This window comes from Phycicoccus sp. Root563 (genome assembly GCF_001427915.1).
Taxonomy (GTDB): Bacteria; Actinomycetota; Actinomycetes; order Actinomycetales; family Dermatophilaceae; genus Pedococcus.
In genome coordinates this window covers 2,766,604-2,821,727 of sequence record NZ_LMGM01000001.1, presented here as the reverse complement: position 1 = coordinate 2,821,727, position 55,124 = coordinate 2,766,604, and the positions used below count along the sequence as shown (strand labels likewise).

59 protein-coding genes, 1 tRNA gene, 3 pseudogenes and 1 riboswitch (1 of these 64 running past the window's edge) are annotated in these 55,124 nt (G+C 71.6%); of the genes and pseudogenes, 28 read left to right on the top strand and 35 right to left on the bottom strand.

Translation table 11 applies throughout. From position 1 onward, the window contains the following. Positions 1–164: the 3' end of a PAS and ANTAR domain-containing protein gene (locus tag ASD62_RS13480; protein ID WP_056916400.1), read on the top strand. It extends 454 nt beyond the left edge of the window; only the last 164 of its 618 coding nucleotides appear in the window; its start codon lies beyond the left edge, outside the window; it ends in the stop codon at positions 162–164. Between the two features lie 33 nt (positions 165–197). Here the strand turns inward: ASD62_RS13480 and ASD62_RS13475 are convergent, their stop codons facing one another. Beyond that, entirely contained in the window at positions 198–698 is a 501-nt protein-coding gene (locus ASD62_RS13475; protein WP_056916399.1) for an FBP domain-containing protein, read from the bottom strand. Between the two features lie 48 nt (positions 699–746). Here ASD62_RS13475 and ASD62_RS13470 point away from each other — a divergent pair, with 48 nt between their 5' ends. After that, entirely contained in the window at positions 747–1,337 is a 591-nt protein-coding gene (locus ASD62_RS13470; RefSeq protein WP_056916398.1) for a TetR/AcrR family transcriptional regulator, read from the top strand. Positions 1,338–1,362: 25 nt separating this feature from the next. Here the strand turns inward: ASD62_RS13470 and ASD62_RS20770 are convergent, their stop codons facing one another. Continuing rightward, entirely contained in the window at positions 1,363–1,599 is a 237-nt protein-coding gene (locus ASD62_RS20770) for an aldo/keto reductase (RefSeq protein WP_235530702.1), read from the bottom strand. Positions 1,600–1,741: 142 nt separating this feature from the next. Between ASD62_RS20770 and ASD62_RS20765 the strand changes: the two genes are divergently transcribed. Beyond that, positions 1,742–2,017 carry a hypothetical protein gene (locus ASD62_RS20765; protein WP_235530701.1) on the top strand — a complete coding sequence of 92 codons (276 nt, stop codon included), beginning with the start codon at positions 1,742–1,744 and terminating at the stop codon, positions 2,015–2,017. A 568-nt stretch (positions 2,018–2,585) separates the two neighbouring features. Beyond that, positions 2,586–2,843 (top strand): helix-turn-helix domain-containing protein, encoded by a 258-nt coding sequence (locus tag ASD62_RS13460; RefSeq protein ID WP_056916396.1) that lies wholly within the window; start codon positions 2,586–2,588, stop codon positions 2,841–2,843. Positions 2,844–2,925: 82 nt separating this feature from the next. Here the strand turns inward: ASD62_RS13460 and ASD62_RS13455 are convergent. Further along, positions 2,926–2,998, bottom strand: a tRNA-Thr gene (locus ASD62_RS13455). Positions 2,999–3,205: 207 nt separating this feature from the next. Between ASD62_RS13455 and ASD62_RS20155 the strand changes: the two genes are divergently transcribed. Both ASD62_RS20155 and aqpZ read left to right on the top strand, forming a co-directional pair. Next, entirely contained in the window at positions 3,206–3,379 is a 174-nt protein-coding gene (locus tag ASD62_RS20155) for a hypothetical protein (protein ID WP_157581468.1), read from the top strand. A gap of 177 nt (positions 3,380–3,556) precedes the next feature. Next, complete coding sequence (gene aqpZ / locus ASD62_RS13450) at positions 3,557–4,351, top strand: aquaporin Z (RefSeq protein ID WP_082580815.1); 795 nt, start codon at positions 3,557–3,559, stop codon at positions 4,349–4,351. 81 nt (positions 4,352–4,432) lie between these two features. Here the strand turns inward: aqpZ and ASD62_RS13445 are convergent, their stop codons facing one another. The 4 genes from ASD62_RS13445 to ASD62_RS13430 all read right to left on the bottom strand — a co-directional run bounded on the left by ASD62_RS13445 (position 4,433) and on the right by ASD62_RS13430 (position 9,160). Next, positions 4,433–5,158, bottom strand: coding sequence for a transglycosylase family protein (locus ASD62_RS13445; RefSeq protein ID WP_056916395.1), 726 nt, complete (start codon positions 5,156–5,158; stop codon positions 4,433–4,435). Positions 5,159–5,167: 9 nt separating this feature from the next. Then, a riboswitch (cyclic di-AMP (ydaO/yuaA leader) is annotated at positions 5,168–5,347 on the bottom strand. A gap of 152 nt (positions 5,348–5,499) precedes the next feature. Beyond that, positions 5,500–7,047 (bottom strand): threonine/serine exporter ThrE family protein, encoded by a 1,548-nt coding sequence (locus ASD62_RS13440; RefSeq protein ID WP_157581467.1) that lies wholly within the window; start codon positions 7,045–7,047, stop codon positions 5,500–5,502. Further along, the gene (locus ASD62_RS20490) at positions 6,999–8,690 is read right to left on the bottom strand and encodes a serine/threonine-protein kinase (protein WP_056916393.1); all 1,692 of its coding nucleotides are present in this window, start codon (positions 8,688–8,690) and stop codon (positions 6,999–7,001) included. Before ASD62_RS20490 ends, ASD62_RS13440 begins: the two co-directional genes overlap by 49 nt. Before the next feature lie 41 nt (positions 8,691–8,731). After that, entirely contained in the window at positions 8,732–9,160 is a 429-nt protein-coding gene (locus ASD62_RS13430) for a CBS domain-containing protein (RefSeq protein ID WP_056916392.1), read from the bottom strand. 155 nt (positions 9,161–9,315) lie between these two features. Between ASD62_RS13430 and ASD62_RS13425 the strand changes: the two genes are divergently transcribed. Both ASD62_RS13425 and otsB read left to right on the top strand, forming a co-directional pair. Further along, on the top strand, positions 9,316–10,743 hold the full coding sequence (locus ASD62_RS13425) for a trehalose-6-phosphate synthase (protein ID WP_056916391.1): 1,428 nt from the start codon (positions 9,316–9,318) through the stop codon (positions 10,741–10,743). Then, on the top strand, positions 10,740–11,519 hold the full coding sequence (gene otsB, locus ASD62_RS13420) for a trehalose-phosphatase (protein WP_056916390.1): 780 nt from the start codon (positions 10,740–10,742) through the stop codon (positions 11,517–11,519). The genes ASD62_RS13425 and otsB overlap by 4 nt, the downstream gene beginning before the upstream one ends. Here the strand turns inward: otsB and ASD62_RS13415 are convergent. After that, a complete protein-coding gene (locus ASD62_RS13415; RefSeq protein WP_056916389.1) occupies positions 11,516–12,529 on the bottom strand; it encodes a LacI family DNA-binding transcriptional regulator in 1,014 nt (337 codons plus the stop codon). The genes otsB and ASD62_RS13415 overlap by 4 nt on opposite strands. 341 nt (positions 12,530–12,870) lie before the next feature. Here ASD62_RS13415 and ASD62_RS13410 point away from each other — a divergent pair, with 341 nt between their 5' ends. The 4 genes from ASD62_RS13410 (at position 12,871) to ASD62_RS13395 (ending at position 16,827) form a co-directional block, all read left to right on the top strand. After that, complete coding sequence (locus ASD62_RS13410) at positions 12,871–13,980, top strand: ABC transporter ATP-binding protein (protein WP_056916388.1); 1,110 nt, start codon at positions 12,871–12,873, stop codon at positions 13,978–13,980. Positions 13,981–14,143: 163 nt separating this feature from the next. Next, positions 14,144–15,394: a DUF4032 domain-containing protein gene (locus ASD62_RS13405; RefSeq protein WP_056916387.1), complete on the top strand. Its 1,251-nt coding sequence runs from the start codon at positions 14,144–14,146 to the stop codon at positions 15,392–15,394. Positions 15,395–15,531: 137 nt separating this feature from the next. Further along, positions 15,532–16,116 (top strand): RDD family protein, encoded by a 585-nt coding sequence (locus tag ASD62_RS13400; protein WP_056916386.1) that lies wholly within the window; start codon positions 15,532–15,534, stop codon positions 16,114–16,116. A 57-nt stretch (positions 16,117–16,173) separates the two neighbouring features. Beyond that, positions 16,174–16,827, top strand: coding sequence for an RDD family protein (locus tag ASD62_RS13395; RefSeq protein WP_082580813.1), 654 nt, complete (start codon positions 16,174–16,176; stop codon positions 16,825–16,827). 49 nt (positions 16,828–16,876) lie between these two features. On the opposite strand, the gene ASD62_RS13390 is transcribed toward ASD62_RS13395, so the two are convergent. From ASD62_RS13390 to cysS, 3 genes are all read right to left on the bottom strand, one after another. Beyond that, positions 16,877–17,431, bottom strand: a complete 555-nt coding sequence (locus ASD62_RS13390) for a hypothetical protein (RefSeq protein WP_157581466.1) — start codon at positions 17,429–17,431, stop codon at positions 16,877–16,879. A 98-nt stretch (positions 17,432–17,529) separates the two neighbouring features. Then, complete coding sequence (gene rlmB, locus ASD62_RS13385; protein ID WP_056916383.1) at positions 17,530–18,528, bottom strand: 23S rRNA (guanosine(2251)-2'-O)-methyltransferase RlmB; 999 nt, start codon at positions 18,526–18,528, stop codon at positions 17,530–17,532. Beyond that, positions 18,528–19,985: a cysteine--tRNA ligase gene (gene cysS, locus ASD62_RS13380; protein ID WP_056916382.1), complete on the bottom strand. Its 1,458-nt coding sequence runs from the start codon at positions 19,983–19,985 to the stop codon at positions 18,528–18,530. The genes rlmB and cysS overlap by 1 nt, the downstream gene beginning before the upstream one ends. A 142-nt stretch (positions 19,986–20,127) precedes the next feature. On the opposite strand from cysS, the gene ASD62_RS13375 reads away from it, so the two are divergent. From ASD62_RS13375 to ASD62_RS13365, 3 genes and pseudogenes are all read left to right on the top strand, one after another. Beyond that, entirely contained in the window at positions 20,128–22,224 is a 2,097-nt protein-coding gene (locus tag ASD62_RS13375; protein ID WP_056916381.1) for an ATP-binding protein, read from the top strand. Next, positions 22,118–24,029, top strand: a pseudogene (gene acpA / locus ASD62_RS21010) (acid phosphatase); the annotation flags it as partial. The gene ASD62_RS13375 and the pseudogene acpA, both read left to right, overlap by 107 nt. Positions 24,030–24,102: 73 nt before the next feature. Next, a complete protein-coding gene (locus ASD62_RS13365; RefSeq protein ID WP_157581465.1) occupies positions 24,103–24,468 on the top strand; it encodes a hypothetical protein in 366 nt (121 codons plus the stop codon). On the opposite strand, the gene ispF is transcribed toward ASD62_RS13365, so the two are convergent. Continuing rightward, complete coding sequence (gene ispF / locus ASD62_RS13360; protein WP_200947829.1) at positions 24,453–24,941, bottom strand: 2-C-methyl-D-erythritol 2,4-cyclodiphosphate synthase; 489 nt, start codon at positions 24,939–24,941, stop codon at positions 24,453–24,455. The genes ASD62_RS13365 and ispF overlap by 16 nt on opposite strands. Positions 24,942–25,015: 74 nt before the next feature. On the opposite strand from ispF, the gene ASD62_RS13355 reads away from it, so the two are divergent. Continuing rightward, positions 25,016–25,600, top strand: coding sequence for a GNAT family N-acetyltransferase (locus ASD62_RS13355; protein ID WP_056916379.1), 585 nt, complete (start codon positions 25,016–25,018; stop codon positions 25,598–25,600). 28 nt (positions 25,601–25,628) lie between these two features. Here the strand turns inward: ASD62_RS13355 and ispD are convergent, their stop codons facing one another. Both ispD and ASD62_RS13345 read right to left on the bottom strand, forming a co-directional pair. Continuing rightward, positions 25,629–26,282, bottom strand: coding sequence for a 2-C-methyl-D-erythritol 4-phosphate cytidylyltransferase (gene ispD, locus ASD62_RS13350; protein WP_235529227.1), 654 nt, complete (start codon positions 26,280–26,282; stop codon positions 25,629–25,631). A 17-nt stretch (positions 26,283–26,299) separates the two neighbouring features. Continuing rightward, the gene (locus ASD62_RS13345; RefSeq protein ID WP_056884891.1) at positions 26,300–26,782 is read right to left on the bottom strand and encodes a CarD family transcriptional regulator; all 483 of its coding nucleotides are present in this window, start codon (positions 26,780–26,782) and stop codon (positions 26,300–26,302) included. Between the two features lie 196 nt (positions 26,783–26,978). Here ASD62_RS13345 and ASD62_RS13340 point away from each other — a divergent pair, with 196 nt between their 5' ends. Continuing rightward, entirely contained in the window at positions 26,979–27,512 is a 534-nt protein-coding gene (locus ASD62_RS13340) for a hypothetical protein (protein ID WP_157581464.1), read from the top strand. A gap of 51 nt (positions 27,513–27,563) precedes the next feature. Here ASD62_RS13340 and ASD62_RS13335 read toward each other — a convergent pair whose 3' ends face one another. Both ASD62_RS13335 and ASD62_RS13330 read right to left on the bottom strand, forming a co-directional pair. Continuing rightward, the gene (locus ASD62_RS13335; RefSeq protein ID WP_056916376.1) at positions 27,564–28,247 is read right to left on the bottom strand and encodes a response regulator transcription factor; all 684 of its coding nucleotides are present in this window, start codon (positions 28,245–28,247) and stop codon (positions 27,564–27,566) included. Next, positions 28,244–29,440 carry a cell wall metabolism sensor histidine kinase WalK gene (locus ASD62_RS13330; protein WP_082553288.1) on the bottom strand — a complete coding sequence of 399 codons (1,197 nt, stop codon included), beginning with the start codon at positions 29,438–29,440 and terminating at the stop codon, positions 28,244–28,246. Before ASD62_RS13330 ends, ASD62_RS13335 begins: the two co-directional genes overlap by 4 nt. A gap of 154 nt (positions 29,441–29,594) precedes the next feature. Here ASD62_RS13330 and phoU point away from each other — a divergent pair, with 154 nt between their 5' ends. The 3 genes from phoU to ASD62_RS13315 all read left to right on the top strand — a co-directional run bounded on the left by phoU (position 29,595) and on the right by ASD62_RS13315 (position 32,456). Next, complete coding sequence (phoU, locus tag ASD62_RS13325) at positions 29,595–30,281, top strand: phosphate signaling complex protein PhoU (RefSeq protein ID WP_056916375.1); 687 nt, start codon at positions 29,595–29,597, stop codon at positions 30,279–30,281. A gap of 244 nt (positions 30,282–30,525) precedes the next feature. Next, entirely contained in the window at positions 30,526–31,056 is a 531-nt protein-coding gene (locus ASD62_RS13320; protein WP_056916374.1) for a SigE family RNA polymerase sigma factor, read from the top strand. Continuing rightward, positions 31,053–32,456: a hypothetical protein gene (locus ASD62_RS13315; RefSeq protein WP_056916373.1), complete on the top strand. Its 1,404-nt coding sequence runs from the start codon at positions 31,053–31,055 to the stop codon at positions 32,454–32,456. Before ASD62_RS13320 ends, ASD62_RS13315 begins: the two co-directional genes overlap by 4 nt. A gap of 3 nt (positions 32,457–32,459) precedes the next feature. Here ASD62_RS13315 and ASD62_RS13310 read toward each other — a convergent pair whose 3' ends face one another. The 4 genes from ASD62_RS13310 to ASD62_RS13295 all read right to left on the bottom strand — a co-directional run bounded on the left by ASD62_RS13310 (position 32,460) and on the right by ASD62_RS13295 (position 35,949). Continuing rightward, the gene (locus tag ASD62_RS13310; protein WP_056916372.1) at positions 32,460–33,194 is read right to left on the bottom strand and encodes a phosphoglyceromutase; all 735 of its coding nucleotides are present in this window, start codon (positions 33,192–33,194) and stop codon (positions 32,460–32,462) included. Between the two features lie 86 nt (positions 33,195–33,280). Beyond that, positions 33,281–33,766, bottom strand: coding sequence for a YbjN domain-containing protein (locus ASD62_RS13305; protein ID WP_056917387.1), 486 nt, complete (start codon positions 33,764–33,766; stop codon positions 33,281–33,283). A gap of 56 nt (positions 33,767–33,822) precedes the next feature. Further along, entirely contained in the window at positions 33,823–35,136 is a 1,314-nt protein-coding gene (gene mshA, locus ASD62_RS13300) for a D-inositol-3-phosphate glycosyltransferase (RefSeq protein ID WP_056916371.1), read from the bottom strand. A 30-nt stretch (positions 35,137–35,166) separates the two neighbouring features. Further along, the gene (locus ASD62_RS13295; protein WP_056916370.1) at positions 35,167–35,949 is read right to left on the bottom strand and encodes a hypothetical protein; all 783 of its coding nucleotides are present in this window, start codon (positions 35,947–35,949) and stop codon (positions 35,167–35,169) included. Between the two features lie 43 nt (positions 35,950–35,992). Here ASD62_RS13295 and ASD62_RS13290 point away from each other — a divergent pair, with 43 nt between their 5' ends. Beyond that, positions 35,993–36,796: a class I SAM-dependent methyltransferase gene (locus tag ASD62_RS13290; protein ID WP_157581606.1), complete on the top strand. Its 804-nt coding sequence runs from the start codon at positions 35,993–35,995 to the stop codon at positions 36,794–36,796. Here ASD62_RS13290 and ASD62_RS13285 read toward each other — a convergent pair. The 9 genes from ASD62_RS13285 to ASD62_RS13245 all read right to left on the bottom strand — a co-directional run bounded on the left by ASD62_RS13285 (position 36,784) and on the right by ASD62_RS13245 (position 42,828). After that, complete coding sequence (locus tag ASD62_RS13285) at positions 36,784–37,215, bottom strand: phosphomannose isomerase type II C-terminal cupin domain (protein ID WP_369818801.1); 432 nt, start codon at positions 37,213–37,215, stop codon at positions 36,784–36,786. The genes ASD62_RS13290 and ASD62_RS13285 overlap by 13 nt on opposite strands. Continuing rightward, positions 37,212–37,550 (bottom strand): DUF2516 family protein, encoded by a 339-nt coding sequence (locus tag ASD62_RS13280; protein ID WP_056916368.1) that lies wholly within the window; start codon positions 37,548–37,550, stop codon positions 37,212–37,214. The genes ASD62_RS13285 and ASD62_RS13280 overlap by 4 nt, the downstream gene beginning before the upstream one ends. Positions 37,551–37,567: 17 nt before the next feature. After that, on the bottom strand, positions 37,568–37,993 hold the full coding sequence (gene dtd / locus ASD62_RS13275) for a D-aminoacyl-tRNA deacylase (RefSeq protein ID WP_056916367.1): 426 nt from the start codon (positions 37,991–37,993) through the stop codon (positions 37,568–37,570). A gap of 21 nt (positions 37,994–38,014) precedes the next feature. Next, complete coding sequence (locus ASD62_RS13270) at positions 38,015–38,998, bottom strand: asparaginase (protein ID WP_056916366.1); 984 nt, start codon at positions 38,996–38,998, stop codon at positions 38,015–38,017. Positions 38,999–39,093: 95 nt separating this feature from the next. Next, entirely contained in the window at positions 39,094–39,804 is a 711-nt protein-coding gene (locus tag ASD62_RS13265; RefSeq protein ID WP_056916365.1) for a hypothetical protein, read from the bottom strand. Between the two features lies 1 nt (position 39,805). Continuing rightward, complete coding sequence (locus ASD62_RS13260) at positions 39,806–40,312, bottom strand: helix-turn-helix domain-containing protein (RefSeq protein WP_056916364.1); 507 nt, start codon at positions 40,310–40,312, stop codon at positions 39,806–39,808. 73 nt (positions 40,313–40,385) lie between these two features. After that, positions 40,386–41,231 carry a 3-keto-5-aminohexanoate cleavage protein gene (locus ASD62_RS13255; RefSeq protein WP_056917385.1) on the bottom strand — a complete coding sequence of 282 codons (846 nt, stop codon included), beginning with the start codon at positions 41,229–41,231 and terminating at the stop codon, positions 40,386–40,388. Positions 41,232–41,283: 52 nt separating this feature from the next. After that, the gene (locus tag ASD62_RS13250; protein WP_082580810.1) at positions 41,284–42,369 is read right to left on the bottom strand and encodes a folate-binding protein YgfZ; all 1,086 of its coding nucleotides are present in this window, start codon (positions 42,367–42,369) and stop codon (positions 41,284–41,286) included. Between the two features lie 39 nt (positions 42,370–42,408). Beyond that, complete coding sequence (locus tag ASD62_RS13245; RefSeq protein WP_200947828.1) at positions 42,409–42,828, bottom strand: Fur family transcriptional regulator; 420 nt, start codon at positions 42,826–42,828, stop codon at positions 42,409–42,411. A 71-nt stretch (positions 42,829–42,899) separates the two neighbouring features. Here ASD62_RS13245 and ASD62_RS13240 point away from each other — a divergent pair, with 71 nt between their 5' ends. Next, positions 42,900–43,916, top strand: a complete 1,017-nt coding sequence (locus ASD62_RS13240) for an LCP family protein (RefSeq protein ID WP_056916363.1) — start codon at positions 42,900–42,902, stop codon at positions 43,914–43,916. A 3-nt stretch (positions 43,917–43,919) separates the two neighbouring features. Here the strand turns inward: ASD62_RS13240 and ASD62_RS13235 are convergent, their stop codons facing one another. The 3 genes and pseudogenes from ASD62_RS13235 to ASD62_RS20760 all read right to left on the bottom strand — a co-directional run. After that, positions 43,920–44,507 carry a hypothetical protein gene (locus ASD62_RS13235; protein WP_056916362.1) on the bottom strand — a complete coding sequence of 196 codons (588 nt, stop codon included), beginning with the start codon at positions 44,505–44,507 and terminating at the stop codon, positions 43,920–43,922. A 4-nt stretch (positions 44,508–44,511) separates the two neighbouring features. Next, a pseudogene (locus ASD62_RS13230) lies at positions 44,512–44,854 on the bottom strand (FABP family protein); the annotation flags it as partial. A 1-nt stretch (position 44,855) separates the two neighbouring features. Further along, positions 44,856–44,946 (bottom strand): annotated as a pseudogene (locus ASD62_RS20760) (FABP family protein); the annotation flags it as partial. Positions 44,947–45,068: 122 nt separating this feature from the next. Between ASD62_RS20760 and ASD62_RS13225 the strand changes: the two are divergent. Continuing rightward, entirely contained in the window at positions 45,069–45,467 is a 399-nt protein-coding gene (locus ASD62_RS13225; RefSeq protein ID WP_056916360.1) for a DsrE family protein, read from the top strand. Between the two features lie 152 nt (positions 45,468–45,619). Here ASD62_RS13225 and ASD62_RS13220 read toward each other — a convergent pair whose 3' ends face one another. Then, on the bottom strand, positions 45,620–46,477 hold the full coding sequence (locus ASD62_RS13220) for a hypothetical protein (protein WP_056916359.1): 858 nt from the start codon (positions 46,475–46,477) through the stop codon (positions 45,620–45,622). Positions 46,478–46,493: 16 nt separating this feature from the next. After that, positions 46,494–46,763 (bottom strand): MoaD/ThiS family protein, encoded by a 270-nt coding sequence (locus ASD62_RS13215; protein ID WP_056916358.1) that lies wholly within the window; start codon positions 46,761–46,763, stop codon positions 46,494–46,496. Between the two features lie 144 nt (positions 46,764–46,907). Here ASD62_RS13215 and ASD62_RS13210 point away from each other — a divergent pair, with 144 nt between their 5' ends. Then, a complete protein-coding gene (locus ASD62_RS13210; RefSeq protein ID WP_056916357.1) occupies positions 46,908–47,597 on the top strand; it encodes a response regulator transcription factor in 690 nt (229 codons plus the stop codon). A gap of 92 nt (positions 47,598–47,689) precedes the next feature. On the opposite strand, the gene ASD62_RS13205 is transcribed toward ASD62_RS13210, so the two are convergent. Next, positions 47,690–49,549, bottom strand: a complete 1,860-nt coding sequence (locus tag ASD62_RS13205; RefSeq protein ID WP_056916356.1) for a bifunctional UDP-sugar hydrolase/5'-nucleotidase — start codon at positions 49,547–49,549, stop codon at positions 47,690–47,692. 104 nt (positions 49,550–49,653) lie between these two features. Here ASD62_RS13205 and mshD point away from each other — a divergent pair, with 104 nt between their 5' ends. The 4 genes from mshD to pstS all read left to right on the top strand — a co-directional run. Then, positions 49,654–50,571: a mycothiol synthase gene (gene mshD, locus ASD62_RS13200; protein ID WP_235530700.1), complete on the top strand. Its 918-nt coding sequence runs from the start codon at positions 49,654–49,656 to the stop codon at positions 50,569–50,571. 4 nt (positions 50,572–50,575) lie between these two features. Next, positions 50,576–52,864, top strand: coding sequence for an RNA degradosome polyphosphate kinase (locus ASD62_RS13195; RefSeq protein WP_056916354.1), 2,289 nt, complete (start codon positions 50,576–50,578; stop codon positions 52,862–52,864). Continuing rightward, the gene (locus ASD62_RS13190; protein ID WP_056916353.1) at positions 52,861–53,811 is read left to right on the top strand and encodes an NUDIX hydrolase; all 951 of its coding nucleotides are present in this window, start codon (positions 52,861–52,863) and stop codon (positions 53,809–53,811) included. The genes ASD62_RS13195 and ASD62_RS13190 overlap by 4 nt, the downstream gene beginning before the upstream one ends. A gap of 247 nt (positions 53,812–54,058) precedes the next feature. Next, positions 54,059–55,124, top strand: a 1,066-nt coding sequence (gene pstS, locus ASD62_RS13185; protein ID WP_235530699.1) for a phosphate ABC transporter substrate-binding protein PstS, incomplete at its 3' end; no start/stop codon positions are given.

The window sequence follows — 55,124 nt, the reverse complement described above, 5'->3', positions numbered from 1 at the left end:
CCGCCGACCTGTTGCGCGCCCACGCGAGCCGCCACGAGGTGACGCCGCACGCCATCGCCACCGCGATCGTGGACCGGCTCAAGGACACCCGACGCGACACCGGCACGGGGAGCGCGCGGATGGCGGGCATCGTCGCGCACCTGGACGAGGTCCTGCACCCCTGAGGCTCAGGCGGTGTGGGCCCGGGCCTCGATCGGTCAGGTGTCGCGGGTGACGCTGTCGATGAAGGCCCGGAGGCGGCCCATCATGCGTTCCACGAGGTCCTCGACGGACAACGACTCCTGGAGGCGCGCGCCCGGGCCGGCACTGCGCAGGCCACGGACGTAGGCGGAGCAGGCGAGGTCGCTGCACAGGTAGGTGCCCACCGAGTTCCCCTGCTGCCCAGACCTGCCCGCCTTGCGCGCCGTCATCAGGGAGACCCCGTCGCCTGAGTGCGTGGTGAGGCAGACCGCGCACATGTTGCGTCGTCGCTGGCCCGCGGACGAGTCGGCGAGCCGCAGGGCGACACCGGTGGCCGACCCACCGACGGACGTCACGACATACGCTCGCTGCGGCGCGGCGGGGTCGCGCCAGCCCAGGAAGTCGAGGTCGTGCCACGGCTGGTCGGCCAGGTCCTTCGGCAGGACGAGGCGCTTGGCCTCGCCCTTCGTGGAGTTGACGAACGACGCCCTGATGTCGGTCTCGGTCAACGGCTGCATACTATGAAGTATAGGTCATACACTAGGACCCCTAGGTTTGGAGGGAACATGGCGCGAGCAGGGGTCACGGTCGAGCGGCTCACGGTTGCCGCTGCCGACCTCGCCGACGAGGTCGGGTTCGAGGGGATCACGCTGGCGGCCCTGGCCCGAGGCCTGGGCGTCAAGGACGCGAGCCTGTACGCCCACGTGCGCGGCCTGGCGCAGCTGCGGGCGCGCGTGACGGTCCTGGCGCTGGCGGAGCTGGCCGACCTCCTCGCCGACGCGGTGGCCGGGCGCTCCGGCAAGGACGCGCTGCTGGCGTTCGCCACGACCTACCGCCGGTACGCCCTCGACCACCCCGGTCGCTACACCGCCATGCAGCACGAGCTCGACCCCGCCATGGCATCGACCAGCGCCGGTCCGCGGCACGGCCAGCTCGTGCGGGCCGTGCTGCGCGGATACGGCCTGACCGACCCCGACGAGACCGACGCCGGACGGCTCGTGCTGTCCACGATCTACGGGTTCCTCGGCCTCGAGGCGATGGGCGGGTTCAGCCACCACCCACGGGACGTGGACACGTCGTTCGCCCGGGCGGTCGACGCGCTGGACCACGCGTTGCGGACGTGGCCCACGACCGGCACCACCCCTGCGCGATCCTGACCGGGGCCGTTCCGGCAGCGCACCCTCAGCGGTCGATCATCCGCTGCATGGCCTCGGGGTGGCGATCTCCCCGGACCCGCACGCTGGCGGACGCGTCGTCCAGCTCGGACAGGTCGTCGGCGCTCAGCTCGGTGCCCGTCGCTGCCAGGTTCTCGTCCAGTCGTCCCAGCCGGCAGACGCCGGGGATGGGGACGACCCACGGCTTCTGGGCGAGGAGCCAGGCCAGGGCGACCTGACCGACGCTGGCGCCCTTGGTGTTCACCTGCACACCAGGGGCATGAGGGCCTCCCTGCGAGGTCGGTTGATGGCTTGGTTCACACGTTCGAGTTGTCCTGTTGAAAGCCTGTTGTCCGGGAACTGTGATGTGGGGCGGTGCGTGGGAGGTAGCCGCATAGGCTCGTCTGATGCACAGCGACCGATCCACAGCCGTACGGGCCGACGCCAAGCCGGCCCGGGCGGATCGGGCCCTGATGTACAACCCAGGAGCGCGCAAGGTGACACGACCCGAAATCGAAGCGGTGGTGGCTCGCATCCGCGCCACCGCAGACCTGCTCGATCAAGCGGACGAACGCGCCGTGGTGTTCGATGTGGCCGATGAGATCTGCGTCATCGAGATGCACCTGCGGATGCTCTACAACGTCGACCACGACGGCTTCCCGATCCGTCAGTCCGACAACTAGGTCAGCGTCCCGGCAGGTCGTCTGCCACGGGTTATCCGTGGGCCAGGTTGTGCAGATGTACGTCGCTGTGCCGGTCGTGCCACCCAGGACGAGCACCTGACCCGCCGACGAGCTCGAGGCCCGCATCCTGTGGATCCTGCGCCGTTACCCAGCACCAGGCTGGGAGGAAGTTGACGTCGCTGCCACTACCCCTTCGCCGCGATGCCGCACTCATGAAGGCCGCGCTCGCTGAGGAGCCGGCCGCTCGCTGAGTGACACTAGGACGCCTAGCCGTGCGGGAACGATCGTCGGATCCGCGACATGGAGCATGGCCGCGGGCGTACTCTCGCGATCGTCGAGCAGGGTGCACCCCCAGTCGGACCCTTCTCGACAGGCGCCGGCCCCGTGTCCCCTGCCCGGGGTCGGCGCCGCCCTGTCGCTGGCAGCTGCAGCGGCGTACCGTCAGGGCTGGACCCCCTCAGGGGAACAGCAGACCTGGTGACGTTCCCGGGCTGCCGGACGAGGTCCGGGGCGACCGCCGGAGCAGTGGCGGTCGCCCGTATGTGACCGCGAGGTCGCCTCCCGGGGCATGCCCTACCCCGGCCGCCCGGTCCTCGAGCCGCTCCCCCAGTTCCGCGGCACCGCAACAGTGCGCCAGACACCGGAGCAGCGCGCCGCTCTGCTCGAGTTCGTCGCCCGCGGGCACCAGACAGGCCGCTCTCTGCGCGAGCTGGCCGAGCTCACCGATCGCACCCAGACCGCGATCCGCCGGGCCCTCGACGAAGCCGGCGTGCAGCGCCGCGGTCGCGGCGCTCCGGCGGCTTCCGCGGCCAGAAGCGTGAGGTGATTGGTGCAGGATCGGCCCCAAGCATGCGCCACGCCGTCGGGGTCAACCTGCTCCGATGCAGGTCAGAGACCGAAGGCCTGAGAGCCGGCGAAGGGACTCGAACCCTCAACCCCCTGTTTACAAGACAGGTGCGCTACCAATTGCGCCACGCCGGCATGCCCGCGCACCCGGGTGCGGTGGACCGCGACGATGCTACCGACGCCCGTCCGCGTGTCCCAAAGGCCTGTACCCAGACCACCCGCCCTCCCCGCCGAGCAGAGCCGACCGCCGCCGACCAGCGCCGTAGCGAGACGGCGCTTAGGGTCGACGGAGGGGTTGGTCCGGTCCGGGTCACCACCTCACTCGACGAAAGGTCTGTTCACATGTGGGTCCTGTTCACCCGTCGCCTCCGGATGTGGCTGCTCGCGAGCGTGGCACTGCCCGTCATCGGCTGGCTGCTGGGCCGGATCGGTACTGCCATCGAACAGCGTCGAGGCTCCTCGCGCGTGTCGCGCACCCTCGTGAGCGCCGGTGACAAGGTGCGCCGCCGCCGGTAGGCGGGCGTGGCCGCCAAGACCCCAGCACCTCACCGACGGTCGACACCGCGGACGCCGTACGCGACCGTCGGCACCGTGGTGATGCGCTTCACATGAGCAATGTGGCGTCGGGGCGTGCCGATTTCCTCCCGGAGCACGACGAAGTGGTGACAGCACTTCTGCAGGAAGGAAACCACCATGTCGACACCGTCGAAGGCCAGCCACTCCCCCGAGGAGTACGGACTGGGCCGCCGCGCAGCCGCCGAGTTCACCGGAACGCTCTGGCTCGTCCTCGCGGGCTGCGGCAGCGCCGTCCTGGCCGCGACCTCCACGGCTCAGGCCGACGGGTCACAGCTCTTCGTCGGCGTCGGCTACCTCGGTGTCGCCCTGGCGTTCGGCGTGGCCGTCACGACCATGGCCTACGGCCTGGGCCACATCTCCGGGGGCCACTTCAACCCCGCGGTCAGCCTCGGTCTGGCCCTCGCCGGCCGGCTCGGCTGGCGCGACCTGCCCACCTACGTGGCCTCCCAGCTGGCCGGTGCCGTGGCCGGTGCCGGGATCCTCTACGCCATCGCCTCGGGTCGACCCGGCTTCGACGTGACGACCGGCTTCGCCACCAACGGGTATGGCGCCCACTCACCCCAGGGCTACAGCCTGACCGCCGCCCTGGTCACCGAGCTGGTCCTCACCGCGGTGTTCGTCGTCGTCATCCTCGGTGTCACCGACTCCGCCGCCCCCAAGGGCTTCGCACCGCTGGCGATCGGCCTGACGCTGACGGTCATCCACCTCGTGTCGATCCCGGTGACCAACACCTCCGTCAACCCGGCCCGGTCGATCGCCCCGGCCCTGTTCTCCGGTGCCGATGCGCTCGGTCAGGTCTGGCTGTTCATCGCGGCACCACTGGCCGGTGCCGCCGTGGCAGCGCTGGTGTACCGCCGGCTGTTCGCAGCGCGGACCGCGCCCGCCGCGATGGCCGACGCCGCGCGGAGCTGACCGCAGCGCCGTCCACCACGTCGAGATGGGCCCGTCCGGACTTCCGGACGGGCCCATCTCGACGTGCGCGTGCTGGGTGCGTCAGTGGCGGTTGAGGTACGCCTGCAGGCTCCTGACCGTCGCGTGGTCGAGGTTGCGGGAGCCGTTCTTCTTGGCGCCGATCTTGGACTGCAGGGCGCGGATGGTCTTCGGGCCGATGGCACCGTCCGGCGTGGAGCCGACCTTGCGCTGCAGCTTCTTGACGTCCGAGTGCGAGATCGAGGCGTTGACCGAACCGCCGACCCAGCGCTCGATGGCGCGGTCGGTCTTCGGGCCGCGCACGCCGTCGACGACGAGCTTGGCGTGGGAGGACTGCTTGGCGGGGGCCTTGCGGACCGTCGAGCGCGAGGCGCGGCTGGTGCTGGTCGAGCCGGTGCTGGCTGCGCCACCGTTGGCCCGGGTCAGGCCGGCACGGGCACCACAGGTCGGCCAGGCGCCGGGGCCCTGGGCGGCCAGCACCTTCTTGGCAACCGAGATCTGCTCGGCCTTGGAGGCCTGGTGCGCGTTGTTGGCGTACCGCTCGCCGCCGTAGGCGTCCCACGTGCTCGGGGAGAACTGCAGCCCACCGTAGTAACCGTTGCCGGTGTTGATGGCCCAGTTGCCGCCGCTCTCACAGGCGGCGACACGGTCCCAGACGGTGGCGGCAGAGGCCGAGGTGGCGGTGGCCATGCCACCGGCGATGGTGGCGGCACCGGCGACGGCGACGCCGGCGAGGCGACGACGGACCGGCTGGGGCTTCCGGGCAGAGTGCTTCGGGGCATAGAACATTGCAGGGGGGTCCTTCCTGACCGGCGCCTGCGAGGTGAGCTGTCGGGTTCGGGCTGTCAGGTGCCCGGCCGGCGTGAGCCGGCTTCACCCCAAGACCGCCGGAGCGGTCGCGTTGGGTCCCCCGTCCTCGTCGTGCCCGGAGCTGTTCCGGTGAACCACCCGCCTGACGAGGCTCGGCGCTGCGGGTGGGCATTGGATTGGGAATGCGGTGGTGTGCAGTTGTCGGCGCGAATGCGCTGGTCAAAGGTAAGGCGCTGGCCCCCGGGCCACAAGCCGGTCCACGAAAAACGAACCGAAGAACGTATGGCGCATTCGTCCCTTTTGTGCCGGGCCGGAACTCGTCAGCGCCGTCGTACGCGCCGCTTCTGCACCATCCGGCGGTCGAAGGGTGCGGCCACGAACTCCCCGAGGACGCTGCCGGCTGCGATCGCCAGCAGGACGGCCATGGCGCCGAGCAGCGTCGTGATGCCGCCCTGCATCGACAGCGAGCCCGCGTTCGCCGAGGACCCGTTCACCATCTCGTAGAGGCCCCGGAAGATGGCCAGACCGGGCAGCAGGCCGTAGGACGCCGGGACGGCCAGCACCATGGCCGGCGCCCCCATCCGCAGCGCGATGAGCCTGCCGGCGAACCCGAGCACGGTGGCCGCGACACCGGCGGCGGCGAGCTGGCCGAGGGCGTCGAGCCGGTCCACGCCGAGGGACACGGCGACCCCGAGGGCCGACAGCGCACCGGCAGGCACGACGAGGTTGCGGCGACTGCGCAGCGACACCGCCCCCGACATGCCGACGACGAACGCTCCCACGACGGCCAGGGCCACCGGTGCGCTCAGGGCGCGCGTCGCCATGACGGAGGGCGAGACGAGCTGGAGGTCGAAGGTCGAGGTCAGCGCCAGCGTCACGGACAGCCCCGTCGCGACCCCGAGAATGATCCCGGCCGTCGTGAGGAACACCCCGAACATCCGGCCCGCGCCGGTCACCGAGTAGCCGGAGATGGCGTCCTCGAACGCCGACGCGACGGTCCGTCCCGGCAGCAGCACGGTGATCCCGCCGGCCACGATGAACGCGAACTCCTCCGAGGACACCGGGATCCAGCCGTTGGCCCCCATGCTGAACGCACCCCAGGCGATCGCGGTCGCGAGGAACCCGCCGATGGCGCACTGGTAGAAGTCGGGGAGCCCGCGGCGCCCGGTGGCCCGGGCGGCATACCCGACGAGCAGGGCCGAGCCCCCGGCGACGAGGGACGCGACGATGCCCGCCCCGAGCATGAGGGCGATGGCGGCCGAGAGGACGCCGAGCGAGCCCCGCACCGCCCAGCGCGGCCAGAACCGCGGCGCCCGGCGGATCTCGCGCAACCGGGCTGCCGCGGCCTCGAGGTCGTAGCTGCCGGCGACGAGGTTCTCGACGAACTCGTGCACCGCGGTGAGGCGGTCGAAGTCGCGGGTCGCGGAGCGGACGACGCGCAGCATGGTGATGGGCGCCCCCGAGGAGGACGTGCACTGCACGAGCAGGGACTGCAGCGTGATGTCGACCTCGAGGTTGTCGAGTCCGGCGGCCGCGGCGACGGCGATGACCGACGACTCCACCTGGGGCGCCCCCGCGCCGCACCGCAGCATGAGCTCACCCACCCGCAGCGCGAGGTCCAGCGACGCCCGCGCCTCGCGTTCCTCGGCCGCGGCCTGCCTGACGCGGGCGTTGCGGTAGGGCGTGTGCCGCAGCGAGTCGACCATCGGCAGCGTGTCGGTGATCTCCTCACCGCGCCAGATCCGGCTCTGCCGCAGGGCCGGTCGCTTGAGCGGCCGACGAGGCGGCAGGGCGGGCGGAGGGTTGACGCCGGTCGCCATCAGCGGTTCACGCCCGGCACGACCACGGAGGGCTGCTGGGTCGGCCACCACTGCACGGTGCCGCCCTGCTGCAGGCTCCAGACGACGAGGCCGGCCGCCCCGAGCAGGAGCAGGGCCACGACGACCCGGGTCGCCCGCGGTCCGGGACTGGTGCCACGGACGATGCTGCGCGAACCGCGCCGCAGGCCCGCGCCACCGGGACCCCACCACGCCATCAGCCCGGCGACGACCGCACCGACGGCGACGGGCGCGGACCGGTCCGGTTCGGGCTGGCCGCCGGTCACGGCGACGATCGCGAGCGCGGCGCTGAACACCGCGCACACACCCACGACCAGCGGCAGCAAGGCGCTCACGACGGTCGCCACAAGGCCGATCACGAGGTGCCACGGGCTCGCCGCGACCGCGAACGGGACGTCGGAGCGACGTCGCCCGCGGTTGTGGCGACGCAGCACCAGCGAGGTCACGGAGCGGTCGGCCGTCCGCGCCGCCCAGGACCACAGGACGGCGACGACGGCGGCCACGACCGGGAACGCCGCGGCACCGGCGACGAACAGGGCCAGCAGGGCGACCAGGGTGCCGGTCCGCCCGGCCCGGCCGATGCGGGGGTCGGGCTCGCCCGCGTCCCCCTCCCACGCCGCCTGCCAGTCCGACGGCTCGTCCTCGGGCGACGGCTCGTCGAAGCCGCCGACGTCGGCGCCACCGTCCCACTCGTCGTCGCGGTCCACGGGGAGGGCGACCGGACCCACGGGTCGCCGGTCGGCGACCGCGGGTCGGTCCCACCGTGCCGTGGGTCGCTGCTCCAGCACCTGCGTATGGCGCGGGGGCGCGCTGAGGGCGGTCGTCACCGGCTTCCCCTCGGCGTAGCGCTCGAGCGCCTCGACCACCTCGTCGGCGTCCGGGCGCTGGCGTGGCTCGGGCGAGAGGGCGGCGCGCAGCAGCGGGGCGAGTCGGGGGTCGACGCCGGTGAGGTCGGCCTCCCCGCGGCTGACCCGGCTGAGCACGACGTCCATCGGTCCGCGGCCGAAGGGCGGGGCACCGCTGGCGGCGAAGGCGAGGGTCGCCGCCCAGCCCCACCAGTCCGTCGCCTCGGTGACCGGCGCGCCCTCGACCACCTCGGGCGACAGGTAGCCGGGAGTGCCCATGACCAGGCCGGTCATGGTGATCCGCACGTCGTCGGCGACGTGGGCGATCCCGAAGTCGATGAGCACCGGGTCGCCGTCGAGCAGAAGGACGTTCCCGGGCTTGAGGTCACGGTGGATGACGTCGGCGGAGTGGATCGCGTCGAGCGCCTCGGCGAGGCCGCGGCCCAGCGAGAGGAGCGGGCCACCGGTGATCGGGCCGTGCTCCTTGACGACGTCGTCGAGCGCGGGCCCGGGCACATACCGGGTCACGAGGTAGGGACGGTCGCCATCGAGGTCGGCGTCGATGACCGCCGCGACCCGCGGGTCGCGGATCCGCCCGAGCACGTCCACCTCCCGGGCCAGCCGGGTGCGCGCGTCCTTGTCGTGGGCGATGTGCGGGCGCAGCAGCTTGAGCGCGACGGCGCGGCCATGGGGGTCCAGCGCGAGGTGGACGACACCCATGCCGCCCTCGCCGATCTGCTGGATCAGGCGGTACGGCCCGATCCGCGGCCCGTCGGGCGCACTGGTCCCGTCGCCGCCGTCGCTCCCCTCGATGGCCTCGGTCCGCATCCTCCTACGGTAAGGGAGGCCACCGGAGGAATCGGGTAGGGCTACTGCTGGATGTACCCGACGAGCTGGTCACGCTCGGTCTGGAGCTCGTCGATCCGGTGCTTGACGATGTCGCCGATGCTGACGATCGCCTGCAGCCGTCCGTCCACGACGACCGGCACGTGCCGGATGCGCAGGTCGGTCATCGTGCGGGCGAGCTCCTCGATGGCCGCTTCGGGCAGGCACGTCGTCACCTCGGCCGTCATGATCTCCGAGATGGGCAGGGCGAGCACGGCGGCGCCCCTGCGGTGCAGGTGGCGGACGATGTCGCGCTCGCTGACGATCCCGTCGACGGTGGACTGGTCCGTGGAGACGACCACGGCACCGATCCGGTGCTCCTCGAGCAGCTCGAGGAGTCTCTCGACCGTCTCGTCCGGTCGGACGGTCACGACCTGGTCACCCTTGCGACGCACCACATCCGAGATCTTCATGGTCAGACGTTAGACCGCAGGGCAGGTCCTCGCTAGGGGAGATTCAGGGCACCGCCCGCGGCGCCGACACCGAGGCCCTCGATCCGGCAAGGGGCGCCCGCCTGCGGCCGGACATAGGGTTGGGGTCGAATCAGAACCCCGGAGTTGATGAACCAGTGCCCCGCACAGCCACAAAGTTCGACCTCGTGATCGCCGCCAACCGCCTGCCCGTCGACCGTGTCGTCGACGCCGATGGCACCGAGTCGTGGAGGACCAGCCCCGGCGGGCTCGTCACCGCCATGGAGTCGGTGATGCGCGGCCGTGAAGGCGCCTGGGTGGGGTGGGCCGGCGAGGCCGGTGACGCACCCGAGCCGTTCGTCGAGGACGACATGTACCTGCGCCCCGTGGCGCTCTCCGAGGACGAGGTCGCTCACTACTACGAGGGTTTCAGCAACGACACCCTGTGGCCGATCTACCACGACGTCATCGTGTCGGCGACGTTCCACCGCTTCTGGTTCGGCGCCTACGAGGCCGTGAACCGCCGTTTCGCCGAGGCCGTCTGCGACGTCGCCGCCAAGGGCGCCACCGTCTGGGTGCACGACTACCAGCTGCAGCTCGTGCCGGCCATGGTCCGCGAGATGCGGCCCGACGTCCGGATCGGCTGGTTCAACCACATCCCCTTCCCGCCCGTCGAGCTGTTCGCCCAGCTCCCGTGGCGCCGCGCCATCCTCGAGGGGCTGCTGGGCGCCGACTACCTGGGGTTCCAGCGCGTCGCCGACGCCCAGAACTTCATCCGCGCCTGCCGCCAGCTCCTGAGCCTGCCCACCAAGGGCGACACGGTCTCGGAGTCGCGGTCCGAAGGAGCACGACGGGTCCGCGCCAGCGCGGTGCCGATCTCGATCGACTTCGCGGGGCTGGAGGCGCTCGCCAAGCAGCCCGAGACCAAGGCCCGTGCTGCCGAGATCCGCAAGTCCCTCGGCGACCCCGAGACCCTGATCCTCGGGGTGGACCGGCTCGACTACACCAAGGGCATCGGCCACCGCATCAAGGCGTACGGCGAGCTGCTCGAGGAGGGCAGGGTCGCCCCGCCGAAGCAGATGTTCGTCCAGGTGGCGACCCCCAGCCGCGAGCGCGTCGACGCCTACCGCGACCTGCGCAACGAGATCGAGGGCGAGGTCGGCCGGCTCAACGGCGAGTTCAGCGACATCGGTGCCCCCGCGGTGCAGTACCTGCACCACTCCTACCCGCGCCAGGAGATGGCCGCCCTCTATCTCGCTGCCGACGTCCTGCTCGTGACGCCGCTGCGTGACGGCATGAACCTCGTGGCCAAGGAGTACGTCACCTGCCGCTACGACGACGGCGGCGCGCTCGTCCTGTCGGAGTTCACCGGCGCGTTCCACGAGCTGCACCAGGCGTTCGTCGTCAACCCCCACGACATCGAGGGCCTCAAGCAGACGATCATGCGGGCCATCGAGACCCCTGACAAGGACAAGCGGCGCCTCATGCGCGCCATGCGACGGCGGGTCGCCGACCACGACGTGCAGCGGTGGGCCGCCCGCTTCCTCGACAACCTCGCCCACGCTCCCGAGAAGGGTGGCTCGTGACGCTCCCTCCCGACTACCGCGAGGCCGCGGCGCGGTTCGCCGCGGCCGGCCGGGTGCTCGTGGCCACGGACTTCGACGGGGTGCTCGCCCCCCTCGTGCTCGACCCCTCCACCTCCGCCCCGCTCCCGGGCACGATCGAGGACCTGCAGGCGCTCGCCGCCCTCCCCGACACGTATGCCGCGGTGGTGTCCGGTCGCGACCTGGCCACCCTCACCGGGCTCACCGGGCTCGGCGGCAGCGCCGTGACCCGGATCGGCAGCCACGGTGGCGAGTCCAGCGCAGCCGAGGGCGACGACCACGGTGAGGCGGCCCTGGACGACGAGCAGCGCGCGCACCTGGCCGACCTGACGCAGGAGCTCGAGGAGCTCTGCAGCGGGCTGCCCGAGGGCGTCTACCTCGAGCACAAGCCGACCGCCGTCGTCCTGCACACCCGTCGCATGGAGGAGGGGCCGGCCGCCGAGGCCGAGCAGGCCGCGCTCGACGTGGCCGCGCGGCATACGGGGCTGCACGTCCTGCACGGCAAGCAGGTGGTGGAGATGAGCGTCCTGCAGGCCGACAAGGGCACCGCGCTGGTCGCACTGCGCGACTCGGTGGGTGCGAGCCGCGTCGCCTACTTCGGTGACGACGTGACCGACGAGCACGCGTTCACGGCCCTGGGCGCCGACGACCTCACGGTCAAGGTCGGCGACGGCGAGACGGCGGCGCGGTTCCGGGTGACGGGGCCGCAGGACGCCGCCGAGGCCCTGTCGCTGCTCCGGTCGCTCCGCGAGGACTAGCGCCGGGGCGCGGCACCCGTCGACGCTCGCACGACGAGCTCGGGACGGAAGACGTACTCGGCCCGCGGCGTGGGCTCGCCGCGGATCTCGTCGAGCAGGGCCCGCACGGCAGCCTCGGCCATCGGCTGCACGCTCTGGCGCACGGTCGTCAGCGGCGGGTCGGTGAAGGCGATGAGCGGCGAGTCGTCGTAGCCGACGACGGAGAAGTCCTCGGGCACCCGCAGCCCCGCCCGACGCGCCGCGCGGATCGCCCCGAGCGCCATGAGGTCCGAGCCGCAGACCACGGCGGTGCAGCCCTTGTCGAGCAGCCGGGCCCCGGCCGTGTCGCCGCCCTCGACCGAGAACATGGTGCGCTCGATGAGGTCCTCGACGTCGTCGCGGCCGAGCAGCGTGTGCATCGAGGAGCGGAACCCGGCGATCTTGCGGATGACGGGGACGAACCGGTCGGGGCCGATCGCGAGCCCGATGCGGGTGTGGCCCAGCTGGACCAGGTGGGTGAGCGCGAGCTCCATGGACGCGATGTCGTCGTTGGAGATGAAGGGTGCGTCGATGCCCTGCTGGTACCCGTTGACCAGGACGATCGGCAGGCCGCGCTCACGCAGCGTGGCGTAGCGGTCGGTGTCCTCGGTGACGTCGGCGTGCTGCCCGGAGACGTAGATGATGCCCGCGACGCCGCGGTCGAGGAGCATCTGCACGTACTCGTCCTCGTGCACCCCACCGGGGGTCTGCGTGCACAGCACGGGGGTGAACTGGTGGCGGGCGAGCGCCGTCTCGATGATCTGCGCGAACGCCGGGAAGATCGGGTTGGTCAGCTCCGGGACGATGAGGCCGACGAGGTCCGCGGACTTGCGCCGCAGCCGGGACGGCCGGTCGTACCCGAGCACGTCGAGAGAGTGCAGCACCGCCTCGCGGGTGGAGTCGGCGACGCCGGGCTTGCCGTTGAGCACGCGGCTGACGGTCGCCTCGCTCACGTCGGCGTGGACCGCGATGTCGGCCAGTCTCGCCTTCACCGATCCCCTCCCCTTGGTGTGTGCTCCGCGCGCGCGCCCCAGGTGTGCCGCGGGGCGTCGCCGCAGGTGCCGGACAGGGCGCAATCTAGCAAGAACTTGCAGCGTGACCGATCAGGTACGTGCAAGAACTTTCACGACGCACGGGCGGTTGGCCCAGGTTTGTCCCGACCTCGTGCGTGAGCGGGGGTGCGCAAACGTTTCCATCCTGCGGATGGGAGGTGGTCAAACCGCGCCGGCTGGGACAGACTGACCCCACCGACGACACCGATGTCGCCGGTGTTCCACCTTTACAACGGATCGTCCGGCACGTTCCTGCCGGTGAAGGAAAGGCAAAGACGCCCATGGCAACTGTGAAGTTCGACGAGGCCACCCGCCTCTACCCCGGCAACGACAAGCCCTCTGTCGACAAGCTCAACATCGACATCGAGGATGGCGAGTTCCTCGTCCTCGTCGGCCCGTCCGGCTGTGGCAAGTCCACCTCCCTGCGCATGCTCGCCGGCCTCGAAGAGGTCAACGCCGGCAAGATCTGGATCGGTGACCGCGACGTCACCAACCTGTCCCCCAAGGACCGCGACGTCGCCATGGTCTTCCAGAACTACGCGCTCTACCCGCACATGACGGTCGCCGACAACATGGGCTTCGCGCTCAAGATCGCCGGCGTCGACAAGGGCGAGATCCGCAAGCGCGTCGAGGAGGCTGCCAAGATCCTCGACCTCACGCCGTACCTCGAGCGCAAGCCGAAGGCCCTCTCCGGTGGCCAGCGCCAGCGTGTCGCCATGGGTCGCGCGATCGTGCGCTCCCCCCAGGTGTTCCTCATGGACGAGCCGCTGTCGAACCTCGACGCCAAGCTCCGCGTCCAGACGCGCACCCAGATCGCCTCGCTGCAGCGACGCCTCGGCGTCACCACCGTCTACGTCACCCACGACCAGGTCGAGGCCATGACGATGGGTGACCGCGTCGCGGTCCTCAAGGACGGCATCCTGCAGCAGTGCGACAGCCCGCGCCGCATGTACGACCACCCGAACAACGTCTTCGTCGCCGGCTTCATCGGCTCCCCCGCCATGAACCTGCTCGAGGTCGAGTCCACCGACGGCGGTGTCCTCGTGGGTGACTCGACCGTCGCCGTCGAGCGCGACCGCCTCGCGGGCGCCTCGGGCAAGGGCCTGACGCTCGGTGTCCGTCCCGAGGACCTCGAGCTGCGCACCGACGGCCACGGCATCGCCGTGACGGTCGACGTCGTCGAGGAGCTCGGCGCCGACGCGTACATCTATGGCTCGACCAAGGCCACCCAGCACGTGGACGAGGAGGACAGCGACGCACCCGAGAAGCCGTTCATCGCGCGCGTCGACGGTCGTCGTCCCCCGGCCAAGGGCGAGACGGTCTACCTGGCCCCGAAGACGGGTCACGTGCACCTCTTCGACGCCCAGTCCGGTCTGCGCCTCGGCGACTGACCGCAGCGCCATCTGCAAGGCCTGTGGCCGGCTCCCGCGAGGGGGCCGGCCACACGGCTGTCCGGGCCCGGGCGCGCTGGTTGCCCGGCGCGGGCGCCCCGCTGGCCGGCCTGCTCGGTGAGCAGCCCACCCGCACCGACGACCAGAGTGGGAGCATGGACCCGTGGCCCTGAACATCACCGCATCCCGGCCCGACCCGGCCCTGCTCGACCTCCCGTGGGAGCTCCCGCTCGAGACCTGGCCGGAGGAGTACCTCGCAGCCCTGCCCCGTGGCATCTCGCGGCACGTCGTGCGCTTCGTCAAGCTCTCCGGCCGGGTCCTGGCGGTCAAGGAGATCAAGGCCGACATCGCCGTCCGCGAGTACCAGATGCTGCGCGTCCTCAACAAGATCGAGGTCCCCTGCGTCGAGCCCTTCGGGGTCGTCAGCGGGCGCACCGACCGCGACGGCAACCCCCTCGACGCCTGCCTGATCACCCAGCACCTGCAGTTCTCGCTGCCCTACCGCGCGCTGTTCAGCCAGTCCCTGCGCGAGGGCACCTCCACCCGTCTCATCGACGCGCTCGCGGTGCTGCTCGTGCGCCTGCACCTCAGCGGGTTCTGGTGGGGCGACGTGTCCCTCTCCAACACGCTGTTCCGGCGCGACGCCGGCGCCTTTGCGGCCTACCTCGTGGACGCCGAGACCGGCGAGCTGCACCAGTCGCTCACGGACGGCCAGCGCGAGCACGACCTCGACATCGCCCGGGTCAACATCGCCGGTGAGCTGATGGACCTCGAGGCGGGCGGCTTCCTCGAGGCCGGCACCGACGCCGTCGACACCTCCAACCGGATCGTCACCCGCTACACCGAGCTGTGGGACGAGCTCACCGGCCTGGAGCGCTTCGAGCGCGGCGACCGCTGGCGCGTCGACGAGCGCATCCGGCGGCTGAACGAGCTCGGCTTCGACGTCGACGAGCTCGCCATCTCCACCGACTTCGACGGCACGACGATCCAGATCCAGCCCAAGGTCGTCGACGCCGGGCACCACTCCCGCCGGCTGCTGCGCCTCACCGGCCTCGACGTCGAGGAGAACCAGGCCCGTCGCCTGCTCAACGACCTCGACTCCTACCGCGCCGGCACCGACCGACAGAACGACGACGAGGAGATCGTGGCGCACGACTGGCTGGCCAAGATCTACGAGCCGATCACCCGGACCGTGCCCCGCGACATGGCGGCCAAGCTGGAGCCGGCCGAGCTCTTCCACGAGGTGCTCGAACACCGTTGGTACATGTCGGAACGCGCCGGGCACGACATGCCCATCGAGGACGCGATCCGCGACTACGTCGCCCACGTCCTGCCCAGCAAGCCCGACGAAGCCACCGTGGTCGGCGTCGACACGGTCGAGATGCCGGTCGTCGCCATGTTCGACGACCGGTAGTCGTCGCCGCCCCACCGGCCCTCCCCCGTCCGGACAGGGTGTTCGCGAATCCGCCCCCTGGCCTGCTCGCGCGGCGGTACCTTTCCGGCGGCCCGCGGGGAGCGCGGCCGGAACGGTACGCGCACAGGGGGACGGACATGACCGAGCACCAGGCCTTCTCGACGTCGGGCGGCACGATGTCGGGACAGTGGGTGCCGATGGCCGGCTGGTGGCGCCGCGTCGCCGCCAGCCTGATCGACGCCTTCGTGGTCGCCGCGGCCCAGATCCCGTACTACGTCGGGTTGGTCGTGCTCCTCGACGCGGCACCTGGCGCGCGGATCCTCGGCGGCGACCCCGCCGACTACGCCGGCGTGGACCTGCCCACCCTGCTGCTGGCGAGCGGCCTGATGCTCCTGGGCTCCGTGCTCGGACTGGTGGCCGTGATCTGGAACCGCTTCATCCTGCAGGGACGTACCGGCCAGAGCCTGGGCAAGTCCGCGCTCAAGCTCTACCTCGTCAGCGCCCAGACCGGCACGCCCGTCGGCGCAGGCACCGCCTTCGTCCGCGACATCGTCCACATCGTCGACGGCCTCTTCTACCTCGGCTACCTCTGGCCCCTCTGGGACAGCCGGAAGCAGACCTTCGCCGACAAGATCGTCGGGACCGTCGTCGCGCACGCCGCGCCGGTCGGGGCTCCCGGAACGGCGCTCGTCCCGCCGGTGGGCGCGCCCCTTCCCCAGTAGCGTGAGCCCGTCGGCGACGGTTCGACGGCGGCCGCGCACCATCCCGAGGGGACCTCGATGACCGACCAGGCACAGCCACCGCACCCCGAGCGCCGTGGCGGGCTGGTGGGCCGGGGCTGGCCCGCGCCATACGGAATGGCCAGGTATGCCGCACTGACGGCACCCGGGGTCGACGGGCCCTGGGGGCCGCTCGCCGACTGGGGCAGCCGGGTGGCCGCCTCCCTCATCGACAGCCTGGTGGCACTCTCGGGGCTGCTGCTGTGCGTCGCCGGCGTGGTCACCTTCTCGGCGGGTGTCGCGAGGACCGAGTCGGTCTTCGACCCCGCCACACAGACGACCAGCCAGGTCGACACGGGCCTGATGGTCCTCGGCGGCGTGCTGGCCCTGCTCGGCCTCGTGGCGGTGCTGGCGATCCAGCTCTGGAACCGGACGTTCCGGCAGGGCCGCACGGGTCAGAGCCTGGGCAAGACGGCCCTGGGTCTGCGCCTCGTGGAGGAACGCACGGGCCAGCCCGTCGGGGCGGGGATGGCGTTCGTGCGCGAGCTGTGCCACACCCTCGACGGCCTCGGCGCCAACATCGGCTACCTGTGGCCGCTGTGGGACGACAAGCGCCAGACGTTCGCCGACAAGGTGATCGGCACCGTCGTGGTCCGGGTGCCGAGGCCCGGAGAGGCCGCCGGAGCAGAGGGGCCCGACGACGGAGGGCGGTGACCACCCGGGGTGGTCACCGCCCTCTGCGCGTGTGCCGCGGAGAGCCGGGTCAGGCCCGCGGCGCCGAGGAGGCCTGGTAGAACTCCGAGGACTCCTTCTTGTACAGCAGCACGATGATGTAGGCGCCGAGCAGCACGGACACCACGTTGATCAGCTTGCTCAGCAGCGGTCCGGCCTGGACGAGGGTGCTGAGCAGGCCGAGGACGCTGATCGCGAAGAAGACCGTCGCGACGATGCGCGCCCACGACTTCCCCTTGCCGTTGGCCGAGGCCATCCACAGCCACAGACCGACGCCCACGAGGCCGAAGACGATCCCGGTCGCGGTGCCGACCGTGACGGCGGTGTCGACCTGGGACGCCGTCAGGCTGCCGTTGTTCGACTTCTCGACGGCCTGACGGATGGCGTCGCGCATGAAGAGCGACAGGAGTAGGCCCAGCAGGCTCAGCCCGGCGCCGACCTTCATGAGCAGGACGGCCTGGTCCATCGCCGGGGGGCGCGTGACCGGCGCCGCGGCTGGGGCGTGGCTCGGGTCCATCTGGGGCATCTGCCCGTAGCTGCCGCCCTCGGGTCCCGGAGGCGGCGGAGGTGTGCCGTACTCAGACATGGTGCGATCCCTTCGCGTTCTGGCCGCCGCTCCCCCTTGGACACGACGATGCCGCGAACGCTAGCGGACGCCCTCCCGACTTGGGCGGATTTGCGCCGTCAGGCGTTCTTGGCCTCCGCGCGCCGTCGGGCCACCTCATAGAGCGTCACCCCGGCGGCGATGCCGGCGTTGAGCGACTCGGTCGTCGACGACATGGGGATCGACACGATCTGGTCGCAGGTCTCGCTGACGAGCCGGGACAGCCCCTTGCCCTCGGAGCCCACGACGATGACGATCGGCTCGGTCGCGAGCGCCAGGCCGGGCAGCTCGACGTCACCGTCCATGTCGAGCCCGAGGATGAAGAAGCCCGCCTTGCGGTACTCCTCGAGCGCACGGGTCAGGTTGGAGGCCAACGCGACCGGGACGCGCGCAGCGGCGCCGGCCGAGGTCTTCCACGCGCTCGCGGTCATGCCCACCGAGCGACGCTCAGGGACCACGACACCGTGGCCGCCGAAGGCGGCGACCGACCGGATGATCGCGCCGAGGTTGCGCGGGTCGGTGATGCCGTCGAGCGCGACGACGAGCGGGATGCCGGGCACCTGCGGGTCGATGAAGTCCTGCGGGTGCGCGTACTCGTAGGGCGGCACCTGGAGGGCGAGGCCCTGGTGGACGGCGCCGTCGGTGATCCGGTCGAGCTCGCCGCGGGGCGTCTCGAGGATCGCGATCCCCTTGGTGGTGGCCATCTTCAGCGCCTCACGGACACGGTCGTCCGCGTCGATCCGTCCGGCGACGTACATCGTGGTGACCGGGATGTCGGCACGCAGCGCCTCGACCACGGAGTTGCGACCGGCGACGATCTCGCTGGATGCCTTGCCACCGCGACGGGAGCCGCCAGTGCGCTGGCCGGAGCCGCCGGAGCCTCGCGGACCCGAGGGTCCGCCGCTCTTCGCCGCGGCCTTGGCCATCTTGTGCGCCTTGTGGTTGGGGCGGTCCTCCGCCCGGGGCGTCGGGCCCTTGCCCTCGAGGCCACGACGACGCTGACCGCCGGAACCGATCGACGACCCCTTCTTCGACGCGCCCTTGCGGATCGCGCCACGGCGCTGGGAGTTGCCTGCCATCAGATGCTGCCTGTCTCTTCGTTGTCCCGACGGGCCAGCGACCAGTTCGCTCCCGACGCGGTGTCCTCGATGACGATGCCGGCCAGACCGAGCTGGTCGCGGATCGCGTCCGCCGTGGCGAAGTCGCGGGCGGCCCGGGCCGCGGCGCGGGCCTCGAGCTGCACCTGCACGAGGGCGTCGAGGGCGCCCTGTGCGTCGCCGGAGCCCGACGTGGTGTCGGTCCCCCACTGCGGGTCGAGCGGGTTGACGCCCAACAGGTCGGTCATGACGACGACCGAGGCGAACGCTGCTGCGACCGCCTCCTCGTCACCGTCGTCGAGCGCGGTGTTGCCGGCCCGCACGGTGTCGTGCACCACGGCCAGGGCCCCACTGACGTTGAGGTCGTCGTCCATCGCGGCGGCATACGCCTCGGGGACGGCGCCCAGGTCGGGCGTGGTGGAGGTCCCGTCGGGCAGCGACCGCAGGGCGCGGGTGAGGAAGCCCTCGATGCGCTCGACCGTGGCCTCGGCCTCGCGCAGCGAGCCCTCGTAGAAGTCGATGGTGGAGCGGTAGTGGGCGGCGGTGAGGTAGTACCGCAGGGCCAGCGGGCGGGCGACCTTGGTGACCTCGGAGACGACCAGGCTGTTGCCGAGCGACTTGCTCATCTTCTCGCCACCGAGGGTGACCCAGGCGTTGTGCAGCCAGAAGTTGGCGAAGCCCAGCCCCGCGGCGTGCGACTGCGCCTGCTCGTTCTCGTGGTGCGGGAAGCGCAGGTCGACGCCGCCGCCGTGGATGTCGAACGCGTCGCCGAGGTACTTGCGCGCCATCGCCGAGCACTCGAGGTGCCAGCCGGGACGGCCGACGCCGAAGGGGGTGGGCCACGAGGCGGTCGCGGGTTCGGACTCCTTGCGTCCCTTCCAGAGCGCGAAGTCACGGGGGTCGCGCTTGCCGCGCGGGTCGGCGTCCTGCGCCGCTTCCATGTCCTCGATCTTCTGGTGGGTCAGCGAGCCGTACTCCGGGAAGCTCTTGACGTCGAAGTAGACGTCGCCGCTGCCGTCCGTGGCCGCGTAGGCGTGCCCCTTCTCGACCAGGGTCTCCATCAGCTCGACCATCTCGGTGATGTGACCGGTCGCGCGCGGCTCGTAGGTCGGGGGCAGCACACCGAGCGACGCGAGCGCGGCAGCCGTGGCGACCTCGTTGCGGTAGGAGAGGGCGAACCACTCCTCACCCGCGTCGGCCGACTTGGCGAGGATCTTGTCGTCGATGTCGGTGACGTTCCGCACGAGCGAGACGTCGTAGCCATGACGGCCCTCGAGCCACCGGCGCAGGACGTCGAAGGCGACGGCGAAGCGGACGTGCCCGATGTGCGGCTGGCTCTGGGTCGTGAGCCCACAGATGTAGATCCCCACCTTGCCGGGCACAAGGGGGGTGAAGTCGCGCAGCTGGCGCGCGGCGGTGTCGTACAGGCGAAGACTCACGGGCGCAAGGCTACCGGCGCGGGCTCCACGAGCCGAACCACGAGCAGCCCCCCGAACTGGGCTGACCCGCCCCTGACCCGGTTCCGGGAGCGTAGGGTGCCACGCACAGGCGTTCGCGCCCTGCCCGGCGAGGGGGTCGAGCATGAGCACCACGAGCGAGACCGGCACCAGGCCGACCGCGGCCGCGTACCGCGCGCTGCTGCTGCTCGCCGTGCTGCTGGTCGTGGCCTACGCCGTCTGGACCCTCCCCGGCGTCCGGCCACGCCCGGGTTTCGACGAGCGCTTCGACGGACTCCTGCAGGGCGGTGCCTACACCGTCGTCGCCCTGCTCGGGCTCGTCGGCGCGCGGCACCGGCGCACGACCGGTGCGGCGGTCTGGCTCGTCGTGGCGTTCCTCGTGCTGCGGGCGGTCGGCTTCGACGTCTCGCTGACGGCCCTCAGCCTGGGCCGCACCCCCTCCTACCCGTCCTGGGCGGATGCCGCCTGGGTCGCCTCCTCGCTCACCCTGTTCGCGGCCCTGGCGCTCAGGCTGAGCGACCTGTCGCGACGGCGCGGGTCGCTGATCGTGCTGGACGGCGTCAGCGCGGCGCTGGTCGCCCTCGGTCTCGCCGCGCACGCACTCGACGGCCCCCTGCGGACCCTCACCGCCGACGGGGTGCCCACCTCGGCGGTCGTCATGAACATCGTCTACCCGGCCCTCGACGTCGCGCTCCTCATGGCCGGTGCCGCCTTCCTCACGACGACCCGCTCCCGGGTGGCCCGTTCCGACCTGGTGCTGCTGGGGGGAGTCCTGGCCGTGGTCGCGGTCGACGTGAGCTACTTCGTCCTGCTGGCCCAGGGGGCGTGGCGGCCGGGGACCTGGGTGGCCTCGCTCTCGCTGGTGGGCACGATCCTGGTGGCAACCGCGGTCGGGCCTTCCGTGGGGACGTCCCGGGCGACACCCCAGCCGGTCCGGCGCAGAGGTGACCTCCCTGCCGCCGACCTCACGTCGGCGGTGGTCGTGCCCGCCGTCCTCGTCGCGATCGTCATCGCCATGCTCAGTCTCTCTGGTCTGCTCATCCCGGCTGTCGGACCCGCACTGGCCTGCTACGCGGTCGGCGGCGTCCTCGCCGTCACACGGGGTGTGCTCACGGTGCGCTCGGTGCAGGTCGAGGCCCACCGCGTCGTCGGTGTCGCCACCGTGGACCTCAACCTCTTCAAGTCCCTCGTCGACGCCTCGGGCGAGCTGATCGGCATGGCCGGGGCGGGGGGTCAGCTGATGTACCTCAACCCTGCCGGGCGACGGATGCTCGGGCTCCCGGGCGACTTCGACGTGACGAGCCTGCACGTCTCCGAGGTCGTGCCGGGAGTCGGGGCGACCACCTTCGACCGGCGCTGGCCCGAGCTCCTGCGCCGTCGACAGTTCACCGGTGAGGCCGAGGTCGTGCCCGTCGACGGCCGCCCGAACGTGCCCGTGGAGGTCTCGACCTTCGTCGTCCACGACGACACCGATGCCGACGGCGTGGTCGTGGCGACCATCCAGCGGGACGTCAGCGAGCGCCGCCGCAACGAGCGGGCGCTGCACGACCTGGCCGATCAGCGGGCCCGCCTGCTCCAGCGGCTCGTCCAGGCCCAGGAGGACGAGCGCGCCCGCATCGCCGACGACGTCCACGACGACCCGGTCCAGGCGCTTGCCGCGGTGGCCCTGCGCCTGGGCCTGCTGCGGCGGCACCTCGCTGCCGAGGCGCCGTCCCTGACGAACGACGTCGAGACCCTCCAGGAGATCGTCTCGACCGCCACCGAACGCCTGCGCAACCTGCTGTTCGACCTCGAGTCGCTGCCCGACGGGCTGAGCCTGGCCGACGCCGTGCAGGACGCCGCCGCCTTCATCTTCGCCGGCACCGACGTCGAGGTCCGGGTGGCCGGTGAGTCCGACCTGCCCGTCCCCGAGGCGGAGCGGGTCACCATCCACCGGGTGGTCAAGGAGGCGCTGGTGAACGCGCGCAAGCACGCCGGGGCCACCACCGTCGTGGTCGAGCTCGCCATCTCGGACGTCGATGCCGTCGTCACCGTCGACGACGACGGACGCGGCATCGGGGAGGACGAGGACCGCGACCGCCCGGGGCACCTCGGCCTCTCGGGCATGCGCGACCGTGCCCAGGTGGCCGGGGCCTCGTTCGAGGTCGGACCCCGCGCCGAGGGCGGCACCCGGGTGCGCCTGCGGTTGCCCCTGTCACGGGTGGGCGTGTCGCTCGGCTGACCGCAGCTCCCGTGGATCGACGGGCTGGAAGACGGTCCTGCGCAGCGGCGGATCGCCGCACCCCCTTCGCCCAGAGTTCACCACCACCCGTGACATCCGTCATGGGTGGCTCGGGGTGGTTCGAGCAGGTTGGTCCTGGTGCGCCGACCGCGCACCCGCACCCAGGAGGATCCACGTGACCAGACGCACCACCGCCGTCCTCGGCGCAGCGCTGCTCGGCGCCGCTGCGCTCGCGGTACCCGGCACCGCCCTCGCCTCGAGCCCGACCGGGGCAGGCCCCGACCACTCGGGGCACCACGCCCGGCCCGGAGCCCTGCCCGGCGGCTACACCAACCTCGTCGTCATCTACGAGGAGAACCACTCGTTCGACAACCTCTACGGCTCGTGGGGCCGCGTCGGCGGCGACCGCGTGGACGGTGCCACCGCGCCCGCGGTGAAGCAGGTCGCCCAGGACGGCACGGCATACGGATGCCTGTTGCAGGACGACGTCAACCTGACCACGCCCCCGCAGCCGAACACCTGCCAGGACGCCGGTCACGGCGTCGCGGCGAGCAACTTCGCCAACAAGGCCTTCACCATCGACGACTACATCAAGCCGTCCGACACCACCTGCGCGCCCGAGGGCGTCTTCGCCCCCAACGGTGTCGCGAAGGGCAGCGGGCTGCCCGGTGGCTGCACCCGCGACCAGGTGCACCGCTTCTACCAGGAGCAGTACCAGCTCGACGGTGGCAAGCAGGACCGCTACGTCACCGGGTCGGACGCGGTCGGCCTGACGATGGGGCGGTACGACACCAAGGCCCTGCCGATCTACCAGTACCTCCACTCGCACGACGCCCCCAACTACGTCCTCGCCGACCACTTCTTCCAGGGCGCCTTCGGTGGCTCGTTCCTCAACCACCAGTTCCTCATCTCCGCCCGCGCCCCGCTGGACACCTCCGGCGGGGCTCTCGGTGCGAAGAGCTCGGTGCTGGACCGCAACGGGATGGTGAACACGTACCCGCTGTACACGCCGACGAGCGCAGTGGTCGACGGTCAGCTCACCCAGAAGTGCGCCGCCGGGGGCAATGACCCCGTCGCCGCCTGTGGGGACTACGCCGTCAACACGGTGCAGCCGTCCTCGACGCCCTCGGGCAGCGGCGCCAAGATCCCGCTCATCGACGACGCGAAGTACCCCAACATCGGCGACCGCCTCAGCGCCAAGGGCGTGAGCTGGAACTGGTATGCAGGGGGCTGGGACGACGCCGTCGCCGGGCACCCGGGTGCCAACTTCCAGTACCACCACCAGCCGTTCAACTACTTCGCGAACTATGCGGCCGGCGCCCCGGGACGTTCCCACCTGCAGGACGAGGACAAGTTCCTGGCCGCCGCGAAGAACGGCACGCTCCCCCAGGTCAGCTTCGTCAAGCCCTACGGCTCCGAGAACGAGCACCCCGGGTACGCCAGCGAGCACACGGGGAGCGACCACCTCGTCGACCTGCTGAAGACCATCACCAGCGGACCGCAGGCCGACAAGACCCTCGTGGTCGTGACCTACGACGAGTTCGGCGGGTCCTACGACCACGTCGCGCCGCCGAAGGCCGACGCGTGGGGCCCCGGCACCCGTGTCCCCGCCCTGGTGCTGTCGGCCGGCATGAAGCACTCGGGCGTCAGCCACGCGAGCTACGACACCACGTCGATCCTCGCCACGATCGAGCACGCGTGGGGCCTGGCACCGCTGTCGCCGCGTGACGCCAAGGTCTCCGACCTCGCGCAGGCCGTGGCCGTCGGTGGACGGCACGACGGGCGCGACGGGCGCGACGACGACCNGGACCGCGAACGCGGTCCGGGCCCGAGCCCGTCGGGGTACCGTGACCGCCACGACATGAGGGGGGAAACCGCATGAACGGATTCACGCACACGGCAGTAGCGTTCGCGCTGCTACCGGGCGTGCTCAACGCCATGGTGCTGATGGTCGGAGTGGTCGTCGTCGGCCGCAGGATGCAGCCCGACGCCGGATGGGCACACCTGGGCGCGGCCGGATTCGGACTCCTCCTGCTGGGTGTCCTGACCAACCTCACGATCAGTGGTTCGATCATGACAACGGGCCGGATGCTGGTGGGTGGGAGCCTGCTCATCAACGCACTGGGGATGCTGGCCGCAACGATGCAGCTGGTCGGCCTGGGGCTGCTCGTCGCGGCCGTGGTCAGCGGCCGCTCGGAGCGGACAGCCGCCCCTGCGACCGACTGGCCTCAGGACGAGGAGTAGACCAGCGCGGTCGCGATGGCGGCGAGGCCTTCGCCGCGGCCGGTGAGGCCCAACCCGTCGGTCGTGGTGCCGCTGACCGACACGGGGGCATCGACCGCCGCCGACATCACCTGCTCGGCGAGGTGGCGCTGCGTGCCGATCTTCGGGGTGGTGCCGATGACCTGGACGCCGATGTTGCCGATCTCGAACCCCGCCTCCCGCACCAGCCGAGCGGCCTCGGCGAGCAGGGTGCGGCCGGCCGCGCCGTCCCACTCGGGGCGGTCGGTGCCGAAGTGCAGGCCGAGGTCACCGATCCCCGCGGCCGAGAACAGGGCGTCGCAGGCGGCGTGGCAGGCCACGTCGGCGTCGGAGTGCCCGGCCAGGCCCACCCCCGGCCAGTGCAGGCCGGCCACCCACAGCTCGCGGGTCGGGTCGGTCGAGAAGGCGTGGACGTCCACGCCGATCCCCGTGCGCGGCATACCGGTGGGCACCATGGCGCCATCCAACCACCGCCGCGCGGGCAAAATCGGGTGAGCCCCTCCCTGCCTCCCCGTTAGCGTTGCCGCGCATGAGCGAACCGCTGCCGATCCCCGTCCTCACCGGCGACCTGGTCACCCTGCGCCCCCACCGCGAGTCCGACGCCGAGGGCGTCCTGGAGCGCGCCGTCGACCCGCTCTCGCGCCGGTTCACCACCGTGCCGCTCGAGTACACCCGCGAGATGGCCGTCGACTACGTCACGGAGTTCACCGCCCCGTCGCCGGACCAGATCTGCTGGGCCGTGGAGGTGGACGGCCGGTATGCCGCGTCGATCGACCTGCGGATCCTGGCGGTCGACGCCGGGGCCGGGTCACTGGGCTTCGCCACCCACCAGGACTTCCGCGGGCGGGGTGTGATGTCGGAGAGCGTCCGCATGGTGGTGGCGCACGCCTTCGGGGAGCTCGCCTTCCGCACGGTGCGCTGGGAGGCGCACGCCGGCAACTGGGGCAGCGCCAAGGCGGTGTGGCGGGCGGGGTTCCCGGTGCCGACGTTCGTGCCCGACCTGCTCGTCGAGCGGGGTCGCCTGCTCGACGGTTGGATGAGCACCCTGCACGCTCCCGCACCGACCGCACCCGTGGCGACGTGGGACGAGGTGGTCGCGGCGCTCACCCGCTGATCCCTCGCCAGAGGTCTGGGGTCAGGCGTCAGGCGTCATCGAGGTGGCGCCGCGCGGTGGCGAGGTCGTCCGGTGTCGTCACCTTGAACGCGAGCCGGTGCCCCTCGACGACCCGCACGTGACCGCCCACGGCTTCGACCAGCGCGGCGTCGTCGGTCGCGTGGGCGCCCGAGGCGTGCGCGTGCTCGAGGACCTCGCGCAGGAACGCCTGCGGCGTCTGGACGGCGCGCAGCCGCGACCGATCGGGCGTCGCCACGACGACACCGTCGTCGTCGACCTGCTTGATGGTGTCCGTCACCGGCAGACCCGGCACGACCGCCGGGTGGCCGGAGCGCACCTCGTGGACCAGTCTGCTGAACAACGACGACGGCGCGAGGCAGCGCGCGGCGTCGTGGACGAGCACGATCCCGTCGTCCGGGCGCAGGGCGCGCATCCCCGCCGCAACCGAGTCCGTGCGCTCGGCCCCACCCCTGACGACCTCGACATCCTGCGGGCGACTGCTCCGGGACGCGATCGCGCCCGCCTCCCTGAGGTGGGAGACGGGCGCGACGATGACGACGTGGGACACCTCAGGTACCCCGAGCGCTCGAGTCACGGCGTGCTCGAGCAGTGACGTTCCGTCGAGGTCGACGAACGCCTTGGGCTGGGCAGCCCCGAGCCGGGTCCCCTGGCCACCGGCCACGAGGACGACGGCGGCGCTCAGGACGCGAGAACCTCGTCGAGGATGGCCTCAGCCTTGTCCTCGTTCGTCTTCTCGGCCAGAGCCAGCTCGGAGACGAGGATCTGACGTGCCTTGGCGAGCATGCGCTTCTCGCCGGCCGACAGGCCACGGTCCTTGTCCCGACGCCACAGGTCGCGGACGACCTCGGCCACCTTGATGACATCGCCGGAGGCGAGCTTCTCGAGGTTGGCCTTGTAGCGGCGCGACCAGTTGGTCGGCTCCTCGGTGTGGGGAGCGCGCAGGACCGCGAAGACCTTGTCCAGGCCCTCCTGTCCGACGACGTCACGCACACCGATGTCCTCGCAGTTCTCTGCAGGAACCTCGATCGTCAGGTCGCCTTGGGCCACCTTGAGCTTGAGGTAGATCTTCTCCTCGCCCTTGATCGTGCGGGTGTTGATTTCTTCGATCAGTGCAGCCCCGTGGTGGGGGTACACGACCGTCTCGCCGACCTTGAAAACCATGTGCTGTTTTCCCCTTTCGCGACCCTCAGAATATCACGCCACGCCGGGGACGGGAAAGCAGTCCGGTTCACGTTTGCGCTGGTCAGGGGCATGGAAATGCCTTATGGGGCAATGATTTCGGTCTTGACAGGATGTACTCTTCCGTGCAACGCGCACGGGTGCGCACCCTTGGCACGAGGCCCGGTAGGCTGTCCCCGTGATGCGCCGAACCCCGCTGGCCGCCCGCTCCGCAGGCCGCCCCTCGCCCCTGCGTCGACTCGTTCCGGTGGCCGTGCTCGGTGCCGCGCTGGCCCTGTCCGCGTGCCAGACCCAGTCGCCGATCCAGACCGACCAGGCCTACGCACCGGCCGACGGCGTGGCCGTCGACCTCGGCAGCGTCCAGCTGCGCGACCTCGTGGTGATCAGCTCAGGCAAGGACCAGCCCGGCGTGCTGTCGGCCTCGGTGTCCAACACCAGCGGCGACTCCCAGCGCCTCGCGTTCGCCCTCCCGCAGGCCAAGCCGGTGTTCGCCCAGTCCGCCGCACACTCCGAGGCCAGGCTGTCCGACACCACCCAGGTGCAGCTGCCCTCGGTGCCCGTGAGCCCCGGCGACGTCGTCCAGCTCACGGTCCAGTCGCCGACGGCCCCGGCTGCGGTCGTGACGGTTCCGGTGCTGCCCGCCTCCGGTTACTACGCGACGCTCGCGCCCACCCCGGCACCGTCCGCGACCACGACGACCGCCACCCCCTGACCTCCCCCGGCCACGGGGGTATGGCGCGGAGCCGACTCCGCGCCATACGTCTCAGTCGGACTCGAACTTGTAGCCGAGCCCGCGCACGGTGACGATGAAGCGCGGGTCGGCCGGGTCGGGCTCGATCTTGGCGCGCAGCCGCTTCACGTGGACGTCCAGCGTCTTGGTGTCGCCGACGTAGTCGCTGCCCCACACCCGGTCGATGAGCTGCATCCGCGTGAGCACACGACCGGTGTTGCGCAGCAACATCTCCAGCAGCTCGAACTCCTTGAGCGGCAGCTGCGTCGTCTCGCCGGAGACGGTGACGATGTGGCGCTCGACGTCCATGCGGACCGGGCCCGCCTCGATGGTCGCCGGGACCAGGTCCTCGGGCTCGGACAGCCGTCGCAGCACGGCCTTGATCCGGGCCAGCAGCTCGCGGGACGAGTACGGCTTGGTGACGTAGTCGTCTGCGCCGATCTCGAGGCCCACGACCTTGTCGATCTCGCTGTCCTTGGCGGTCAGCATGATCACGGGCACGTTGGACCGTTGGCGCAGCGCACGGCACACCTCGGTCCCGGACAGGCCGGGCAGCATGAGGTCGAGCAGGACGAGGTCGGCACCCGACCGGTCGAAGTCCTCGAGGGCTTCCGGTCCGGTCTCGGCGACGGCCACCTCGTAGCCCTCCTTGCGCAGCAGGTAGGACAAGGGGTCGGAGAACGACACCTCGTCCTCGACGACCAGGATTCGGGTCATGCGCGGGGGTCTCCTTGGGACGGTGCGGCTGTGGGGGAAGCAGGGTCGATCCGGCCGCCGGAGCGGTCGGCGGCGGCGGGGAGGCGGATCGTGAACGTGGATCCACGGCCCTCCTCGCTCCACACGGTGACGTCGCCACCGTGGTTGGCGCAGATGTGCTTGACGATGGCCAGGCCGAGGCCAGTGCCACCCGTGGCGCGCGAGCGCGCGCCGTCGACGCGGTAGAACCGCTCGAAGATGCGCGCCTGCTCGGCCTGCGGGATGCCCTGGCCCTGGTCGGTCACGGTGATCTCGACCATGTCGCCGTTGAGGCGACCGCCGACCGCGACGCGAGTCCCGTTGCCCGAGTAGGCGACGGCGTTGCCGATGAGGTTGCGGACAGCGGTGACGAGCAGGTCCTCGTCGCCGAACACCTTGAGGTCGGGCGCGCACGCCTCGGCGATCTCGATCTGCTTGGCGTCGGAGCCGACCCGCGAGTAGTCGATGGCCTCGTGCACCGCAGCGGTCACGTCGACGAGGCGCGGCTCGTGCAGCGTGTCGGCGACCTGCAGGCGCGACAGGTCCACGATCTCCTTGACCAGCTGGGCGAGGCGGTGGCTCTCGACCTGCATGCGGCCGGCGAACCGCTCGACCGCGACCGGGTCGTCCTTCGCGTCGAGGATCGCCTCGGCGAGCAGGCCGATGCCGCCGACGGGGGTCTTGAGCTCGTGGCTGACGTTGGCGACGAAGTCCCGGCGGACCTCCTCGACGCGCCTGGCCTGGGTGTGGTCCTCGACGAGGAGCAGCACGTGGCTGCTGCCGAGCGGGGCGACCCGCGCCTGCATGATGGACCGGCCCTGGCCGAGCGGACCACGTGACAGCTCGAGCTGCGACTCGCGGATCACCCCGTCGCGGCGGACCTGCCGGGCGAGGTGGCGCAGCTCGGCGTGGACGAGCTCACCGTCCCGCACCAGGCCGTAGGCGACGGCTGCCGGCGACATCTTGGTGACGGCGTCCGCCGAGTCGACGACGATGGCGCTCGACCGCAGCACCGCGAGGACGTCGCCCACACCCGGCGGCAGCGAGGTGGCCAAGGGGGTGGTGTCCGGCAGCTGCGTCTGCTGGCGCTCGGAGTAGCGCACGGCGATGACGGCCAGGGCACCGGTGAGCAGCCCGGCGAACCCGGCCAGCACGGCGGCAGTGGTCGCATCCACGATCCCAATGTACGGTGCGCGCCATACCGGTCCGGTCCGGAATCAGGACCGGCCCGCACGGGACCCCCAGATGTTCACCTGAGGTCATCCGACCGTTCACTGCCCCGTGGGAGCCTCGGCTCGCACGCTCCACCGCACTCACGCTAGGGAAGTAATGCGCGACGCTTTTCACGAGGACCTCGACACCATCTCCGACCAGCTCGTCGAGATGACCCGCCTGGCGGGGTCGGCCATGTCCCGGGCCACGACCGCCCTCCTCGACGCCGACATCCAGCTCGCCGAGTCGGTCATCCAGGCCGACAAGGAGCTCGACCGCATGCGTGAGGGGCTCGACGCCCTCTCCATCGACCTCCTGGCCCGGCAGCAGCCGGTCGCCACGGACCTTCGCATGGTGGTCACCTCCATGCGCATGAGTGCTGACCTCGAGCGGATGGGCGACCTCGCCCGCCACGTCGCCAAGGTCGCACGGCTGCGGTACCCCGAGTCGGCCGTGCCCGCGGACATCCGGGCGACCATCCTGCAGATGGGCCAGGTCGCCGAGCGCATCGTCGCCAAGTGCGGCCAGGTCATCGCGGCCAAGGACGTCGAGGACGCCAAGACGCTCGAGCGCGACGACGACGCGATGGACGAGCTGCACCGCACGCTGTTCAGCCACCTCATCGACGGGACGTGGAAGCACGGCACCGAGGCGGCCGTCGACATGACGCTGGTCGGTCGCTACTACGAGCGGTTCGCCGACCACGCCGTCTCGGTGGCCCACCGGGTCGTCTACCTCGTCACCGGCGAGTGGGACGTCGCCGAGGACCACGAGGAGCAGGAGGACCACAGCCCCACGCTGTAGGTCCGCCGCACCACCCGCGACACGGCGCAACCGCCTCACCGCGACACTGCGACACGGCAAAGCGGGGGTTGTTCGGGGACACGGGACCTGCACGACCCGGTCTTGCCGAACAACCCCCGCTTTGCCTGCGTGTCGGGGTGAGTCGTCCGAAATATCTCCCAACGCTCTCAACCTGCGGCATGCTGACCCGCGTCTAGGGGGTGGGTGCCGACGCCAGGTCGGCCGGGGCAGGCAGGGGTGGGACGTGGACGCAGGAGGCGAGGAGGAGTTCCGCCGCTTCGTGCAGGCGCGCTGGAACGCCCTGGTCCGGACGGCCTACCTGCTCACTGGCGACCAGGGGCGGGCAGAGGACCTCGTGCAGCAGGTGCTGGTCAAGGTGCACCGCCGGTGGGACCACATCTCCCGCGACGAGACCTCGGGTGGCCCCTACGCCTACACCCGCGCCGCGCTGGCGAACGAGTCCGCGTCCTGGTGGCGTCGCCGCCGGGTCGCCGAGACCCTCGGCGAGGTCCCCACCCACGCGGACCGGGCCACCGGCGACGCGTATGCCGCGTACGACACCCGCGACGAGGTCGCCCGGGCGGTGCTCGCCCTTCCTCCACGGATGCGTGCCGTGGTGGTGCTGCGCTACTTCGACGACCTCTCCGAGGCGGCCACGGCCGACGCGCTCGGCATGTCGCTCGGCTCGGTGAAGAGCCAGGCGTCCCGCGGCCTCGACCGCCTCCGCACCGTGCTCCAACAGACCAACGGCGCCCCCGAGAGGAGCCTGTCATGAGCCTCGAGACCCAGCTCCGGGACGCCCTGGCGGCCCGTGCCGACGAGCTCGACGGACCCGCGTTCGACCCCTACGAGCGGGTCACGGGCGCCGTCGTCACGAGCCGCCGACGCCGCCGCGGCGCAGCGATCGGTGCCGTGGCAGCCGTTGCCGCCGTCGCGGTCCTCGTGCCCGGCCTGAGCCAAGGGGACCACCGGTCGACGCTGCCGGCCAAGCGCACCCAGGTCATCGTGCCGGGCCCCTCCGACCCACGGTGGGCCGCCATGTCGTCGTGGCCGGTGCGCGGCTCCCTCGCCGAGGACAAGGCGTTCATCAGCGCGGTCACGGAGAAGTCCCTCACCGCGCACGTCGTCTACGCCGCCGACCTCGACCGAACGCGCGTCGTCGTGGGCTGGGATCCTGAGGACGGCGGCTCCACCAGGGTCAGCATGTTCGCCGGACCCCTGGGGGCCGGCGCCGACGAGCTCGCCGGCGTCTCTGTGTGGAGCGGGGACGCCACCGACGTCGTCGTCCTGCGCGAGAGCGACGACCCCGACAGCAGGGTCGTCGCACTGACCACTCCCGGTAACCGCACGCTCGAGCTCTCGACCGGCGTCCAGATCGGCATCGACGGCACGGTGACCCGCGATGCCTACCGCCCGATCACCCTGACCGATGGAGCGTGGTCGGACGTCGTCCACGACTCCCCACCGTCGCTGATGCGCATCCACCCCTCGGGAGGCGCCGTCGCCGACACGCCCGCCACCCTGACGGGCCCTCCCGTGACCCAGCGCGAGGACCTGGGGTCGGTGTGCCTGAACTGCACCGGCGAGGACTTCCGGGCCAAGGCCGAGGATGCCATGGGGGCGGGAGTCGCGGTCAGGCTCGGGTTGGAGCCCAAGGACGTCCGCAGCACGACCCGGTTCTTCGGCGCTGCGGACCCGCAGGTCGTCGAGCACGCCGACTTCGGCGCCAAGGGCCCGGTCACGAACGAGGTGATCGTCGTGGACTCGACCCTGCCCGGAGGTCAGGTGCTGCGCAGCGCCATGGTCGTCGTGCGGGCCAAGGACAGCAGCGAGTCGATGGCCTCCGACTCGGCCTCCGGCGTCCCGATCGACGCAGCCACGGCTGCTGACCGTCCGTTCGTGCTCCACGGTGCGATCGACGGCAACCGGGTGACCCACGAGGTGTTCGCCCCGACCGCGGCCTCGGTCCGGCTCGTGTCGTCGGGATCCTTGGCCTATCCGAGCTCGGCGGTCGTCCCCGTGCGCAACGGGACCGCCCTCGTCACCACCCCGACCACGGACCCGTCGATCGCGTCCTACGAGGTCGTCACCTACGACGCCGACGGCGCGCAGATCGGGCGGTGGCCCCTGGACCTGCCGTCCGACGACGTCTGGACGGCAGGCACCACGCGCTGACCGCTAGCGCCCCTGGTTGGCCACGGCGGCGGCTGCCTCGGCAGCCGCCTCCGGGTCGAGGTACTCGGCCGGCTTGGTCGGCATGAAGTCCTCGCCGAGGGTGTAGACCAACGGCTGGCCGGTCGGGATGTTCAGGCCGGCGATGTCCTCGTCGCTGATCTGGTCCAGGTGCTTGACCAGGGCACGCAGGCTGTTGCCGTGGGCGGTGACGAGCACCGTCTCACCGGCCCGCAGGTCGTCCTGGATGGCGCCCTCCCAGTACGGCATCATCCGCGCGATGACGTCCTTGAGGCACTCCGTGCGGGGGACCTCGACACCGGCGTAGCGGGGGTCGCCCGACTGGTCGAACTCCGAACCCACCTCGATCGGCGGCGGCGGGGTGTCGAACGAGCGGCGCCACAGCATGAACTGCTCGTCGCCGTACTTCTCGCGGGTGGCCGCCTTGTCCAGGCCCTGGAGCGCGCCGTAGTGGCGCTCGTTGAGCCGCCAGTCACGGCGCACCGGGATCCAGTGGCGGTCGGCGGCGTCGAGCGCCAGGTTGGCCGTGGTGATCGCCCGGCGCAGCACCGACGTGTGCACGACGGTCGGCAGAACTCCCTTGTCCTTCAACAACTTTCCGCCTGCGACCGCTTCGTCGCGACCCTGGTCGTTGAGGTCGACGTCGACCCAGCCGGTGAAGAGGTTCTTGGCGTTCCAGTCGGAGTGCCCGTGGCGCAGCAGGATGAGGGTGTATGCCATGGGTCCAGCGTAGTGACCGTGCGCGGCACCGCGCAGGGGCCGTCTCAGGGCCGCCTCAGGGGCGTCTCAGGGCCGTCTCAGGACGTTCAGGCGTCCGCCGCCGACCGACCGTCGAGGAGGTGCCGGAACGCTTCGAGGTTGCGCAGCGACTCCCCGCGCGACACCCGCCAGTCCCACTCCTTCTGCATGCTCGTGCGGAACCCGATCGCGAGCAGCTCGTTGAAGTGCGTGTCGGCGGCGTCCAGCAGCGCGCCGAGGAGCTGGTCGAGGTATGCCGCGTCGACCCCGTCCGCGGGCAGGCGGCCGGTGACGTAGACGTCACCGGCGGTGTCGATGGCGTAGGCCAGGCCGGGCAGGCGCAGGTTCTTGCGGAGCAGGTAGCGGTAGAAGGTCTCGTGGTTCTCGTCGGGGTTGCGGATGACGAACGCCGACACCGACAGCGACGACTCGCCGGCCACGAGCGACGCCACCGTCTTGAGCTTCTTCTCGCCCGGCAGGGTGAGCACGTACTCGCCGGAGCGCGCGCCCGGCTCCCACTCGATGCCGGCGTCGGCGAGGTAGCCCTCGAGCACCCCGGCGAGCCCAGCCGGCGCGGACTGGTCCCTGCTCCCGGCGCCGGACTGACCGCTCACGGCGTCACCGCCGAGGGCACGCCGACGAGCGCACCGTTGGGTGACGGCGGGTCGGAGACCCGTTCGCGGGCGCGCATCGCCTCGATGTAGACCTCGTACAGCCGGTCGGCTGTGCGGTCCCAGCCGAACAGTGCGGCGTGCTCGACGGCCTTGTGGGACAAGGCCTCTCGGAGCGTGGGGTCCATGAGCAGTCCTTCCAGGGCGTCGGCCCAGGTGGGGATGTCGTGCCCGGCGACGAGCACGCCGGCGTCACCCACGGCCGTCGGCAGGCCACCGACGTCAGCGGCGACGACCGGGGTGCCGCAGGCCTGCGCCTCGACGGCGACGAGACCGAACGACTCGGAGTGCGACGGCACCGCGACCAGGTCGGCCGCCCGGTACCAGTGGGCGAGCTCGGGGCGGGACACCGGCGGGACGAACCGCACCTGCGCCGTCAGCCCCAGCGCCACCGTCAGCTCCTGCAGCGACTCCGGGTGCTCGAGCCCGGACCCGCTCGGCCCGCCGAGAACCGCCACGACGAGCTGTCCGCGCCACTCGGGGTGGCGGCCGATCAGCTCTGCGGCTGCCTTGACGAGCACCTCGGGGGCCTTGAGCGGCTGGATCCGCCCGACGAAGAGCAGCACCTTCGCGTCCGGCGCCACGCCGACCAGGGCCCGCGACGCTCGCTGGTCGCCCGGCGAGAAGACGGACAGGTCCACCCCGGGGGGCACGACGACCACCTTGTCGGGGTCCGCTGCATACAGGTCGATCAGCTCGGCCCGCTCCCCCGCGGTGTTGGCGATGAGGCGGTCGGCGGCCTCGACGACCTGGAGCTCGCCGATCTCGCGGCCGGACGGCTCCGGGGCGTCGCCGTCCGCGAGGTGGCGGTTCTTGACCCGGGCCATGGTGTGCATCGTGTGCACGAGCGGCACCTGCCAGCGGTCGGCCGCCAGCCAGCCGACCTGGCCCGAGAGCCAGTAGTGCGAGTGGACGAGGCTGTAGTGGTCCTCGGGGGCGTGCGCGCCCGTGCGCATGACTCCGGCGGCGAAGGCGCACAGCTGGCCGGGGAGGTCGTTCTTGCCGAGCCCTTCGTAGGGTCCGGCCGTCACGTGGCGGACCAGCACCCCCGGCTCGAGCTCGACGGTGGGGGCGAGCTCGGCCGTGGTCGTGCGCGTGAAGATCTCGACCTCGACGTCCCGCTTGGCCAGCTCACGGGCCACCTCGACGACGTACACGTTGAGGCCACCGGCGTCACCGGTGCCCGGCTGCTCGAGCGGCGAGGTGTGGACGCTGAGCATGGCGACACGGTCGATGCGGTCGCGGGAGCCCATGCTCCCGAGTCTGCCACTGCGGACCCCTCGTCACCCCGACGGGGCGGGCTGCGGACGCGCGTACGACGAGATGGTGAGGAACCCCGCGTCGGACCAGATGTGCACGTCGATGCGGCCGTCGGCCCGCACGTCCACCCCGCGTGCCACCCGTCCGGGTCCCACCCCGACGTCGGTCCCCAGGTTCGTGGAGAAGGCGCCCTGCCCTTCGACGCTCCCCGGGGAGATCCACGCCGCCGTGCCGCGCAGGTTGCGGGCCGGGAGGGCCGGCCGCAGTCCGGTCGTCAGCGGGCGGTGGTCGAGGTGCCACACGATGCCGTCCGCTCCGTTGACGGAGGCGCCGACGCGGATCACCGACCCGGCCAGCTCGATACGGATCACCACCGGCATCGAGAGCGCCCCGTCCGAGACCGTCCCGAAGTACGTCGCCCGCCCGGGCAGGAACACCAGCTCGTCGATCGACAGGTTGCTCAGGCGGCGGGTGACGTGCTCGTCGGTGTCCGCGCCGGTCCCGGTCGCCCGGCCCTCGACCGCACTGATCATGGAGCCGCCGATGACGGTCTGGGTGAGCAGGCTCTGGCCGCGCACGATCCGCATCCCGTCGGGATACAGGGAGACCGTCACCCCGCCGCCGAGGGTGGCCACCCCCTTGGCACCGGGTGCCACCCGCAGCAGGCCGGGCGAGACGTCGCTGACGCCGGCGTCCCGACCCAGCCACCCGGGCAGCTGGGTCCAGAGCCCGAGCAGGGCGAGGGCGCTCAGCGAGGCCACCAGCGCGACCATGCTGCGGCTGATGTTCCTCTCGCGCCAGTGCACGGAGCCAACCCTAGGCCGCGGTGCGCCGTACGCTGCTGCCGTGGTGGTGCAACGGCCGGTCGGGACGATCACCCGGGGAACCACCAACCCCAACCGCCTCCGCCGGGTCGACCGTTGGCTGGCCGGCCCCCAGGCGTGGCGCCTGCGCCGCGCCGTGGACCCGCCGGTCGTCGTGGACCTCGGCTACGGCGCCTCACCGGTCACCGCCGTCGAGCTGCACGACCGCCTCCGCGTGGTGCGTGCGGACGTCGAGGTCGTCGGTGTCGAGATCGACCCGGCCCGCGTCGCCCTGGGCCGGTCCCTGGCGCGCGAGGGGCTGGCCTTCCGGCTGGGCGGGTTCGAGGTGCCGCTCGACGACGGGCGCCGGGCGACCGTGGTGAGGGCGTTCAACGTCCTGCGGCAGTATGACGAGTCGCAGGTCGGGCCCGCGTGGGACACCGTGCGCGAGCGCCTCACCGACGACGGCCTCCTGGTCGACGGGACGTGCGACGAGCTGGGTCGGCGCAGCACGTGGGTCGCCGTCGACCGCACCGGCCCCGTCTCGCTCACGCTCTCCTGGCGGTTGCGCGGACTCGACGCACCCTCCGACATCGCGGAGCGGCTGCCCAAGGCGCTGATCCACCGCAACGTCCCCGGCGAACCCGTGCACGCGTGGCTCGGCGCCCTCGACCGCGCCTGGGCACATTCGGCGCACCACGCGAGCTTCGGTGTGCGGCAACGTTTCCTCGCCACCGCAACGACCTTGCGGGACGACGGCTGGCCGCTGCTCGACGGGCCGAGCCGTTGGCGCCTGGGTGAGCTCACCGTCGCCTGGGACGCCGTCGCCCCCGGTGGTCAGCGGGCGTAGTCGTCCTGGAGCCGCACGATGTCGGCCTCGTCGAAGTCACCGAAGGCGACCTCGAGCATGCGGCCCGGGGCGTCGCCGTGGTTGGCCATGCGGTGGACCGATCCCTGCGGTGCCCAGACCTTCTCGCCCGAGGCCGCGACCCACGTGCGGTCACCGACGGTGACCTCCATGGGACCGTCCAGGACCTGCCAGAACTCACCACGGTTCTCGTGGGTCTGCAGCGAGAGTCGGTGGCCCGGCTGGACGGTGATGATCTTGACCGTCACGCGCTCGTTGGACACGAACTGCTCGAACTGCCCCCAGGGACGTTCCTGGACGAACGTCTCGTCGCGCGGGTCCCGCATCTGCACTCCCCCGTCGTCCTTCACCACGTCGTCCTTCACCCTGTCGTCCACCAGCTCGTCGGCCACGTCGTTCACCACGGTCCGTAGGGGCCCATGTGCTGGTTCCCGCTGCCGCCACGACCGACCATCGACCGGAGGGCGGGCCGGACGTCGGCGAGGTAGATGGCGGCCGCCACGAAGGCGATGAGGCCGATGGAGAAGATCCGGCCGCCGCCGCCGATGGAGACGAAGCCCAGGACCACCGCGACCCCGAGGACGATCGTCCAGAACTTCTTCGTGCGCTTGCCCGCCGCCAGGTAGACCTCGGGCCGGTAGCGCAGGCCGTCGACGAGCGCGAAGACCTCGGCTGCGAAGGCCAGGAGGCTGAGCAGCAGGGTCACCACGGCCTGGAGGCTCCCGAGTGCGAACATGGGCCCCAGCCTAGACGTCAGACTTCGAGGACCAGTGTCACCGGGCCGTCATTGACCAGGGAGACCTGCATGTCCGCGCCGAACCGTCCCGTCGCCACGTCGATGCCCCGGCCCCTCAGGGCCTCGACCACGGCCTCGACCAGCGGCTCGGCCACCGGTCCCGGTGCGGCTGCACCCCACGACGGCCGACGGCCCTTGCGGGTGTCGGCGTAGAGGGTGAACTGGCTGACGACCAGCACCGGCGCACCGACGTCCGAGACCGACCGCTCGTCGCGCAGGATCCGCAGGTCGGCGATCTTGCGGGCCAACGTCGCGACCTGCTCGGGGCCGTCGTCGTGGGTGACACCGACCAGCACCAGCAGCCCCGGGCGCCCGATCGCGCCGACGACCTCGCCGTCGACGGTGACCGAGGCCGAGGCGACCCGCTGCACGACCGCGCGCACGACTGGCTCAGGCTGCCCGGGTCAGAGGTTGACGGCCACGATCGCGCCGACCGGCTCCCCGTGCCCGAGGACCGGGGAGTGCTCGAGCTGGGCGATGGCCGCCGACTCCACGCCGAGGTGGCGCAGCACGGCAGCCAGGATCACTGGCTTGGCCCGCGGGTAGCCGTCGGCGACCTTGAGGGCGATCCCGCGCCCGTCGGCCAGCCCCACGGCATACACGGACTCGGCCCCGTCCTTGGCGATGAGGCCGGGGGTGTGCTCGATGAGGGCGGTGACGTCGCGGCCGGTGCCGCCGAGGTACGCGGGGTTCGCGCGGATGGCGTCGGCCACCTCGGCCTCGTGGGTCCCGGCGGGCGCGGACGCCATCGTCCCGAACGCGCGGGCGAGACCGGCGAGCGTGACGGCCATGACGGGCGCACCGCAGCCGTCGACGGCGGTCGAGGTGATCTCGTCACCGGTCAGCTCGGCCAGCGTCTGCGCGATCGCGACCTGCAGCGGGTGCGAGGGGTCGCGGTAGGTGGCGGTGTCCCAGCCGTTCACGACGCAGGTGGCCAGCATCGCGGCATGCTTGCCGGAGCAGTTCTGGGTGATGGGGAGCTTGCCGCCGCCACTGCGAATGACCGCCTCGCGGGCCTCCTCGTTGACGGGGTAGTCCGGGGTGTTCTGCAGCGCGCCCTCGGTCAGCCCGACGGAGGCGAGCATCTCGCGCACCGCGGCGAGGTGGAAGTCCTCGCCCGAGTGGCTCGCGGAGGCGAGCGCGAGGTGCGCCGGCGGCATACGCAGGCCCGCACGGACCATGGCCAGCGTCTGGACCGGCTTGTTGGACGACCGCGGGAACACCGGGTCGTCGACGGCGCCGAGCGCCAGCAGGTGCTCGCCGCCGTCCGCGGCGGTCACGACCACCGAGGCCCGGTGGGCGGACTCCACGAACCCGCCGCGCACGTAGTGCGCGAGGACGGGGGCGTCGTCGAGGGCGGGCGGGGTGACGGTATGCGGCGTGCTCACCCTCCCGAGCCTAGCCACGGCCCGCGGGACGACGCAGGCCCCCACCCGTTGCCGGGTGGGGGCCCGCGCAGAGTCTGCTCAGGGCAGGACCGTGATCAGTCGCCGACCTTGGCCGCGGTCGTGGCGGTGGCCTTCTTCGCGGTGGAGGCGGTCTTGCGGGCACCGGTGGTCGCGCGCTTGGTGGCGGTCTTGGTCGCGGTGGCCGACTTCTTGGCGGTGGTGGAGGTGCGCTTGGCAGCCGTGCGGGTGCGCTTCGCGGACTCCTTGGCCGCGGTGGCGACCTCGGTGGTCTCGACGGCGACCGAGCTGGCGACGGCGTCGGCGACCGTGGCGGCCTCCTTGCGACCGGTGGTCAGCGTGGCCTTGGCGGAGCGCTGGATCTCGTTGGCAGACTTGCGCACGGTGGTGACCGCACCCTTGCCGAGGGCGACCGTGGTCTCGGCCTGGGCGATGAGGTCCTTGGTGGCCTTCTGGGTGCGCACGCGCTTGACGAGCTTCTCGCCGCGGGCGGCGACGGTCTCGTAGGACTCCTGCGCCTTGCCGGCCAGCTCGAGGCTGCGGTTCAGGGCCAGGGCCGGGAGCTCCTGGGCCTGCTCGGCCACACCGGACACGCGCGCCTGGGCCTTGGTCTGGATGGCAGCCGGGTTCAGGTCTGCCTTGAGGTCGTTGGTGAGCTCGAGGCCGACCGTGGTGGCGCGGACGCGGGCGTCGCGGACCTTCTCGACGGCGAGGTCGGTCAGGCCGACCACGGCGAACACGGGGGTGGTGTCGATGACGTTCTTGCGGATGTCGGCAACGAGTGCCATGTCAGTCTCCTTGGGTGGTGGTGGAGGGCGTGCTGCGCTTGCTCGTGCGCGTGGCGGTCGAGGGCTTGCGGCTCCGGGGAGTCGCGGCCTTCGTGCCGCCCGTGCGGGGCGCCGCGGCCTTGCGGGTGCGGCTCGTCGGGGCGGGGTCGCCGCCGACGAAGGAGTCGTAGATGTCCAGCAGGGCGGACTTCTGGCGGTCGCTGAGTCGCGGGTCGGCGCCGATGACGGCCCGGGTGTCGGGCGCCTCGGCCGGGTGGCCGTGGCGCTCGTCGAGGATCCCGGCCCGTACGTAGAGCGACTCGGCGGAGACCTCGAGGCCCTTGGCGAGCTGCTGGAGGATCTCGGCGCTGGGCTTCTTCAGGCCCCGCTCGATCTGCGACAGGTAGGGGTTCGAGACGCCTGCCAGCTCGGACAGCTGGCGCAGCGAGAGCTTCGCGGACTGACGCTGCTCACGCAGGTAGTCACCGAGGCTGTCACCGCCCAGGGGTCCCAGTGGAAGTCGGCTCATACCCCCATCATGCTTGCTCCAGTTAGCAGAACGCAAACTGGAGGCAGCGTGATGGTGACCACACCGCGACAGGTCAGGCGGTGCGACGGTCCTTGACCCCGAGCATCGAACGCGCTCCCTGGGTCGACATCGCCGGGCGCTGCATGACTTCGGCGAGGTGGGCGGCGCGTTCGACCAGCTCGCGGTTGTGCTGGACCTGGACCCCGCGGGAGAACACCACGTTGTCCTCCATCCCGACCCGCAGGTGGCCGCCCGCGGCGAGTGCGGCGGCGGCGATCGGCAGGTGCGTGCGGCCGATCCCCGTCGCGGCCCAGGACGTGACCTCGGCCGGGAGCATCGCGACGCCGGCGAGCAGGGCGGCCGGGGTTCCCGGCATACCGCCGGGCACACCGGTCACGAAGTCGACGTGGACCTTCCCCCCGAAGGGCAGGCCGTGCGCGTCGATGAGGCGGGCCAGGGCGGCGACGTGGCCGAGGTCGAACAGCTCGAACTCCGGGACGACCTCGCGCTCCTGCGCCTGGACGTACAGGTCGGACACGAAGCCGTAGGGGTTGAGGAAGACGTCGTCGCCGAAGTTCGTGGTGCCACAGGTCAGCGAGCAGGAGTCCGGCTCCGCGTCGAGCACGGTCAGGCGCTGCTCGAGGGGGTCGTGCACGCTGCCGCCGGTGGACAGCTGGACGACGAGCGACGTCTGCTCACGAAGGGCGTCCACGGCGGCCTTGAGGTGGCCGTGGTCGAGCGTCGGGCGGTGCTCACCGTCGCGGATGTGCAGGTGGATCATCGAGGCACCGGCAGCCTCGCAGGCGACCGCGGTCTCGACGAGCTCCTCGAGCGTCGTCGGCAGCTGCGGGAAGTCGGACTTGGACAGCTCGGCGCCCGTGGGCGCGACGGTGATCAGGGTGCCGGGGGTCGTGGCCATGGCGGACATCATGGCAGGACGCCTCCGGCGGTCGTCGGCAGCCGGGCCGAGGTCAGGGAGCCACGACCTCCGTCTGGCTGCCGCTCACGCCACCGACGACGAGGGTCGCGTCGAGGGGGGTGTTGCGCTTGACCAGCGCGAGCCCGATCGGGCCGTCCTCGTGGTGGCGGGCCACGGAGGTGAGCAGCCCGACGGTCTTGTCGCCGAGCAGCACCGGCTCCCCGCGCTCCGGAAGGGTGTGGCCCGACCCGTCGAGGTGCAGGAAGACCAGGCGGCGCGGCGGACGCCCCAGGTTGTGGACCCGGGCGACCGTCTCCTGACCGCGGTAGCACCCCTTGTGCAGGTGGATCGCCGTGCGCAGCCAGTCGGTCTCGTGGGCGATGGTGCGGTGGTCGGTCTCGAACCCCAGGCGCGGGCGCCAGGCGGCGACGCGCAGCGCCTCGGCCGCCCACGAACCAGCCAGGTCGCGGTCGCCGACCGTCGCCTCGAGCTCGGCGACGGGCACCAGGACCTCGCGCCAGGCGCGCCCTTCCGCGGGGTGCCCCTCCACCGGGCCGTATGCCGCGGTGTCACCGACCAGCCCCGGCCACGGGTCACGCCACGCGAGGAGCTCACCGGGCTGGGCCTCGGCACCGGAGGGTTCGCCGAGGACCGCCCAGTCGGCGCTGACGTCCGCGACCTCGACCCGCAGCATGAACCGCATCGAGTCGAGCCAGCGCACGAGCGCCGGAGCGGTGCCGGGCTCGGTGATGATCCAGGACGTCTCACCGTCGTCGACGAGGTGCAGGTCGTGCTCGATGTGGCCCTTGGGGCTGAGCACCAACGACTCGCGCGACTCCCGCGGGCCGAGCCCGTTCAGCTGCTGGGTGGTGATGGAGTGCAGCCACGAGAGGCGGTCTGGACCGGTGACGGTGACCACCCCGTGGTGGGAGAGGTCCACGACGGCCAGGCCCTCGACGAGGAGGCGCTGCTCGCGCAGCGGGTCGCCGTAGTGGGCCGCCACCCCCGCGTCCGGCCCGTCACCCTCCACCGCGCCGGGCCGAGACAGCAGGACCGACCGGGTCACGGGGGCAGGAACGTCCTGGGCGGGAACCGTGGGGTTGCGGAGCTCGGTGGGGGTGGTCGGGGTCTGCGTCATGCGGGGTGCACCTCTGTCATCGGGTGGCCGTTCAGGCGGTCAGGATCGGCTCGCGCAGTCGGCGCACAGGCCGTGCACCGCCATGTGGGTCACGTCAGCAACAAAGCCGCTCGCGGCCAGAACATTCCCGGTGAAGGACTCGGCCAGGTCGCGGTCGCACTGCTCGACGCGTCCGCAGGTGCGGCAGACGAGGTGGATGTGGTCGGCGTGGTCGGCCAGGTGGTAGCTCGGCGCGCGGTGGTCGAGGTGCGTGTGCCCCACGACCCCGAGCGACTCCAGGGCCTCCAGGGCCCGGTAGACGGTGGACGGTGCGAGGGTGGCCCCGCCGTCGGCGGACACCCGGGCGACCACGTCCTCGGGGGTCGCGTGGCCCAGGGTGGCCACGGCGTCGAGCACGCGCTGGCGCTGGGGCGTCATCCTGCGCCCCTGGGCCCGCAACCGCTCGCCGACGTCCTGCACGCCCCCACTGTACGGTCGAGCGTGACGGCGACCTGCACGATCTGCCCGGGTGCGCCACCTACACTGGCCGGGTGCTGGACCAATTCGAAGAGACCCAGACCCCGCCCGCGCGCCCGAAGCGGCGCCGCCTGCGCAGGACGTTGGCCATCGTCATCGCCCTGGTCGTGCTGCTCGTGGTCGGCTCCGTCGCGGGCTACCTGTTGTTCCTCAACAACACGGTCAACTCGAACGTCAAGCGCAGCTCCCTGCTCCCCACGCCCGGCGTGAGCGGGGCCACCGACGCACCGACGAAGAAGGCCGGGGCCAAGGACGCCCAGAACTTCCTCATCATCGGCTCCGACGCGCGGGCCGGCCTCGCCGGCGCCCGTTCCGACGTCATCGTGCTCATGCACGTCGCGGCCGACCGCAAGACGGTCAACCTCGTCCACTTCCCGCGTGACCTCTACGTCGACATCCCGGGCCGGGGCAAGGACAAGATCAACGCGGCCTTCGCCTACGGCGGCGCCCCGCTGCTCGTGCAGACCATCCAGGGTCTCGTGGGCGTGCCGGTCGACCACGTGGCGATCATCGACTTCGAGGGCTTCAAGCGGATGACCGACGCCGTCGGTGGCGTCAACGTCTACGTCGAGGAGTCGAGCTCCAGCCGGGGCTACACGTTCACCAAGGGCTACCAGCGGATGGGTGGCGAGGAGGCCCTCGCCTTCGTGCGCGAGCGCAAGGAGCTGAGCGAGGGAGACATCTCCCGCGGCCGGCGGCAGCAGGCGTTCATCAAGGCGCTGATGCTCAAGTCGCTGAGCAAGGACGTGCTCGGCAACCCGGTGAAGCTGGCGCAGTTCGTCGAGGCCGGCACGTCCAACCTCACGGTGGACAAGGACTTCTCCACCGGCGACATGCGCAGCGAGGCCGTTGCCATGCGCAACCTGCGCGGCGAGGACATCGCCTTCATCACGGCCCCCTTCACCGGGTACGGCACCTCCCCCGCCGGCGCGTCCATCGACATCCTCGACGTCCAGGGGATGCAGGACCTCGGGGACGCGCTGCAGAACGACGCGATGTCCTCCTACAAGGACGTCACCCGCACGCCGTAGCCGTCAGGGGCGCGAGAGCGCCCGGACGACCGTCGGCAGCGCGTCCATGACCTGGGCCGCCATGGCGTCGAAGACCTCAGGCGCGCGGCGGTAGGGGTCGACCACGTCGGCCTCGTCGTCGGACAGTGGCGAACCCATCCCGCGCTCGGCCGAGGCGAGCCGAGTGGCCCGTGCCACGTGCTCGCGGGCACTGCCGACCGGGCCGTAGAGGGCGTCGGCCGGGACCGCCGACAACAGGTGGGCGAACTCCCGGAAGGCGAACACCCGCCGCAGGACGCGCGGGTGCAACGTCGTCACCCGGCCGATGTGGGCCCGGTTGGCGGTGAGGACCAGGTCGGCACCGGCCACGAGGTCCTCCTCGAGGTGCCGGGCCACGAACCCGTCGGCGGAGTAGCCGGCAGCCTCGAGCCGGTCCCGCGCCTGCGGCTCCATCGGGTGACCGGCGAGTGCTCCGGTGCCGGCACTCGCGACCTCGACCGCACCCACGCCCCAGGACCGGTCGAGCTCGGCCTGCAGGGCGCGCTCGAGGAACGGTGAGCGGCAGATGTTGCCGGTGCAGACGGTGAGGATCCGCGCCGGGCGGTGGGTCAACGCCTCAGCCCACGCGCTTGAGCTCGGCAGACACGTGGCTCTGCAGCTTCTGGCCGACGGCGGCCATGTCCATGGCCCACAGGAGGTTGGAGTCGACCAACCCGTACAGGCGCGTCGCGGCGTTGTACTCCTTGGCGTGCGGGCTGCGCAGCACCCCATCGGTGCGGAGCTGGACCTTGGCCGGCTCTGCGGTGCCGAAGTACAGCTCGACGATGCCTGTCGGGTGGGCGAGCACCAGCTCGACCTCACCACCCTCGACCGGGCGCCAGAACCCCAGCTCGGTCGCCAGCGGGCGCACCTGCTCACCGGCCTCGTTCAGCAGCCAGGTACGGCTCTGCCAGGTGAGGNAGCCGACGACGCCGGCACCCTCCCAGCGACCGATCATCCAGGCCAGCGGTGCCAGCTCTCGGGGCAGGTCGGTGTCGAGGTGGAACACCATCAGCGAGGCGTCTTCACCAGGCGGTACACGACGAACCCGGCGAACCAGGTGATGACGAGGGCGGAGGCGACCAGCAGGCCGATGTAGAAGTAGTGCACGCGCCAGATCGTAGCCTGTGGGCCATGACCGCTTCCCGTACACGTCTGGTCGTCAAGGCCACCAGCGGCGCCCCGTCGGACCCCGACGCCGCCGGCACCGAGTCGACCGAACGCCTCAACCAGGCCCTCACGGTCGCGGCGACCGCCGCCGCGAGCGGGGTCGAGGTCAGCCTGTGGTTGACCGGTGACGCCGCCTGGATGGCGGTCCCCGGTCGGGCCGAACAGGTCCGGCTCGCCCACGCGGCACCCTTGCGCGACCTGCTCGACGCCGTCCTCGCCACCGGCACCGTCACGGTCTGTGGCCAGTGCGCCGCCCGTCGCGACCTCACCGAGGCCGACCTGGTCGAGGGCGTGGTGGTCCGGGGGGCGGCCGCGTTCGTCGAGGAGGTCATGGCCGACGGCGCCCAGGCGCTCGTCTACTGACCCACCCGCAGAACGCTGGTTGCGCGGCACACCTCGGGTTGCCATCTGGCGGTATGCCGCGCAACCGGCGTCTCGCGCGAGACGGTGCGGGCGGGAAGGTCCGGGCGGGGAGGTGCGGACGGAAGGGTCGTGCGGGAGGTTCGTGCGGACGGTCAGGCGAAGAAGGGCGAGCGGACCACGACGTAGGCGACCACGCCGACCAGCAGCGACGAGGACGCGCCGACCGCCAGCTGGGCGCGCGGCATGGCCGTCGCCGGCAGCACCGCCATCACCCTGCGAGCGGCGTGCGCGACCGCGGCTGCGAGCAGGCCGAGCAGCGCCGCGGGCCACGGCTTGGGGTGTCCGGCCAGGACCGACACCACCATCCCCGCGGCCCCGCCGACCACCATCGAGATGAACAGGGCCCACTGCCGCAGTCGCTGCACCTTGATCAACGGGTCGGCGAGGACGCCGAAGCCCAGGCCGGCCATGGCCGCCGCGAGGGCGTGCTCGCCGTGCAGGATCTGCGGGACAGGGGCCAGGGCGATGCCGGCCGAGACCACGGCGAGGCCGGTGACGCTCGAGGTCACCGACTCGGTGAGGCGGGGTCGACCGTCGCGGCGCATGAGCTGGTGAAGGAAGGCCGCGATGACCGAGACGGCCAGGGCTGCCGGGAGCCACTGGAGGTACGGGGCCTCGCGGGTGAGGAGCACGCTGGCGGTCATGAGGACCGTGCCCACCGCCAGCACGGCGGACGTCCCCCGCGGGCTGGGCAGGCTCAGGAGCTGGGGCCAGCCCCAGGCGAGCACCAGGCCGGCGAGGGCCACCGCGACCGCGACGAAGTCGGGGCTGGCGTAGCCGGTCAGTCCGACGAGCGCGGCGAACGCGATGGTCGTCGCCATGGTCAGTGGACGCGCGAGCAGGGCCCTCTTCGGCAGGACCGCGGGGGTGTTGCGGCTGCGGGCCCGGCGTTCGCGCCGGGTCATCGGGGCGACCGGGGCCGGCGCCTGCTGCTCGGGAACGTCGGACACAGCCCGCATCCTCGCATCACCCACCGGCGAAGGGGGGCAGGACCTCCAGCACCGACCCCGAGGTGACCACGGCGTCACGGGTGACGGCCCTCCCGTCGAGGAGCAGGGTGCTCACTGCGGCGATCGGGGCCAGCGCCGGGTGCAGCGCGGTGACAGCGGCGACGGTCGCAGCGACCGTCCCACCGTCCACGACGTCCTGGTCGGTCCCGGCCGCTGCCCGGGCCGCCGCCCAGTAGCGCACCGTGACCGGGCCCGCGCTCGTCGCGGGATCCTGCTCGGACGGCATACCGCTCTCCTCCCGGCCCGGCTCCCTCGGTGGTGCGGGCCCTTCGTGACCGGCCCCCACCGGAGCCGGTCTCATCGTGAGACAAGGGTCTCAGCATGTGTTCACCCGCTCGAGGGCGCCCCTCGAACCGTATCCTTCGTAGGCATGGCCCGTCTGCTGCTGCTGACCAACGCCCTGGCGCCGAGCGCCGAGGTGCTGCCGGCACTCGGGCTCCTGACGCACCAGGTGCGGATCATCCCGGCCGAGCCCACGGCCTTGGTCGATGCTCCCCCTGCGGACGCCGTGCTGCTCGACGCCCGCCGCGACCTGGCGGTGGCCCGATCCCTCTGCCGCGTGCTGCGCGCCACCGGCATGTCGGTCCCCCTCATCGCGATCCTCACCGAGGGCGGCCTCGCGGGGATCACCGCCGAGTGGGGCGTCGACGAGGTCCTGCTCGAGTCGGCCGGTCCCGCCGAGGTGGAGGCGCGCCTGCGCCTGGCCGCCGGACGGCTGCAGGAGATGCAGGAGCCGGACGAGGTCCAGATCACCAGCGGTGACGTGACCATCGACGAGGCGACCTACTCCGCGCGAGTGCGCGGTCGCCTGCTCGACCTGACCTACAAGGAGTTCGAGCTCCTCAAGTACCTCGCCCAGCACCCGGGCCGCGTGTTCAGCCGGGCCCAGCTCCTCCAGGAGGTCTGGGGCTACGACTACTACGGGGGCACCCGCACCGTCGACGTCCACGTCCGGCGCCTGCGGGCCAAGCTGGGCTCGGAGCACGAGGTGCTCATCGGCACCGTCCGCAACGTCGGGTACCGGTTCGTCCCGTCCGAGGACGTGCACGCCGACGCCTGACCCGCCGTGCCGCACCCGGTCCCGGCACCCCACCCGTCACATGCGAAAGGCGCCCCTCCCGACCGGGAGGGGCGCCTTCGTCGTGCGTGAGGTCAGTTCTTCGTGATCCGCGTGAGCGCACCCGGGGTGTACGGCGAGTTCGCCTCCAGGTAGTTGGCGAACGCGTCGATGTCCAGGCCACCGAAGTACTTGTCGGTGCCACCGACGAACGCCGGGAAGCCGTCGCCGCCGTCGGACAGGAAGTTGTTCGTCACGATCCGGTAGGTCTGGCCGTCGACGAGCGGCGCCCCGTTGAGCGTCACCGAGCCGAGCGTGGTGCCCGAGTACGTGTACGCGAAGCCCTTGGACACCTGGAGCACCTTCGGCGCACCGGCGTTCGCACCGGTCCACTGCTGGGTGAGCAGGGCCTTGATCTGCGCGCCCGTGAGGTCCATCGACACGAGGTAGTTGTTGAACGGCTGGACCGTGAACGCCTCCTCGTAGGTGACCTCTCCCGCACCCAGGTCGGCACGGATGCCACCGGGGTTCATGAACGCGATCGTCGGCGTCTTGCCACCGGTCACGACCGACGGGTCGGCGAGCTGGGCGTCGGCGATGAGGTCACCCAGGGGGGACTCGCCACCGGCGTTGGTCGTGCGGACGACGTCGGTGCTCGCGCTGCCCAGGACGCGGGAGGCGATCGGCGCCACGAGCGTCTTGTACTGCGCGATCAGGCGCGTCTGCGCAGCGTCCTTGGGGACGTCGCGGGTGACGACCATGTTGCTGCCCTTGACCGACGCGCGGACGATGTCGCGGGTCCTGGTGTCGTACTTGAGGTCGGTCTCGGTGAACAGCCGGCCGAACGAGGAGGCCGACGTCACGAGGCGCGGCTGGCCCTTCGGGTCAGGGATGTTGCAGACGTACGGCTGGTGCGTGTGGCCCGAGACGACCATGTCGATGGCCGGGTCGAGGTTGGCGGCGATGCCGAGGATCGGTGAGGACGGGATGTCCAGCTGGCCGCCCTTGTCGCAGGTGTAGTCGTACGTCGGGTTCACCGAGTAGGTCTTGCCGTCGGGGCCGACCCAGGACTCCTTGGCGGGGTTGCCGCCCTGGTGGATGAGCACGACGATCGCGTTGACGCCCTTGCGGCGCAGCTCGGGGACCAGGCTGTTCGCGGTCTGGACCTCGTCCTTGAACTCCAGGCCCTCGACCCCCGACTTGGTGACGATGTTGGGGGTGTCCTTGAGGGTCATGCCGATGAAGCCGATCTTGGCCCCGTGCACGTTCTGGATGGAGTACGCCGGGAGGATGGTGTCGCCGGCCTTCGGACCCTTCTGGTGGTGGCCCTTGTCGTCGTCGTGCTTCGCGCTGGCCGCGGCGGCCTGCTTCGCGTAGACGACGTTCGCCGCGAGGATGTCGAAGTCGGCGCCCTTGAACTTCTTGCCGCCGGGGCAGGAGTCCTGGTTGTTCTTCCCGGCGCCGTCGTCGAGGCAGCCACCCTTGGCGAGGCGCTGGAGCTCCTTGTAGCCCTCGTCGAACTCGTGGTTGCCCACCGAGGTGACGTCGAGCCCGAGGCTGTTCATGGACTCGATCGTGGGCTCGTCGTGGAAGGCCGCCGACAGCAGCGGGCTGGCGCCGACGATGTCGCCCGCGGCGACGGTCAGCGAGTTCTTGTGGCCCTGCCGGGCCTGCTTGAGGTGGGTGGCGAGGTACTCGACCCCACCCGCGTCCGTGTTGACGTCGACGGCGGACTTGCCGTCGGCCGAGAGGGCGTGACCGGTGACGACCCGGCCGCTGGAGCCCGACGGGGCCTCGAGGTTGCCGTGGAAGTCGTTGAACGACAGCAGCTGGATGTCCATCGTCGAGCCGGGCCGGTGGGCCGATGACGTGCCACTGGTCAGTGCGAGGCCGGTCGTCGCCATGGCGGCGACGGCGACCACGCTGCCCAAACGGCGCATGTGGGGTGAGGTCATGGTGCGTCCTTGTGCGAAAAGGGGAGGAAACCGGCGGTAGCCGGACCCGTGCACGCTAACGGGGCCGTCGCCCGAAAAGGAAGATGCGTGGTGCAATGCTTTCCGTGCTTTCTCCTGCGCTTCGCGTCACCGACACCCTGGACGACACCGAACGCGGGCTCGTCCGCGCACTCCAGGCGCGCGCTGCCGCCGAGGACGGTGTCGGGGCCCTGTCCGAGCAGACCGTCCTGAACCTCGCCTCGGGCCCCGGTCGGGTCCGCCACCTCCTCGCGTATGCCGCGGAGCAGCTCACGGGTTACGCCCAGCTCGAGGGCAGGGACGACCCCGCGGCGTCGGGCGAGCTCGTCGTCGACCCGCCGTCACGCCGTGCCGGCGTCGGCAGGGCGCTCGCAGAGGCGGTCCTGGAGCAGGCCCCGGAGGCCCGGTTGTGGTCCCACGGGCGGCTGCCGGCAGCCGTGGCCCTGGCCGACCGCCTGGGGCTGACCGCGGTGCGCGAGCTGCACAAGATGGCCCGGCCCCTGGGCGAGGACGACCTCGACCCGGCGGCGAGCGCCCTGCCTGCGGGCTTCTCCGCGCGGGCGTTCGAGCCGGGTCGCGACGAGAAGGCGTGGCTGGCCACGAACGCCGCCGCCTTCGCCCACCACCCCGAGCAGGGCCGGACCACCCTGGTCGACCTGCAGGAGCGGATGGCGCTGCCGTGGTTCGACCCGGCCGGCTTCATCCTCGTCGTCGCGGACGAGCAGCCCGACGAGGTCGCCGCCTTCCACTGGACCAAGGTCGAGGACGGCATGGGGGAGGTCTACGTGGTCGGGGTGCACCCGACATACCAGGGGCGCGGGCTGGGCCGCCCACTCACCGCATTGGGCCTGGCCCACCTGGCCTCCCTCGGGCTGGCCGAGGTCGAGCTCTACGTCGACGGGGACAACCAGGCCGCGATACGGACCTACACGGGACTGGGGTTCGCCAGCATCATGGTGGACGTGATGTATTCGCGCACCGTTCACGGAGCACTGTCAGGATGAGCGCATGAGTGTGACCAGCCGGGCGGCCGACGAGGCCGGCTCCCTCGCCGCGGAGTCCCACGACGGCAGCGACGACACCGACTTCCCGGGGCAGGAGGTGTCGATCGCGAGCGCCCAGCCGCGGGCGTCCAACGGCCGCTTCATGCGCGTGGTCCACGCCACGAGCCAGCCCGACGACAGCGGACTGCCGGGCGACCGGTTCCTCGACCGCGAGATCTCCTGGCTCCAGTTCAACGAGCGCGTCCTGCAGCTGGCCGCCGACGAGTCGGTGCCGCTGCTGGAGCGTGCCCGGTTCCTCGCCATCTTCACGTCCAACCTGGACGAGTTCTTCATGGTCCGTGTGGCCGGCCTCAAGCGCCGCATCGCCACGGGCCTCGCCATCCGGTCCGCTTCGGGGCTGGAGCCGCGCGAGGTGCTCGAGCAGATCTCGCTCGTGGCGCACGAGCTGCAGGCGATGCAGAGCATCGTCTACAAGGACAAGGTGCAGCCGGCGCTGGAGGACGAGGGCATCTCCATCGTCCGCTGGGACGAGCTCAGCGACCCCGAGCAGGACCTGCTGACCGAGCTCTTCGCCGACCGGGTGTTCCCGGTCCTCACCCCCCTGGCCGTCGACCCGGCCCACCCGTTCCCCTACATCTCCGGCCTCTCGCTCAACCTGGCCGTGGTGCTGGTCAACCCCAAGACGGGCAAGGAGCACTTCGCCCGCGTCAAGGTGCCGCCGCTGCTTCCCCGCCTGCTGCACATCGAGCCCTCGAGCGGAGAGCCGGCCACTTCCGACCTGTTCTCGACGCGGTTCGTGCCGCTCGAGGACGTCATCGCCTCCCACCTCGACATGCTCTTCCCGGGCATGGAGGTCCGTGAGCACTTCACCTTCCGGGTCACCCGCAACGAGGACCTCGAGGTCGAGGAGGACGACGCCGAGAACATCCTCACCGCGCTGGAGAAGGAGCTGACGCGACGCCGGTTCGGGCCGCCCGTCCGGCTCGAGGTCGACGAGACCATCGACGACCACGTGCTCGACATGCTGGTCCGTGAGCTCGGGGTCAGCGACAGCGAGGTCTACCGCCTGCCTGCCCCCCTCGACCTGCGCGGCCTCAACCTCGTGGCCGACCTCGAGCGGTCCGACCTGCGGTTCGAGCCGTTTCGCGGCCAGTCGCACCCCGACCTCGCCCCGGCGGAGACCGCGAAGGCGGCTGACATCCTCGCCGTCGTGCGCGACAAGGACGTGCTGCTCCAGCACCCCTACGACTCGTTCTCGACGTCCGTGCAGTCGTTCATCGAGCAGGCAGCGGCCGACCCGAGCGTGCTGGCCATCAAGCAGACGCTCTACCGCACCAGCGGCGACTCCCCCATCATCGACGCCCTCATCGATGCGGCCGAGGCCGGCAAGCAGGTGCTGGCGATCGTGGAGATCAAGGCGCGGTTCGACGAGCAGAACAACATCTCCTGGGCCCGCAAGCTCGAGCACGCGGGTGTCCACGTCGTCTACGGCATCGTCGGCCTCAAGACCCACGCCAAGCTCTGCATGGTCGTGCGGCAGGAGAACGACGGCACCCTGCGTCGGTACTGCCACATCGGCACGGGCAACTACAACGGCAAGACCGCGCGCATCTACGAGGACTTCGGTGTCCTCACGTCGGACCCGCAGGTCGGCGAGGACCTCGCGCGCCTGTTCAACCAGCTGTCCGGGTTCGCGCCCCGCAGCAAGTTCAAGCGCCTGCTCGTCGCGCCGCGCTCGGTGCGCTCCGGCCTCGTCGACCGCATCGAGATGGAGATCGAGCACGCCCAGGAGGGGCGTGGCGGACTCGTCCAGATCAAGGTCAACTCGATCGTGGACGAGGAGCTCATCGACGCGCTCTACCGCGCGTCACAGGCGGGGGTCCGGGTCGATGTATGGGTTCGGGGCATCTGCGCGCTGCGCCCCGGCGTCCCCGGCCTGTCGGAGACGATCCAGGTCAGGTCGATCCTCGGGCGGTTCCTCGAGCACTCCCGCGTCTTCCACTTCGGTGGAGGGGGCGAGCCCGAGGTGTTCATCGGCAGCGCCGACATGATGCACCGCAACCTCGACCGCCGGGTCGAGGCCCTGCTGCGCATCGCCGACCCGCGGCACGTCGAGGACCTGCAGTCGCTGCTGGCCCGCGGCATGAGCGACGAGTACGCCCACTGGCGGCTCAGCGGCGACGGCCGGTGGACGCGGGTCAGCCTCGACACCGAGGGCCAGCCCCTTGCCGACCTCCAGGCCGCGATGATCGAGGTGCACGCCAAGCGCCGGCGCAAGGCACGCCGACGTTGACCGCCCCCATCCCTGCCGCGGGGACCATCCCGTGGCGCCGGCGCCGGGGACAGCTCGAGGTCGCTCTCGTCCACCGGCCGAAGTACGACGACTGGTCGTGGGCCAAGGGCAAGCTCGACCCGGGTGAGGCGTGGCCGGTGGCGGCCGTCCGGGAGACCGAGGAGGAGACCTCCCTGGAGGTCGGCCTCGGTCGTCCCCTCCCCACGGCCGAGTACACCGTGCTCGACGCCGCCGGCACCCCGGCGACCAAGACCGTGCACTACTGGGCGGCCGAGGCGACCAGGCCCGCCGGCGCCCTGCGCAACGAGATCGACGAGGTCCGCTGGCTCGACGTCATCAGCGCCTCCGACCGGCTCGACTACGCCCGCGACCGTGACCAGCTCCGCGCGCTGGTGCGCGCCGACAAGGCGGGGACGCTGACGACCTGGCCCCTGGCGCTCGTCCGGCACGCCCACGCCGTGGGGCGTGGCTCGTGGTCCGGCGACGACCGGCTCCGCCCCCTCGACCGGGCCGGGCAGGGCCGGGCCGCCGAGGTCGCGAGCCTCCTCGCGGCGTACGCCGTCACGCGGCTGGTCAGCTCCCCGTCGGTGCGGTGCGCCGACACCCTGCGCCCCTATGCGGCAGCGACCGGGGCCTCGTTGCGGACCAAGGACGGACTGAGCGAGGAGGGGTATGCCGCGGACGCCACCCGCGCGCCCCGTCACCTGCTGCGACTGCTGGAACGTGGGGCCCCCGCCGTCCTGTGCAGCCACGGGCCCGTGCTGCCGGACCTGCTCGGCGCGCTGCTGCCGCTCGTGCACCCGGACGAGCCCGACGCGGCCTCCGTGGCGCACACGCTGACCACCGCCGCCACCGACTCCATGGCCAAGGGGGAGGTCCTCGTGGCCCACCTGGTCGGCCAGGGTGAGGCCGCGCGAGTCGTCGCGGTGGAGCGCCACCTGCCCTGAGCGACGGGGCTCCTCGGCCACCCCCCGTCCAACCCCTCGTCCAGCCGACAGGCCGCTGCTGACCGGGTGCTGACCGGCCGTTCACGTGGAACCCGCCGGGGGGACGGTACGACGCCCACCAATGTCTGGCTGGTGTTCACCCTGCGTTCACCCACGACGGGCCACGGCGTCACCCGCCCTGCCTACCTTCACAGTCGTCGGGCATCCCGCCCGCCCCGAATTTTCCCCTGTGAGAGGTTTGAACACCGTGAAGATCCAGCGTTTCGGCCTGCTGGCCAGCGTCGCCGTGGTCGGCTCCCTCGCGCTGACGGCGTGCGGTTCCGACAACAACACCGGCGCCACCGCCGGCGGCTCCTCGTCCGGCGGCTCCAGCTCGTCCGACTGCCCGACCGGCACCCTGAACGCCGAGGGTTCGTCGGCCCAGAAGAACGCCATCGACGAAGCGATCTCCGCCTTCCAGGACACCTGCTCGGGCGCCACGATCAACTACAACCCGACCGGCTCGGGCGCGGGCATCAAGCAGTTCCTCGCCGGCCAGGTCGACTTCGCCGGCTCCGACTCCGCGCTCAAGACGACGGAGAAGGACGGCAAGATCGAGGCCGACGAGGCCGCGAAGTTCTGCGGCTCCCCCGCGTGGAACCTGCCCATGGTCACCGGCCCGATCGCCGTGTCCTACAACGTCAAGGGTGTCGACAAGCTGGTCCTGACCCCCGAGGTCATCGCCAACATCTTCAACGGCAAGGTGACCACCTGGAACGACGCCTCGATCGCCAAGATCAACTCCGGCGTCACGCTCCCCTCCGAGCCGATCAAGGTCTTCTTCCGCTCGGACGAGTCCGGCACCACGGAGAACTTCACCAAGTACCTCAACGCTGCCGCTCCCTCCGCCTGGACCGCCGAGCCGGCCAAGGCCTGGACGGGCAAGGGTGAGGGCAAGGAGAAGTCCGCCGGTGTCGCGGGCGCCGTGAAGTCCACCGAGGGTGGCATCACCTACGCCGAGTGGTCCTACGCCAAGGACAACCAGCTCGGCATCGCCCAGATCGACAACGGCGCCGGCGCCGTGGAGCTGAACGGCGAGACGGTCGGCAAGGCCATCGCCACCGCGAAGGCCGACGGCGAGGGCAACGACCTGCGCCTCAAGCTCGACTACGCCACCAAGGAGACCGGGGCCTACCCGATCAACCTGGTGACCTATGAGATCGTCTGCTCCAAGGGCAAGGACGCCGCCAAGTCCAAGCTGACCAAGGCCTTCCTCAAGAGCTTCGCCTCCAAGGAGACCCAGGCCTCCCTCGAGGAGATCGGCTACGCGCCGC

Bases quoted from the DNA above. Each gene is read 5' to 3' on its own strand.
- ASD62_RS13445 (WP_056916395.1), bottom strand. From the start codon at position 5,158: ATGTTCTATGCCCCGAAGCACTCTGCCCGGAAGCCCCAGCCGGTCCGT.
- ASD62_RS13255 (WP_056917385.1), bottom strand. From the start codon at position 41,231: ATGGCCACGACCCCCGGCACCCTGATCACCGTCGCGCCCACGGGCGCC.
- ASD62_RS13215 (WP_056916358.1), bottom strand. From the start codon at position 46,763: ATGCCGTCCGAGCAGGATCCCGCGACGAGCGCGGGCCCGGTCACGGTG.
- ASD62_RS13210 (WP_056916357.1), top strand. From the start codon at position 46,908: ATGGCCCGTCTGCTGCTGCTGACCAACGCCCTGGCGCCGAGCGCCGAG.
- ASD62_RS13460 (WP_056916396.1), top strand. From the start codon at position 2,586: ATGCCCTACCCCGGCCGCCCGGTCCTCGAGCCGCTCCCCCAGTTCCGC.
- ASD62_RS13390 (WP_157581466.1), bottom strand. From the start codon at position 17,431: ATGTCTGAGTACGGCACACCTCCGCCGCCTCCGGGACCCGAGGGCGGC.
- ASD62_RS13365 (WP_157581465.1), top strand. From the start codon at position 24,103: ATGAACGGATTCACGCACACGGCAGTAGCGTTCGCGCTGCTACCGGGC.
- ASD62_RS20490 (WP_056916393.1), bottom strand. From the start codon at position 8,690: ATGCGGACCGAGGCCATCGAGGGGAGCGACGGCGGCGACGGGACCAGT.
- ASD62_RS13205 (WP_056916356.1), bottom strand. From the start codon at position 49,549: ATGACCTCACCCCACATGCGCCGTTTGGGCAGCGTGGTCGCCGTCGCC.
- ASD62_RS13195 (WP_056916354.1), top strand. From the start codon at position 50,576: ATGAGTGTGACCAGCCGGGCGGCCGACGAGGCCGGCTCCCTCGCCGCG.
- ASD62_RS13430 (WP_056916392.1), bottom strand. From the start codon at position 9,160: ATGAAGATCTCGGATGTGGTGCGTCGCAAGGGTGACCAGGTCGTGACC.
- ASD62_RS13400 (WP_056916386.1), top strand. From the start codon at position 15,532: ATGACCGAGCACCAGGCCTTCTCGACGTCGGGCGGCACGATGTCGGGA.
- ASD62_RS13265 (WP_056916365.1), bottom strand. From the start codon at position 39,804: ATGGCACTCGTTGCCGACATCCGCAAGAACGTCATCGACACCACCCCC.
- aqpZ (WP_082580815.1), top strand. From the start codon at position 3,557: ATGTCGACACCGTCGAAGGCCAGCCACTCCCCCGAGGAGTACGGACTG.
- mshA (WP_056916371.1), bottom strand. From the start codon at position 35,136: ATGGGCTCCCGCGACCGCATCGACCGTGTCGCCATGCTCAGCGTCCAC.
- ASD62_RS13395 (WP_082580813.1), top strand. From the start codon at position 16,174: ATGACCGACCAGGCACAGCCACCGCACCCCGAGCGCCGTGGCGGGCTG.
- ASD62_RS13335 (WP_056916376.1), bottom strand. From the start codon at position 28,247: ATGACCCGAATCCTGGTCGTCGAGGACGAGGTGTCGTTCTCCGACCCC.
- ASD62_RS13355 (WP_056916379.1), top strand. From the start codon at position 25,016: ATGAGCGAACCGCTGCCGATCCCCGTCCTCACCGGCGACCTGGTCACC.
- ASD62_RS13315 (WP_056916373.1), top strand. From the start codon at position 31,053: ATGAGCCTCGAGACCCAGCTCCGGGACGCCCTGGCGGCCCGTGCCGAC.
- ASD62_RS13375 (WP_056916381.1), top strand. From the start codon at position 20,128: ATGAGCACCACGAGCGAGACCGGCACCAGGCCGACCGCGGCCGCGTAC.
- phoU (WP_056916375.1), top strand. From the start codon at position 29,595: ATGCGCGACGCTTTTCACGAGGACCTCGACACCATCTCCGACCAGCTC.
- ASD62_RS13475 (WP_056916399.1), bottom strand. From the start codon at position 698: ATGCAGCCGTTGACCGAGACCGACATCAGGGCGTCGTTCGTCAACTCC.
- rlmB (WP_056916383.1), bottom strand. From the start codon at position 18,528: ATGGCAGGCAACTCCCAGCGCCGTGGCGCGATCCGCAAGGGCGCGTCG.
- ASD62_RS13260 (WP_056916364.1), bottom strand. From the start codon at position 40,312: ATGAGCCGACTTCCACTGGGACCCCTGGGCGGTGACAGCCTCGGTGAC.
- ASD62_RS13345 (WP_056884891.1), bottom strand. From the start codon at position 26,782: ATGGTTTTCAAGGTCGGCGAGACGGTCGTGTACCCCCACCACGGGGCT.
- ASD62_RS13250 (WP_082580810.1), bottom strand. From the start codon at position 42,369: ATGACGCAGACCCCGACCACCCCCACCGAGCTCCGCAACCCCACGGTT.
- ASD62_RS13280 (WP_056916368.1), bottom strand. From the start codon at position 37,550: ATGTTCGCACTCGGGAGCCTCCAGGCCGTGGTGACCCTGCTGCTCAGC.
- ASD62_RS20155 (WP_157581468.1), top strand. From the start codon at position 3,206: ATGTGGGTCCTGTTCACCCGTCGCCTCCGGATGTGGCTGCTCGCGAGC.
- ASD62_RS13225 (WP_056916360.1), top strand. From the start codon at position 45,069: ATGACCGCTTCCCGTACACGTCTGGTCGTCAAGGCCACCAGCGGCGCC.
- ASD62_RS13410 (WP_056916388.1), top strand. From the start codon at position 12,871: ATGGCAACTGTGAAGTTCGACGAGGCCACCCGCCTCTACCCCGGCAAC.
- ASD62_RS13470 (WP_056916398.1), top strand. From the start codon at position 747: ATGGCGCGAGCAGGGGTCACGGTCGAGCGGCTCACGGTTGCCGCTGCC.
- ASD62_RS13310 (WP_056916372.1), bottom strand. From the start codon at position 33,194: ATGGCATACACCCTCATCCTGCTGCGCCACGGGCACTCCGACTGGAAC.
- ASD62_RS20765 (WP_235530701.1), top strand. From the start codon at position 1,742: ATGCACAGCGACCGATCCACAGCCGTACGGGCCGACGCCAAGCCGGCC.
- ispF (WP_200947829.1), bottom strand. From the start codon at position 24,941: ATGGTGCCCACCGGTATGCCGCGCACGGGGATCGGCGTGGACGTCCAC.